The organism is Pseudarthrobacter sp. BRE9 (assembly GCF_031844305.1).
In the GTDB taxonomy this organism is placed as follows: domain Bacteria; phylum Actinomycetota; class Actinomycetes; order Actinomycetales; family Micrococcaceae; genus Arthrobacter.
Genome location: NZ_JAUZUY010000009.1, coordinates 1 through 56,757, shown reverse-complemented (window position 1 = coordinate 56,757; position 56,757 = coordinate 1). Strand labels below are relative to the sequence as shown.

Here is a 56,757-nt window from a genome sequence, read left to right as displayed (position 1 = left end):
ATCCCAAGTCTGCCGCAGCTCCTTCGATGGCTGCCGGCAGCTTTGCGGGGGACCGGCGCCATCCCACGACCCTGTGCCCCAATTCAGCGAGCCTGAGCCCCGCCTCCGTGCCCAGGTCGCCGCACCCGGCCATAAGGATCGTCATGGCCTACGGGGCCTCCACCGGGAAGAACACTCGGGGGTCCTGCAACAGGGCAGGGTAGGCGAACGCGGAGCGGTCGATGATCTCAATGACCTCGAAGTTCCTGCCGAAGCGGCCGTCATCAAGCGTGATGGGGCGCCCCACCACCTGGCCCACCGCGAACGTGGCCCCGTTCTCGAACGGAACGGCAACCGGCGTCTTCCCCGGGAGGGTCCGGAACGCCTCCTCCTGCGCCATGCGCTTGCGGGTGGGCTTCTTAGCCTGCGGCTTCGGCGGCGCCTTCTTAGGGGCACGGGACGGCCGGCGAGAACCGTCGTCCACGTAAACGGGGGAATAGCCGTCGTCTCCGCCGGCGGACATCGCCGCCGCGGCAGCAGCGCTCCGGTTTACCGGCGGGAGCGCCACTGTGGTCAGCCGCTGGGGGTCGACGTCGTCATGCGGCTCCCGCAGGATCCACAGAATGTCCCCTTCCGGCTCCTGCGGCAGGAATTCGTGCCGGGGCTCCGGCCAGACGTAATCCATGTCCGGAACGGCGTCCGGGAAGACAGAGGTGTAGAACTTCGGTTCTTTGTGCACCAGCTTCGAACGGTGGCTCAGGTGGAAGTCGGGGTCACCGAGCCAAGGCGGCAGGACAATTTTGGCGGCGTAGTCCGGATGGGCGGCCTGCGGTGCGAACTCGGCGATGTTCGCGCGGGTGTTGTCCGGGTGGCCACGCTCGGTCCACTCGTCAACCATTGCCAGTCCGTACATGGTGAGGGCTGGCACATGGCCCATCCACATACGGATCGCCGGGTGGGTCTGCCAGCCGTATCCCGGGATCACCAGCGCCCGGAGGGTTTGCAGCGCTTCGACCCGCTGCTTGCCCAGCCGTGCGGTGTCCAGGGCTTTGGCGCTTTGCCGGAAGTCAGGGTAAGGGAGGAAGGTTTGCATCCATTCAGTCTGACGGTCCCCGGCGGAAGTGCCAATTGCTGTGCCAGCTGCCACATCAATGAGCCGCATCTGTCCAAATAGTGGACGCATGCATACGGCGTCCAGGTTAAACCACTAAGATCGCCGCAACCCCAACCGCGTTTCGGAAGCTCTCTCATGACATCTACATCTGACAAAGCCGTCACCCACGCCCGCACCGCCCTGCCCCGCTACGGGCAGATGCTGGGCCCGGAAGCCCAGGGAATCCTGGTCCTCGACGAGTTCACCATCGACCCCGCCGCCGCGCGCAAGGACCAGCACAGGTTCCGCGACGGAATGGCCGCCGTTGCCAGGACGGTCCGGAGGATTGCCGCCCTTCGGGTGGTAATTGCGCTCGTGGCCATTGGCAACCTGCCGCTGTTCCTGCTGTCCAGCGGCTGGTGGATTTACGGAGTTTCGCTCACCCTTGTTGTTGCAGTCCATGCAGCCGTGACGCTGCTCAACCGGCATGAGCCGCGGCTCAAGCAGCGCTCCGCCCTGGAGCTGCACATGCACCGCGAACGCAGCGCCAACTACCGCAAGATACGCGACGCCGTGAAGTACATGATCGACACCCCCACCCGCATGAACGAGCACCTCTACCTGGAGTTGCTCGCCGTCAAGCGGGTCGCCCTGAACCTTGCGCACGGCACGGTTGCCCTGCTGGACACCAGCGACGACGCCGCCTGGAAGGTGCGGATCGTCCGCGAACTGCCGGGCAGCTGACTGTCTCCTCACTGCCCGCTCCGGCAGCGGCTCAGTAAATTCAAGAGCGACGCCGGCACATCCCTTGTGGGGGTGTGCCGGCGTCGCTCTTTTGGTCAACGGAATTTGTCTATCGCCGACCTGTATGTGGCGCCCTCAGGAAGGCGGGGCGGCCATAGCCGGTAACGCTGCCGCGGGTGCTAAGCGGGAAGCTGGATGACCTGTCCCTCGAACACGAGGTTCGGATCCGAAATGGTGTCCAGGTTGGCGTCGGCAAGATGCTGCCAGCCGCCCTGGATACCCAGCTTCTGGGCAACAGTGCTCAAGGTATCCCCGGCCTGCAGGGTGTAAGTCTCGCCGCTAAGGGCTACCGACGTGGCGTGCCGAGGTGCCTGCTGGACCGGAGCACTTCGGACCTGGGTGCTTTGGACCTGGGTGCTTTGCACCGGAGCAGCCTGGACCGGGGCGGCCTGGACCGGCGCGCTCTGGACCGGTGCTCCGCCGCCGCCGCTCAGGCCGAGCTGGGATGAGCAGGACGGCCAGGCGCCCCAGCCCTGGGAGGCCTGCACCCTCTCGGCTACCGCGATCTGCTGCTCACGGCTGGCATTCTCGGGGGACCCGGTTCCGCCGTAGGCTGACCACGTGCTGGAGGTGAACTGCAGGCCGCCGGAGAAGCCGTTGCCGGTGTTAATGGACCAGTTGCCGCCGCTCTCGCACTGCGCGAGTGCATCCCAGGTGGACGTGGGGGTGGCTGCGTTGGCCGCCGTGGCTGAAAGTGCCAAACCTGCCGCGGAGACGGCGGCCAGGGTGACTCCGCGGCGTGCGGCAGTACGGAATTTGGTGTTTTTCATGATGGTGATGCTCCTGAAGGCCACCAGCGCTGGTTCCGTCCCCGGAGATCGTCGCGCCACTGCCCGCCCCTGACGAATAGAGGTCACTGTCGGTGGCTGCCGCTGGGCAGTTCTGGTGGAGGCAGCACCGGGCAATCAAAGAGCCCGCCGAACGGGCCTGCATTTCACGCTAGGACATCACTTCGCCGTTATCAAATCGAGATTCCAGCCGGTGTGTCGGGAGGGCGCCCATGGCCCTGTCACGCCGGCCGGTCGCAGGGCCTCGAAGTCCCGGGAAGGCGCGAAACCGGGAGGGGCACTATCCTGACCGGATGGACAACTTTGCCGCCGGCAGCACCATGCCCGAAACCGATACGGACCTCGCGGAGCCCGCAGTCCCTGCCAAGCCTCTGCCGGTGGCAGAACTGCACCTGCACATCGAAGGCACGCTGCAGCCCGAGCTCATCTTTGCCTTGGCCGAACGCAACGGCATTGCGCTGCCGTATTCCGGACTGGACGAACTCCGCGGGAAGTATCAGTTCACGGACCTGCAGTCCTTCCTGGACCTCTACTACGCGAACATGGCTGTGCTGCGTACCGAGCAGGACTTCGCGGACATGACCCGGGCCTACCTGGAGCGGGCTGCTGCCGCCGGAGTCCGGCACGCGGAAATCATGATGGACCCGCAGGCGCACCTCTCCCGCGGCATTCCCCTGGAGGCGTGCATCAACGGTGTGGCATCGGTGCTGGCGACGTCGGAGGAGGAGTACGGCATTTCCACTCTCCTGATCGCGGCCTTCCTGCGCGACCTGCCGGAGGACTCGGCCCTGGAAGTACTGGACCGGCTGCTGGCCATGGACGCACCCATCGGCGCCATCGGCCTGGACTCAGCCGAAGTGGGAAACCCGCCGTCCAAGTTCGAACGGCTGTACGCGAAGGCGCGTGAAGCCGGCCTGCGGTTGACGGCGCACGCGGGGGAGGAGGGCCCGGCGTCGTACATCATCGAAGCCCTGGACCTCCTGGGCGTGGAACGGATTGACCATGGAATCCGCTGCATGGACGATCCCGACCTCGTGGAGCGCCTTGTGGACGCCCGCATTCCCCTGACAGTCTGCCCCCTGTCCAACGTCCGGCTCCGTGCCGTGGACACCCTGGCCGCCCATCCGCTGCCGGCGATGCTGGCCGCGGGACTGAACGTTTCGGTCAACTCGGACGATCCTGCCTACTTCGGCGGCTACGTGGATGACAACTTCGCGCAGCTGACTTCTGTTTTTGACCTCTCTGATTTCGACAAGGCGCGCCTCGCAGCGAACTCCATCCATTCCTCCTTCGCACCGGAGGAGCGGAAGGCCGAACTGCTGGCGGAATTGAACGGCAGGGAAGTGTCCGAGTGACCGCTGCTGTGTCGGGGGCAACAGCCGGTCTTTCGGCCCGGTAAACTAAGTGCCGCAGGCGTGTCTGGGGAGTGCAACGCAGCACCCATGTCAGCGCTTGAGGGTTATGCAGACGGCCCTTACCCGAGACCTCCGCCTCACTTGCGGCACCATCCGCTTCATAGTCGGTCACGACACGCAGAGTTAACCAGTTAAAGTCGCGCGATTTAATGGGCTGTTGGCAAGATGCCTAAGACCGATCGCTTTTATATAAGGGGAATCATGGCCAAGTCCACCGCAGAAAACACCTACCTTCGACTCAAGACCGTGCTGGATGTCCTGACCGAAGGCGTGTGGTCCGGCGATGCACTGAATGCAGGCCAGGTCCTGGCGGAAGCAACTGCCCGCGTGCCGTTCACCGAGCACGAGGCAGAACTGCTCAGCGGCGGCATCCCGCGCGGCCACAAGACCCTCACCTCGGCCACCGCGAAACTGGTCAAGGCCGGCTGGCTGGTCAAGGGCCGCTCAGGCTGGACCATCACCGAGGACGGCATGCGCGCCACGGTCGCCTTCCCCGACGTTGACTCCTTCGCAGCAGCGCTCGACGCCGGCACGCCCGTCCCTGCCGGCACTCCCGTTCCCACGGCTCCCGAAGGCTTTGTCCGGCCGGTTTCCGCCGCCGCGGCAACGCTGCAGGTTCCGGCCAAGGAGGAAGCTCCGAAGAAGACCGCCAAGAAGGCTCCCGCGAAGAAAGCCGCGTCGGCTGTGGGCAAGGCAGCCAAGGCGATCGAAGACGCCGTGGAGCCTGTGGTGAAGGCAGTCCGCAAGGGCAAGGCGTCCGCCAAGGACAAGACCGAAACCGCCTCCGCTGCGGCCCCTGCCGGAACCTCCGCCGCCGACGAGCCGTTCGAGGGCCCGGACGTCGAGACCCTTCCGCAGCCCGAAGCTGTGGCCGTGGCTGGTGACTTCAACACCATCCTGGGCGCACCGGAGAACTGGGCACCGCAGTACGACGAAGCACAGATGGAGTTCGACTTCCTGGACCAGCTGTGGAAGAAGAGCGCCGAGCTTCCCGCCGGCTACTACACCTTCAAGATCGCCCTGAACCGATCCTGGACGGAGAACTACGGTGCCTTCGGCACGTTCGACGGTCCCAACCACGAACTGCACCACACCGGCGGCACGGTGACCATCCGCTACAACCACGCCACCCGCGACATCACCATCAACTAACGGCTGCCCACCCGGCCGGGCCGGCGCGAACTGTCTTTTGGAACCACATGCCGACAGATCGCGCTGCCCGGTTGGGAAGCGAAGTTGCGAATGAGGAGGCCCACCATGGGCAGGCACGATAGTCCGACGCACGGGAATCAAGCGCAGGACAATGTTCGGCTGGACGCCCGCGTGTCCGGGACGGTGCAGGCTGTGGGCTTCCGCTTCTGGACAATGGGCCAGGCTGAGGAACTTGGGTTGTCGGGTGAGGTGAGGAACCTCGACGACGGTTCGGTTTCGGTCGTGGCTGAGGGGCCGGAGTCGAAGGTGCGCCAACTCCTGGAGGGGCTCAACTCCGGCCGCACACCTGGCCGCGTGGACGACGTGGAGGCCTCCATGTCCGAGGCTTCAGGAAAATTCCGCGGCTTCCGGGCGCACTGAAACCCGTTTCGCCGCCCCGGAACGTACCCGCACTATTCCCGCGGGCTCAGGCCGATAAAGGCCCCCAGCTCCTCCAGCCCGGCCGGTTTGTGTGGCATGTAGCTGGTGAGTTCGGGGGAGCGGATGATGACGGCGCGCCACTGGCCGCGCGAAACGGCCACGTTGATGCGATTCCGGTTGAGCAGGAACTCCGCGCCGCGGGGAGCCTCTGACACCGCCGAACATGCCATGGAAACCAGCACCACCGGAGCTTCCTGGCCCTGGAACTTGTCCACCGTGCCCACCCGAACCTCAGGCAGCCCTGCCTCTGCCAGGTGCTTGCGGATCAGATGGACCTGGGCGTTGTAGGCGGCCACCACCAGCAGATCCTGCTGGTCCAGCGGACGGGCTTCGCTGTCCGGGCCGCAGGTCCATTTCAGGCCCAGGTGGCGGCGGGCCTGGCGAACCACTTCCACGGCTTCTTCCTTCGATGAGGTGGTGTTGCCGCTGTGGTTGACGAACACCGTCTCCACTCCGGATGCCAGGACCTCCAGGTCGCGGAGGGACGTGGCAGGAGCGGACGTCAGTTTTCCCTCATAGCTGAGATTCGACACTGCCCGGCACAGCTCCGGATGCATCCGCCAGGTATCGGCGAGAAAGTAACCCAGGCTCGCCGGAAGAGTGGCATGCCCGGCCGCGAGCCAGCCCAGGGCGGACTCGTCGACGGGTTCAGGGTGCGCGCCCTGGGTCACCTGCGGCAGCTGCTGTGGGTCGCCGAGCAGGAGCAGCCTGGACGCGGCGCGGCTGACCGCCAGGGTATTGGCCAGCGAGAACTGGCCGGCCTCGTCAATGACCAGGAGATCAAGGGACGCGGCGGGGACCTCCCTGCCGGTCATAGTCCAGGCGGTGCCGCCCACCAGGCATCCACCCGGAGATGTCAGCAGCCGGGACACGTCGCCTTCGGAGGTGTGGCGCCAGGGAACGTCATGCGGCGCGGCCAGTTTCTTGGCCACCGCCCGCGGATCCACTCCGCCGGTCTCGATGGCCCGGCAGAGCAGGTTTTCCACCACATTGTGGGACTGGGCCACTACGCCGACCTTCCAGCCCTCAGCCACCAGCCTGCCGATGACATGGGCCCCAACGTAGGTCTTGCCCGTCCCCGGCGGCCCTTGGACGGCTAAATATGAGTGGTCCAAATCGCGCAAGGATGCGGTAATGGCCCCTGCGTAATCGGCGGTGCCATCGTCAGCATGGTGGACTTCTGACGGCCCGGTCAGCGCGCGGAACCGCGGCGGCAGCTTACGCAGGATGTCCAGGCCCGGCTGCGCGGGGAGGGTCGGCACCGAGCCACCGACTGCCCCTGCTATTTCCGCAATGGCTGCTTCAATGCTGGCGGTGGCCAGGGGCTGGTCCTCGGTTAGTGCCACCGGCAGGTGCGGATAGGCGCGAACCTTCCCGGTTTCGCGTTCCGCAATAGTAATGAAGTGTTCCGGGCCCTCGGGCGTGGCCTCCAGTTCGCTGATCCTGGTCCCGAACGAGTATGCCCTGGTCCCCGGGGCAGCCTCCGGAGCGGTCATGCCATCAGGCCCCGGGGCGTCGTACAGCCGGCACCAGTTGGAGTCGGCACGGAAATCGGAACCCTCCGTCATGGTGCCCCGCAGCTTCAGGACGCGGGTCCGCATCCGTTCCCGGGGCTTGGCCAACGCCCAATCAGAAACGACTTCCGCTGACGACACAACGAACACGTTCCGCTGGTCGGACCAGTTTTCCAGCGGTGCCTCGACCCGGTCGAAGTGCTGCCACCAGAACTGCTTGCGCTCACGCCGGTGATAGCCCGTGGCGGCGGCCACCATGGCGATGGCGCGCTCATCGTCAGTCCAGGGGCGGTTGTCCGGCAGCCCGGCAAGATATTCGCGGAGCCTGCCTTCTTCAGGCGTCTCGGCGGCAGGGGCTGCATCATCAGCGGCAGCAGTTGTTGGCGGGGCCGGCACCTGGGCTGGCCCTGGAACGGTATCAATTGGGTTCGCAGTCTCCAGCAGGCGAAGTGGATTACCACCATCTTCAGCAGGGACGCCGGCTCCAGCTCCCAACTCAAGCAACCAGTCCCGCAGCCGAAGGGTGGAGAGGCAGTCGTACTGGTTGTAGTCGGAAATCGAAGCCAGGATGGCGTCGGCTTCGTCCTGGCGCCCCTCATCACGGGCGGCACAGTAGGCGGCATAGGCCACCACGGAAGCGCCGGCGTCCTTGACGTCACCGGAGCGAAGGTTGTCGCCCATGTACAGCGGTTCCAGCTTCTTGATGGAGTACGACGCCTCCGAGATCCGGATGGAATGGCGCACCGTTGCATACAGATCCACCAGCAGCCCCTGCCGGAGCCAGTCATCCACCGTGTCCTCACCGGCCTGGTGCGCGAGGGAAAGATTCCGCAGCGCCGTCTTTTCGTAGGGAGCGTAGTGGTAGACGTGCATGTCCGGGTACCGGGCACGCCGCTCCTCCACGTACTCCAGGAAGTCCAGGAAGGCGCGGCGTTCCCCGGAGCGGGAGTGTGCCCAGAATGGGCGGAATACCGGCTCACTTTCCGCACCCGCCACCGGCGCCTCGATGACGCCAAAGAGGTACTCGATGCCCCAGGCACCGGTGGCCGGGTCCTGCCACAGCGGATCGCCCTCGAAGTCGAAAAAGATGTCCCCGGCGCTCGGCACAGGCAGCGATGCGATGGTGTTGTCCGGCAGGACCGTGTAGGAGACCGTATGCGGCTGGCCATCCTTGGCTAACGTCCGCGAGCCCGCCGGTTGGTCCAGGCCCAGCTGCATCCGTGCCTGAGCGCGGAGCCGGACCACGGAGTTCCTGGCCTGGTCGGCTGGCATGGCCGCCAGTTCATCAATGGTGGTGATGTTTGCAGCGTGAAGTTTCCGCCGCTGGACAACAGACATGCCCGCAACCATTAGAAGGTCCCTGTGCAACTGCACCTGTTCAGCGCAGAAGTCGCAGCGCCCGCAATGCACGACGCCGTCCTGCCGCCACTGCACCGGGGCATCAGCAGCCCGGTGGCTGGCTGTGAGCTGGCGGAAGCGCCGCCGTCGTTCGCGGAAGACGGGCAGCAGGTCCGGCAGGGAATGGCTGCTCCGCAGCCAATCGTCACCAAGCCGGGTGCCGAGCACCAGCGTGACAACGGGCGAGGGATCCAACCCCATCCCGAGGAGCTGATCACCGTAGGCCGCCAGCTGCAGCAGGGCCCCTACCTTGGCGTGCCGGGCCAGCTTGGTGTCCCAGACCTCGTACCGGCCCGGGTTCCCGGTGCCGGCGGCCTCGTTCACCAGGAAATCCGCATAGCCAAGGAATTCGCCGTCGAAGAAGGTGGCCTGGAACACGACGTCCGCTCCGGACCGGAGGGCGAGTTCGGTCTCCGCGTGTTTTGCCTGAAGCTCGCCACGCAGGTTCTGGCCGCGCTCCAGCGAGTAGACTCCCGAACCGCGGCTGGGGTCCCAGGCACCGTACTTGGCCACCAGGCTGGCGAGCACGGTCTGCTCATGCCGGTCGCCCAACTCACCGGCGCGCTTCTGCATTTCGTCAGCGGGGAATTCTGCCTTGGGAACGCGTCCCAGCTTTTCGTCCAGGATTCGGAGCGTGCGGTATTCACACTCGGCAGCAGCTACAAGGTCGCTGGCTGAGAAAACCAGGTCTGGTGGCGTGGCGGATCCGGCATGACTACCGGCAGCGTCCAGCAGAAACACGGGGCCTCCCCAACTGTTTGCGGGCCCGGAGACTGTTCTCCTGGCTTGGAATCAAACCTAGCAAGAGGGACTGACAAACAGGTCCCGGGTCGTGACGTACGCCAGTCGACCAGGCAGGGAACGGACAGGATTCCAGCTAGGCGAGGCGAGCAACACTCCGCCGTGAGGGACGCTGGGCTGCGCCGTCGGAAAACAGTTCGGGGGTGGACTCCTGGATCCGCTGGACATCCTCGAAGACGGCGCGGAGGTGAAGCCGCAGGCTGCTGTCCGCATCGGTAGGGTCGTTGGCTTCCAACGCGTCCACCACGGCCGTGTGCTGTTCGATCAACGTGGAAACAGGCCGGGTGTCCAGCAGGCTCATCCGGCGCGCCCGGTCCAGGTGCGCCTTGGCCGAGTTGACCGCGCTCCAAGCGGATTCGTGTCCCGCCAGGCGCAGGAGTTCCCGGTGGAAGTCTTCGTCCAACCGGAAGAATTCTTCCACGTTACCGGCAGCGTCAGCATCGGTCTGTGCCTGCAGGATTCCCCGCAGGCTTGCGATGCCCGCAGTGTCCACGTCAAGATCGCGGAGCGAAGCGCACTCGATGGCCTCGCGGATGAACTGCGCTTCGGAGACGCGTGCCAGGTCCACCAGTGAGACGAAGGAGCCGATCTGAGGAAAGACCTGAACGAGCCCTTCCTCCCGGAGCAGGATGAGGCTTTCGCGCACGGGCGTGCGGCTGACGCCCAGTTCCTGCGCCAACTCGTTCTCAGACAACGGCTCGCCCGGGGGCAGTTGCAGCGAAATGATCCGGGTGCGGAGCGTCTCGAGGGTTTGGTCGCGTACCGAAAGCCGGGGCGAAGCGCCTCTTTTGTCCGTTGCCATGGAATTAGTCTAGCCCGTTGACACACTAGAATGGTAGTGCTTGTATGGTAGTTGAATCGACGTGCTGCCGGTGACTGGCGCCCTGCCAATCCAAGGGTCCTGCCGTCCGGTCCACAGCTTTCCGCCGTTTACATTCCTCCGCACTCTTCACTCCCGTTCGACAGCATCACCTGCAAAGGAGCAACCGATGACCGAAAGCATTGCCCCGCCCACCAGCAGCCGGGCCGAGGCCCGGAACACCCGCGACCTTGCCAAGGTGGCCGTCTCCGGCTGGCTCGGCACCGCCATGGAATTCATGGACTTCCAGCTCTACTCCCTGGCAGCAGCCATCGTCTTCAACAAGATCTTTTTCCCTGACGTCAGCCCCGTCATCGGCCTGATTGCAGCCATGGCCACCTATGGCGTGGGCTACGTGGCCCGCCTCTTCGGCGCTGTCTACTTCGGCCGCATGGGTGACAGGATCGGCCGCAAGAAGGTCCTGTACATCACCATCGCCTTGATGGGTGCCTCCACCACCCTGATCGGTGTTCTTCCCACCTACGCCATGGTGGGCATCTGGGCGCCCATCCTCCTGGTGGCCCTGCGCCTCATCCAGGGCTTCGGAGCCGGCGCGGAAATCGCGGGTGCCACGGTTATGCTGGCGGAGTTCGCGTCGGCACGCCGTCGCGGCATCATCTCCTCCCTGGTTTGCCTTGGCACCAACTCCGGCACCCTTGGCGCCTCGGCGTTGTGGGCCATCCTGGTCAGCTCGCTTTCGCAGGAGGACCTGTTGAGCTGGGGCTGGCGTATTCCATTCCTGGCCAGCTTCGTGATCATGCTGTTCGCCGTCTGGATCCGCCGCTCCATCAAGGAAAGCCCGGTCTTCGAACAGCGCGCCGACGTGGTGGACGGCGTGGCTCTCACCAAGGACAAGATCAAGAATGCAGCCAAAGCTCCCGAGCTCGCAGGAACCAGCACCATCGAAGCTGCCCTGCACCAGAAGAAGGGCAAGTCTTTCCTGATCGCACTCGGCCTGCGCTTCGGCCAGGCCGGCAACTCCGGACTGGTGCAGACCTTCCTGGTGGGTTACCTGGCCACGGTGTTGATGACGGATAAGAGCGTTGGCACCAACGCGATCATGTATGGCTCGCTCCTCGGCTTCCTCACCATCCCGCTGGTGGGCCTCCTGGGTGACCGCTTCGGCCGCCGCCCGCTGTACCTGGTGCTCAGCGCCCTCACTGCCCTCTACGCCATCCCGATGATGCTCATGATCACCAGCGGCAACGCCGCTCTCATCACCATCGCCATGGTCATCGGACTGAACCTCGGCGTGCTGAGTCTGTTCGCCATGGAAAGCGTCACCATGGCAGAGTTCTTCGGCGCCCGCACCCGCTTCACCCAACTGGCCCTCGCCAAGGAAATCGGCGGCATCCTGGCCACTGCCATCGGTCCGCTGCTGGCAGCCACCCTCACCGCCGTCACCGGACACTGGTGGCCGCTGGCCGCAATGGTCATCGGCTACTCCCTGATCACCCTGGTTTCCGCTGCCGTTGGCCCCGAGGTCCGCGGCCGCGACATGGTCCGCCTCGAGGACGCCGTATGAAAGCCGTTGTCGTCCACGGCGCCAACGATCTTCGCATCGATGACAGGCCGGAGCCGGTTCCCGGCCCGGGAGAGGTAGTGCTCGACGTCGAATGGGGCGGCATCTGCGGAAGTGACCTTTCGTACTGGCGCCACGGAGCGTCCGGGACCGCAGCACTGAAGTCACCGCTCGTCCTGGGGCACGAAGTGGCGGGCCGGATCGCCAGGCTGGGTCCCGGCGTCGAGAACCTCGAAATAGGCCAGCCCGTGACCGTGCACCCCGCGGAACTGGTGGGGGATGGAGCCATGCCCGCACGCCTGGCCGGGCGGACCAACCTCTACCCGCAGATCCGCTACTTCGGCTCGGCGGCGTTCGACCCCCACACCGACGGCGGCTTCAGCGAACGCAAGCTCGCCAAGGCATTCCAGGTCCGTCCGCTGCCCGACGGGGTGGACACGCTGCGCGGGGCCCTGGCGGAACCGCTCGCCGTCGCCATGCATGCAGTCAGCCGTGCCGGCAGCCTTCAAGGCCGCGACGTGCTGGTCAACGGTGCCGGACCCATCGGGTCGCTGGTCACAGCGGCCGCCAAGTACGCCGGAGCGCGGACCGTGATTGCCACCGACATCAGCGACGCGTCTCTGCGCATTGCCCAGGCGATGGGCGCGGATGAGGTGCTGAACGTTTCGGACAAGCCTCTTCCGGCAGACTTGGAGCTTGTCTTCGAGGCCACCGGGATACCGGCGGTCCTGGGCGGAGTCCTGCGCGCCACGGCCCGCGGCGGCACCGTCGTCCAGGTGGGCAACCTGCCCGGGACGCCGGCAGCTTCCGCCCTGGGGGACCTGGTCACCCGGGAGATCACCTGGATCGGGTCCTACCGGTTCGTGGACGAGATCACCGATGCGTTGGAGGCCATGAAGGACGGCCTGGACGTCTCACCCGTGATTACCCATAGGTTCGGCATCGACGACGCGCAGCGAGCCATGCAGACCGCCGCGGACCCGACAGCCGGCAGCAGCAAGGTCATGCTCCGCCTCAGCACGGACTGACACCCCGAACATCCCCCACCCACCCAACTGAGTAGCAGTAAGTGTCGTGATGGCGGCTCATAACGACACTTACTGCGACCTACTTGTACCAGCTCCCAATATCTGAAGGACTCCCCAGTGAAGATCACCGACGCACGGGTTGTGGTTTCGTCGCCCGGACGGAACTACGTCACGCTCGTAATAGAAACCGAGGACGGCATCACCGGCATCGGCGACGCCACCCTTAACGGCCGCGAGCTGGCTGTAGCATCCTATCTCTCGGAGCACCTCTGCCCGCTGCTCATCGGCCGAGACGCCCGCCGCATCGAGGACGCCTGGCAGTACTTCTACAAGGGCGCCTACTGGCGCCGCGGCCCGGTGACCATGACCGCCATCGCCGCGATCGACGTCGCGCTCTGGGACATCAAGGGCAAGGCCGCAGGCATGCCCGTCTATGAACTCCTGGGCGGCGCGGCCCGCGAGGGCGTCATGGTCTACGGCCACGCCAGCGGCACTACTCTTGAAGACCTGAGCGCAGACTTCCAGTACCACCTGGACCTTGGCTACAAGGCCATCCGCGCCCAGGCGGCCGTGCCGGGCCTGGACAAGACCTACGGCATCGCCCCCGTGGACGGAAAGCTGTACGAGCCGGCCAGCAGCAACGTGCCCCAGGAAGACACCTGGGAGACCACCGCCTACCTGGACTTCGCCCCGAAGATGATGGCCCACGTCCGCGAACAGTTCGGCTACGGCGTCCACGTCCTGCACGACGTGCACCACCGGCTGACGCCCATTGAGGCGGGCCGCTTGGGCGCTTCCCTGGAGCAGTACCGGCCGTTCTGGATCGAGGATCCAACCCCGGCCGAGGACCAGTCCGCATTCCGGCTGATCCGCCAGCACACCACCACGCCCGTTGCCGTGGGGGAAGTATTCAACTCGATCTGGGACTGCCAGCAACTCATCACGGAACGGTTGATCGACTACATCCGCACCTCCGTTTCCCACGCCGGCGGCATCACGCACCTGCGCCGGATCTTTTCGCTGGCAGACCTCTACGGCGTGCGCTCAGGATCCCACGGTGCCGGCGACTTGTCCCCGGTCTCGTTCGCGGCTGCGCTGCACGTGGACATGAGCATCCCCAATTTCGGCATCCAGGAATACATGGGCCACCGCGACCCCGCGGGTGAAGTCTTCAAGACTTCCTACACCTTCGCCGACGGCTACATGCATCCAGGCGACGTCCCCGGCCTGGGCGTTCAGTTTGACGAGGAAGCTGCCGCGCGCTTCCCCTTCGACCCCAAATACCTGCCCGTGAACCGGCGCCTGGACGGATCGGTGCACGACTGGTGAAACCTGCAGCCCAAGAATTCTTTGACGTGGTGGTCATGGGCGAGATCCTCGTCGAAGTCGCCACCGACCTTCCCTTTGCCGACGGCGTCCCGGCCCAGCTCGGCATCTCCGGTGACGCCCTCAATGTCGCCGCGGCAGCCGCTGCCGCCGGTGCCCGCGTGGGCCTTCTGTCCGTCCTGACCGACGACGACCTCGGCAAGGCGATCGCCGCCCGCATCGCGGAACTGGGCATTTCCACTGGTCTTTTGAAGTTCCGGCGCGGCCAGCAGGGCGTCTACCTGGTGCACAGCGATCCCGCCGGCGAGCGCGAGTTCTCTTACGCCCGCAGCGGCAGCGTGGGTTCCACCCTGGGGCCTGACGACGTCGACCCGGACGTTTTCGCGGCAGCCGGGGCCGTAGTGGCGGGCGGTATCGCCTGCGCCATTTCGCGGACGTCGCGCGCCGCCGTCGTCAAAGCTGCCGGCCTGGCCGGGCGCTTTGTGTACGATCCAAACTTCCGTCCCCGGCTCACCAGCGCAGAGGACGCGACGGCGGCGCTCACCGCCCTGGCGCCGCACGCCTTCCTGGTGACGCCGTCATTCCCTGGCGAGACGAGTGCGCTGCTGGCTGTTCCCTCCCCGGAGGAGGCTGCGGCCACGCTGCGCTCGCTGGGTGCGGCCAACGTTGCCGTCACCTGCGGGGCACAGGGGGTCCAGCTGGAATGGGACGGGGCCGGCGTGGGTGCCGGCTCTGCCTGGGTGCCCGCAATCCCTGCCCCCGCCGTGGTGGACCAAACTGGTGCCGGCGACGCCTTCGTTGGCACGTTGACAGCACGACTGGTGCTGGGCGACGACTTTCCGACGGCGGCGCATTACGGGGTTGCGGCATCATCGCTGGTGGTTGGCGGCAAGGGCGGGACCGGTTTCATCCCAACGTTCGAACAGACCAAGGCCCATGCCGCAACGGTTGCCGCGGGTACTGCCCCGGTCCCCGGCACTCAGGAAGGAGCGCTGCCATCGCACGCCTGAGTTCATCGTCCCTGGCAACGAGTGCCCTGGCGACCAGTGGGCACCAGGCCGGCATCGGGCGGGACCAAGTGCAGCCCGGCATCGTCCACTTGGGCCTGGGTGCCTTCGCCCGCGCCCACACGGCCGTCTATACGGAGGACGCGATGCTGGCCGCCGGCGACTTCGAGTGGGGGATCGTTGGGGTCACCCAGCGTTCGGACACCGTGGCCCGGCAACTCGCGCCGCAGGACGGCCTGTTCACCGTGGTCGAACGGGGAGAGGCTGCCGGCCCGCTGCGTGTGGTCTCCAGCATCGTGGACGTCATATCGGGGCGGGACAACCCGGACCTGGTGGTGGAGCGGATCGCCGCCCCGGCCACAAGGATCGTCACCCTCACGATCACGGAAAAGGGATACCGCTTCGATCCGCAGACCCGCACCCTTGACCTAAAGGACCCGGAAATCCAGGCGGACCTCGCCGGACGGGCGCCGCACACCGCCATCGGGCAAATCGTCCGCGGCCTGCAACAGCGCTCTCTCACTGGTGCCGGACCGGTCACGGTGGTGTCCTGCGACAACCTGCCCGGCAACGGGGAACTTACCGGAACCCTCGTCAGGAACTTCGCCGGGGCCCTGCCCGCACCCGAAAGTGAGCCCCTGCTGGCCTGGCTGCCAGGAAACGCCACCTTCCCCAGCACCATGGTTGACCGGATGGTGCCCGCCACCACGCCAGGTGACTTGGACGGCGTCGAACATGAACTTGGCCTGCGCGACGAAGCGGCCGTGGTGGCCGAAACCTTCAAACAGTGGGTCATCGAGGACAATTTCGCCGCCGGCAGGCCGCGTTGGGAGGATGCCGGGGCGGTGTTCAGTTCCGACGTCGCGAACTGGGAGGCCGCGAAGCTGCGGCTGCTCAATGCCAGCCACTCGATGCTGGCCTACCTTGGCCTCGCCGCCGGCAAGGAAACCATCAGCGACGCCGTGGCCGCGGACTCATTCCGCAGCGCCTGCCGGCGCATGTTGCTCCAGGAAGCGCTGCCCAGCATCACCCTCCCGGCCGGGCTGGACGGGGAGCAGTACTGCGACGAGGTGCTACGCCGTTTCGCCAACCCTGCCCTGGGCCACACCACCGCGAAAGTGGGCAGCGACGGTTCCCAGAAAATCGGGCTGCGCCTGCTTCCCACCATCAGGGGAATATTCGACGCCGGCCGCGCGCCAGCGTGGGCGGCGCTCGCCGTCGCCGCGTGGATGCACCACGTTGCCACCACCCCAGAAGCGGACCTGGACGACCCCCTCACTGCGGAACTGAACGCAACACTGCCGGCTCGCCGGGACGCGGACACCGTGGTGCCCGCCCTGCTGGGGTTCCGGCCCATTTTCGAGCAGGACCTGGCCGAACACGGCGGGTTCCGGAAACTGCTCCTGGACTGGTACCGCATCATCGAAACCAACGGGACTATCGACAACGGGCCGGACGGCCTGGGAAATGAGATCAACCATGGCTGACGCATCAGGCGTCCTCCGCGTTTCACCTGTCATCCCGGTGGTCACCATCGACGACCCCCAGGATGCCGTGCCCCTGGCGCGTGCCCTGGTGGACGGCGGCGTGAAGATCATCGAGCTGACGCTCCGGACCGAGTCTGCGCTGACCTCCCTGAAACTGATCGCGGAGGAGGTACCGGACATCCTGGTGGGCGCCGGCACCATTCTTACGCCGGGCCAGGCCGACGCCGCCGTTCAGGCAGGTGCCGAATTCCTGGTCAGCCCCGGGGTCACCCCCGCCCTGCTCACCTCGATGCTGTCGCTGGACGTTCCGGTGCTTCCCGGCGTCGCCACGGTCGGGGAGGTGATGGCGGTCCTGGAGCAGGGCCTGGACGCCATGAAGTTCTTCCCGGCCGGCCCGGCGGGAGGCCCGTCCTACCTGGCGGCCATCGGGGCGCCCATCCCGCACGTGCAGTTCTGCCCCACCGGAGGGATCAGCCTGGCCAGCGCCCCGGAGTACTTGAAGCTGTCCAACGTTGCCTGCGTTGGCGGGAGCTGGCTTACGCCGGCCGACGCCGTCGCGGCCAAAGACTGGGCCCGGATCACCAGTCTGGCCGGCGGTGCGGCAGCGCTCGCACGGTAATCCCGTCAGCCCTCGGCGGCGGCCTCTTCGGCTGCGGCGGCCCGGACCTGGGCCTTGTCGTGCTCCGCGTGGGCCTTGTGCAGCAGCTCCATGAACTCGGTTTCGTTGCGGACCAGCCGCTTGTACTTCTCGGGAAGCTTGCGGATCTGGGCCTCTTCGCCGCACATCCTGGCGAAGATCTTGTCGCGTTCCGCCATGTCCGTCTCGTAGTTGAGGTCCAGGTATTCCGTGGCGTGGCGCCGCGCCCCGGACACAGCGTTCTTGGCCTTGCCCTTCGGGCTGAAGATGGACGCCAGGATGGTCACCACCAGGACACCCAGGATGACGCCCAGCGAGACGCCTGTGCTGACCTCCACTACGTTGACGTGCTTGCCGTCATTGACGAATGGAAGCGTGTTCTCGTGCAGGGCGTGCAGGATGAGTTTCACGCCGATGAAACCCAGGATGACCGCCAGGCCGTACGAGAGGAAGATCAGCCGGTCCAGCAGGCCGTCGATCAGGAAGAACAGCTGCCGCAGGCCCATCAGCGAGAACGCGGTGGCGGTGAACACGACGAACACGTTTTGGGTGAGGCCGAAGATCGCCGGAATGGAGTCCAGGGCGAACAGGATGTCCGTGCCGCCGATGGCCACCATCACCAGCAGCATCGGCGTCAGGACCCGCTTGCCGTTCTCCACCGTGAAGAGCTTGTCGCCGTCGTAGTGTTCCGACGCCGGCAGGAACTTCTTGGCGAGCCGGACCACCAGGCCTTCGGAGTCGTCGTCGTGGTTGTCGGGTTTGAGCAGGTTGCCGGCGGTGATCAGCAGGATAAGCCCGAAGATGTAGAACACCCAGGCGAAACTGTTGATCAATGCCGCGCCCAGGAAGATGAACGCCGTACGGGCGATCAGCGAGAACACGATGCCGAAGAGCAGCACCTTCTGCTGGTCGGCGCGGGGCACCTTGAAGCTGGCCATGATGATCAGGAACACGAAAAGGTTGTCCACGGACAGGGCCTTCTCCGTGACATAGCCGGCGAAGTATTCGGTGCCCATGGCCGGGCCCCCGAACAGGAGCACCCCGAGGCCGAACACCAGCGCGACGCCCACGTAGATCGCGGACCAGGTGGCGGACTCCTTGAGGGCCGGGGTGTGGGCTTTCCGGACGTGGAAGAAGAAATCGAAGGCCAGCAGCCCCACGATTCCCGCGATGGTCAGGGTCCAGACATAAGCAGGTACTTCCACGCGGCGGGCCTTTCGTCGGAGGTTCCGTCCAGCCTACCTAAGCGGGCTTCAGGAGTTTGTTCTCCACCACGGCGGACCGGGACAGCGTCTTGTACCCCTCCTGTTCAAAGAGCACCGTGATGACGTCGTCCTCGTGCCGCATCACCAGGCCGGGGCCCCACTCCTTGTGGACCACCGCGGACTGTAGCGGGAAAGGCTCCTCGGCGGCGGAAGCCGGCCCGCCGTCGTCGGACGCCTTGCCCTGCTGCGCCAAGTCCGATGAAGCGGCAGCAGCGCACCCGTCACAGTTTCCGCACGGCTCCGGCAGATCCTCGCCGAAGTAGCCCAGCAGGAACTGCCGCCGGCAGCCGTCCGTCTCCGCGTAGGCGCGCATCATGGTCAGCCGGGACTGGTCCACGCGCTGCCGGGCCTCGGCGAGTTCCACGGCGTCGGCCACCAGGGTGGGGAGCTTGGCTTTGGATGCCAGCCGGATTCCCCGTTTGCCCGTGCTGACGGCGCCAACCTCCTCCAGCTGGTTGATGAGTCCGGTGACGCGGCGGGAGGGTAACCCGGTGAGTTCTGCCAGCGACGCCTTGGGTGCGGGAGCCTTGGCAGCCTTGAGGATCTTCAAGACCTCCAGGAGGGAATCGGGATCGGGGGAGTGGGTGCCAAAGAATTTCCGCAGCCCCAGATCCTCCGAGCGGTAATGCAGCACGGCGGAGGCGGGTTCGCCGTCCCTGCCCGCCCGCCCGATCTCCTGGTAGTACGCGTCCAGCGACTCCGGAATGTCGGCATGCACCACAAACCTGACGTTGGGCTTGTCGATGCCCATGCCGAACGCTGTGGTGGCAACCACGACGTCCAGCTTGTCGTCCAGGAACAGCTCGTGGATGTGTTCGCGGTCCTTGGCGGAACGGCCTGCGTGGTAGGCCTCCGCGCGCAGCCCTTCCTCAACCAGCTTGGCCGCGTATTTCTCCGTGTCCTTCCGGGTGGCCGCGTAAAGCAGGCCCTGCCCCTTCCCGGCCAGGTCCGCCACCTGCTCCAGCACGGCTTTGCGCTTGCCCTTGTCCTCCTGGTGCCGGACCACGTCCAGGCTGATGTTGGGCCGGTCGAAGCCGTGGACCAGGACCAGGGGGGCCTCCATGCCCAGCCGCTCCACGATCTCGTCCCTGACGGGCGGGGAGGCAGTAGCGGTCAAAGCAGCCACGGGCGGGTTCCCCAGCTGTTCCCGGACAGCGCCGAGGGCCAGGTAGTCCGGGCGGAAGTCGTGGCCCCAGGAGGAAACGCAATGGGCCTCATCCACCACGAACAGTGATATCTCCAGGGCTTTGATCCGGTCCACGGTCGACTGCTTGGCCAGCTGCTCCGGTGCGAGGAACAGGAACACCGCCCTGCCCTCCTCAGCGGCCTGCCATGACGCCTCGACCTCTGTGTCGCTGTGCGAGGAGTTGATGGCCACCGCGGAATCCTGCCCCAGGACCTGGGCCAGCCCGTCCAGCTGGTCCTCCTGCAGGGCAATCAGCGGTGAAACCACGACGGCGGGACGTCCGGTAGTCCTGTGCAGGTGCAGGGCTGCGACCTGGTAGATGGCGGATTTGCCGTAGCCGGTGGGCATGACGGCCAGGACGTCGCGGCCGTCGGCCAGGGCTGCCATGCCGGCCAATTGGCCGTCCCGCAGGTGGGGCAGGGAGAAGGGAGAATCAGCAAGGGCCCGAAGGGCTGGTTCGTCGGACATGAAAAGTCGCTCCGCACAGACGAAAACAGCGGCCGCTTGCTTCAGCCGTACGAACCACCCTACGCCAGCCCTGCCCCGCCGTCGCAACGTCCGGCGATGGCAACTCCCCGCATTGAGGACCTTTCCCCACGGCGGGCGAGGGGTTTTTGTCCGTTAGGCGGGGATATGGCCGGTCACTGCCCGCCGTCCGCCCAGCCGCGGCGGCGCTGGCGGGCCGGCCCATTCAGGTGTCGATGGTGGACATGTTGGGGTAGCGGGCGCCGGCAGTTGCCCCCGCCGGGGCCAGCTGGTCCAGCAGTTGCAGCTCGTCCTGGCTCAGCTCGACGTCCACTGCGCCCAGGTTCTCGCGAAGCCGTTCACGCTTCTTGGTGCCCGGGATCGGGACGATATGCTCACCCTGCGCCAGCAGCCAGGCGAGGGCCAGCTGGCCGGGAGTGCACTGTTTCCGGCCGGCCAGCTCCTTTACCCGGTCCACGAGTTCCAGGTTGCGGGTGAAGTTCTCGCCCTGGAAGCGCGGGGAGTGCCGCCTGAAGTCGTCCGCGGCGAAGTCGTCCACGCTGCGGATCTGCCCGGTGAGGAAGCCACGGCCCAACGGGCTGTAGGGCACAAAGCCGATGCCCAGTTCGGCGAGTACGGGGAACACCTTGGTTTCCGGCTCCCGTTCCCACAGCGAATACTCGGTCTGCAGGGCGGTGATGGGGTGCACGGCGTGGGCCCGCCGGATGGTGTCGGCGGACGCCTCGGACAAGCCCAGGTGCCGGACCTTCCCGGCCTGGACCAGTTCCGCCATGGCGCCAACCGTGTCCTCAATGGGCACGGTCTTGTCCACCCGGTGCTGGTAATACAAGTCGATGTGGTCCACGCCCAGCCGCTGGAGGCTGGCGTCGCAGGCGGACCTGACATATTCGGGGCGGCCGTTGATGCCAACCCAGGAACCGTCCTCGCGGCGTTCGTTCCCGAACTTGGTGGCCAGCGATGGCGCCTGCGCGGCGTCCGGCGATGGCGCGGCCCACCAGCTTTTCGTTGGTGAAGGGGCCGTACATGTCTGCCGTGTCGAGCAGGGATCCGCCGGTGTCCAGGAACTCGTGGATGGTGGCAATCGACTCCTGCTCGTCGCCGTCGCCGTAAAACTCGCTCATGCCCATGCAGCCAAGGCCCAGGGCGGAGACTGTCAGTTGTCCAAGGGTGCGCGTTTTCATGGGTTCTCCTCAGGGGTGGAACTTGCCCGGGAATCGGCCGGCCTGCGTGCGTTTCCAGAACAGCGGGAGCCGGGTGGTGCGGCGTACGCCACTATAGGCGTTTCCCCTATGGAATGCTCCCCCAAACAAGGGGCTTCGTACCCCTAGACCACCTTCCGGGCCCTGCCTAGACTGGGCGGATCCCCACCCGGGAACCGGTACCTGACCGCGTTGAATCTCCGAAAACCCATGGGCCAGCGCTGTTCCCATGCGGGATGTCCCACCCACCCAGATCATGGCCGTCCCACCGGACGCCTGACTACAGGAGCAAAAGATGACAGGGAACAAAGCCGTTGCCTACAAAGAAGCAGGCAAGGTCGAAGTTATTGACATTGATTATCCGACGTTCGAGCTCAAGGACGGGCCAGGGGTCAACCCCGCCAACGTGGGACGTCCGGTCAACCACGGGGTGATCCTCAAAACCGTGGCCACCAACATTTGCGGATCGGACCAGCACATGGTCCGCGGCCGCACCACCGCTCCGCCCAACCTGGTGCTGGGCCATGAAATCACCGGTGAAGTGGTGGAGGTGGGACGCGACGTCGAATTCATTAAAGTCGGCGACCTCTGTTCGGTGCCGTTCAACATCGCCTGCGGCCGCTGCCGCAACTGCAAGGAGCGCAAGACCGGCATCTGCCTCAACGTGAACCCGGACCGCCCGGGCAGCGCTTATGGCTACGTGGACATGGGCGGCTGGGTGGGCGGCCAGGCCAACTACGTCCTGGTGCCCTACGCGGACTGGAACCTGCTGAAGTTCCCGGACAAGGACCGGGCCATGGAGAAGATCCTGGACCTGGCCATGCTCTCGGACATTTTTCCCACCGGCTTCCACGGCGCCGTCAGTGCAGGGGTTGGCGTCGGCTCCACCGTGTACGTCGCCGGTGCCGGTCCCGTTGGCCTGGCAGCGGCCACCAGCGCGCATCTGCTGGGTGCCGCCGTCGTGATTGTGGGCGACCTCAACGCTGACAGGTTGGCGCAGGCACGCAGCTTCGGCTGCGAAACGGTGGACTTGAGCCAGGGCGGCCCGCAAGAGCAGATCGAACAGATCCTGGGTGTACCGGAAGTGGACTGCGGCGTGGACGCGGTGGGGTTCGAGGCCCGCGGACACGGCCATGGGAAGAATGCGGAGGAAGCGCCCGCGACGGTGCTGAACTCACTGATGGAGATCACGGCGGCCGGCGGGGCGCTGGGTATCCCCGGCCTTTACGTCACCGGCGACCCGGGCGGCATTGACGAGGCCGCCAAGCAGGGCTCGCTGAGCCTCAGCCTTGGCACCGGCTGGGCAAAGTCGCTGAGCTTCACCACGGGCCAATGCCCGGTGATGAAGTACAACCGGCAGCTGATGATGGCCATCCTCAATGACCGGGTCAGCATCGCCAAGAACGTCAATGCCAAGGCCATTCCGCTGGAGGAGGCGCCGAAGGGCTACGCGGAGTTCGACGCCGGCGCAGCCACCAAGTACGTCCTGAACCCCAACGGCTACTTGAGCTGACGCGGAGGCGGACGGGGACGCCACCAAGGATCCCTTGCTTGCGGAAATAACTGTTGCCCGTGCCGGGTTAGGCTTTGCACGGGCAGCAGAAACCCGCAAATGAAGGAGTTTCCCTTGAGTGACATCACCGTCCGCCATAACCCGGGGCGTGAACGCTTCGAGATCCTCGACGCCGGCAACGTGATCGGCAAGGCCGCGTACAAGGAGTACGACGGCGGGGAGTCGCCGCAGCGGATTTTCTACCACACGGTGATCAACGAGGAATACGGCGGGCAGGGCCTGGCAGGCCGGCTGGCCACGGCTGCCCTGGACAGCACGGTGGAAGCCGGGAGCGGCATCATCCCGGTGTGCCCTTTCATCAAGAAGTTCCTGGCCAAGCACCCGGAATACTCGGCGAACGTCGTGCCCGTGGCGGCGGCCCACCTGGAATTCCTGGACACCGCCATGACGGCCCGCACCCGCGGTTAGCGCATCCTTAATACTGGGCGCGGAACACTCCGCAAGCCTTCAGGAAGCTCCCAACCTCCGGTGATTTAATCGGCATTTGTCAGCGCGGTCCATCCGCGCTGGTGGTGTTTTTGATTGCCGAGGCGGGACAGGAGCCCTTTGTATGTCCGTGCACCCCGTGGTGCCCAAACCAGGCCGCGGTGCTCCGCTGCCACCGCCGGGCAAGCCGTCCTCCGGGAAGCCGTCCTCGAGCAGGAAGCGGGGCCACAGAAGGTTGCTGATACTGGCCTTTGCGGTAGTGCTGGTCATCGTCGGTACTGTCACGCTCGCCGTGGTCCGGTCCGAGCCGCGAACGGGCGCCGTGGTCCCCACCCAACCGGCCGTACCCGCGGCGCCGGTGGCGGCAGCTCCGCCGTCGTTGCAGGACAGCGTGGACAACATCCTCAGTGAGGCGGATGAATACCGGATCGGGCTGGCGCTCGCCGACGTGTCCGGCGGCGCGGAACGGACGTTCGGCGACCAGGACACGTTCACTGCTGCCAGTACGGCCAAGATCCTCACTGCCGCCGCCTACTACCACATGGTGGAAAACGGGCAGGCGAGCCTGGACGATTCCATGGGCGACTACGACGCCGAGTTCCAACTCAAAGCCATGGTCAACGACAGCAACAACGATTCCTGGCTGCTGCTGATGGACGCCGTGGGCTACCCGCAACTGATTGCCTACGCGGACTCCATTGGCGTCACCTACGACCCCGAACAAAACCTCCTCACGGCAGCGGACATGGCACTGATCCTCAAGAAGCTGTACGCGGGGGAGCTCCTGGACAAGGACAACACCGCGCAGCTACTGAGCTACATGCAGGACACCAATAACGAAGACCTCATTCCGGCGGGCTCAAGGTCCGGCGTGGACGTGCACCACAAGTACGGGGAAGTGTCCGGCGAACTGCACGACGCCGCGCTTCTGAGCTACCGCGGTTCCACATTCGCGCTGGTCATCTATACGGAGAACCGTGATGGCGCGACGGATGATGGCCAGGCCGAGGTGATCCGGGACCTGACCCAGGCAGTTGAGGACGCGCTGTTCCCGGTGGGTGTGGCCGGCAAGTAGTGCATGCCACACCGCGCCGGACGGGGGTAAGTCGCCCGCGGTGGAGGCTTTAGGCCAGACTGTTACCGTGAGCAACAACCCCCGGACTGCCCTGGCCGTCGCCGGCCTCAGCCTGGGCACGGCACTGAACCCGTTGAACTCCTCCATGATCGCCGTGGCCCTGGTGGTGCTGCGCGCCGACTTTGGGCTCGACGTCGCTGCCGTCACCTGGGTGGTTACGTCCTTCTACCTCGCCTCCGCGGCCGGGCAGCCGGTGATGGGCCGGCTGGCAGACCGGTTCGGGCCGCGGCGGATGTTCCTGCTCGGCATGGGGCTTGTGGCCGTCACCTGCGCCCTGGCTCCGCTGGCCCCGAACTTCGCGTTGCTCTGCGTGGCGCGGGCGGTCATGGCGCTGGGAACAGCCACCGCATATCCCAGTGCCGTGGTGATGGTCGGGGCCCTGGCGCACCAGGCCAAAGTGGATTCGGCCCGGCCACTGGGCCGGCTGCAGATGGCCAACACGTCCGCAGCCGCGGTGGGCCCGGTGATCGGCGGCCTGCTGGTGGGTTTCGTGGGCTGGAAGTCGCTGTTCCTGATCAACGTCCCACTGTCGCTGGCGGCGTTGCTCATCGTGCGGAGGGCCGCGCCGCCGGACCAGGTCCGGGAGCGCGGCAGCGTGGCGGAATTGGTGCGGGATTCCGACGTCCCGGGCATTGCCGGCTTCATCGGCGCGCTCCTGCTGGTCATGATGGCGGCCCTGAACGTGGCGCCGGACTACCGCTGGTGGATGCTGGCCGGCGGGACCGTCATCGCGGCATTGTTTGCCTGGCGGGAGCTGCGCTTCGCCAAGCCCTTCCTGGACCTGCGGCTGCTGGGGCGGAACAGGCCGCTGATGCTGGTGTACCTCGCCTTCGCCGTGTTCAGCAGCGTCTACTACTTCGTCTTTTTCGGCCTTCCGCAGCTGCTGCAGGAAGCCGGCGGCTACGATCCCGGCGTGGTGGGCCTGCTGATGCTGCCGCTGGCGGGCATGTCCGTGGTGGCCACCCCGTGGGCAGTTTCGGCCATGGGAAGGTTTGGTGTCCGCCGCGTGCTGCTTGCCGGCGTCGTCCTTTTGACCATGGTGGCGGCACTCATGTGGCTGCTGACCGGCACACTGGCCATCCCTGTCGTGGTGGTGCTGACCGCGCTGATGGGCATCCCGTACGGCACGGTCAGCATCGCCTCCAACCAGGGCATGTTCGTGTCCACGCGGCCTCAGGACCGCGGCGTTGCTGCCGGGATCTACCAGACCTGCCGCTACGTGGGCGCGATTACCGCCACCGTGATGATCGGGGTGTTCGCGTCCGGCGGAGTGCACCAGGACAGCTGGATGCGGATGGTGCTGGCCATGCTGGTGCTCTGTGCCGTGACGTTCGGAATCTCCGTGTTCTGGCGGCAGCAGAAGGTTTAGGCCGGCTGCGCGGAGTACCTCCTAGGGCCCTTCGCGCCGGAGCCATACCGCGTTGTCCGGCTGCAGCCGGCCGTCCTGCTCCAGAGGGAAGGCGCTGAAAAGGACGACGCCGGCGGGCAGCTTCACGGGTTCGCTTCCCATGGCAACCGCCACCAGGAAGCCGGCGTTGCGTTCGCAGATCAGCAGGTTCCCGTCCTCCACCCGCCAGGTGCCGCCGTCGTCCGCCGTGAAGGTGCCGTCGGCCCAGAGCCGGCGCCGCAGGGCCATGGCCCGGGTGGCCAGCGCCAGCGCAGAGTCCGGATCCTGTTGCTGGCGTTCGATGGCGTGCTTGCCCCAGCCGGAGGGAAGCGGCAGCCAGGGCTTGGCCGTGGGCACCGGTGCCGGGCTGGCCAGTGAGAAGCCGTGGTTGAGGGCCGGGTCTTCGGTCCACGGCAGGGGAACCCGGGCGCCGTCGCGGCAGACTCCGCCCCGGGCCCACATGGGATCTACCCGGGCCTCGACCGGGACGTCCACTTCCGGCAGGCCGAGCTCCTGGCCCTGGTAGATATACGCCGGACCGGGCAGCCCGAGCAACGCAACGAGTGCGGCGCGTGCCCGCAAGGAACCCAGTTCGCCGCCGCCAAAACGGGTGGCGGAGCGGACGATGTCGTGGTTTTCCAGCGCCCAGGTCGGGGGGCCGCCGTGCAGCCGACGCGCGGTTTCGAGGTCGTTGCCCACGGCGGCCCAGGCCGCCGGGTCCCAGCCGAGCTTCACGAACGCGAAGGCGAAGGCCTGCTGCATCTCGTCGGCGCGGGTGTAGCGGGCGGCACGGGCCGGTTCCAGGTTGACCTCACCCACCAGCAGGCGTTGCGGCTGGTACTTCCCGGCGAGGGTACGCCACCGGCGGTAGACCTCGTGGACTTCCTCCTGGTCCGAGACCTGCGGGTTGGACCGCAGCCCGTCCACCACCCCGCCTGTGGAGGGGGAGTCCGGCAGGCCCTCGGCCTTGAACAGGGCATGCGCGACGTCGATGCGGAGGCCGTCCACGCCCTTGTCGAACCAAAAGCGCAGCACGCCGTCGAAGTAGTCGCCGACAGCAGGGTTGCGCCAGTTCCAGTCCGGCTGCGCGGGTGAGAAGAGGTGCAGGTACCAGTCGGTGTCCGTCCCGGACTCCGGATTGGCGCGGCTCCAGGCGCGGCCGCCGAAAACACTCTGCCAGTTGTTCGGAGGAACGTCAGTGGCAGGATCGGCAGCGGGCACAAAGTGGAACATGTCCCGCTCCGGTGACCGCGGACCGGCCGCAAGTGCGGCCTGGAACAGCGGATGCTCCGAAGAGCAGTGGTTGGGGACGACGTCGAGCAGGATCCGAAGGCCCAGCCCATGCGCCTGCTCCAGGAGGGCATCAAACTGTTCCATGGTGCCGAACAAGGGGTCCACTCCGCAGTAGTCGCTCACGTCGTAGCCCTGGTCCACCTGCGGGGAAGGTTGGAACGGGGTCATCCAAATGCCGTCGACGCCGAGGGCGGCGATGTATGGCAGCCGGGCGATGAGACCGGCGAGGTCGCCCACGCCGTCGCCGTCGCCGTCGGCGAAGGAGCGCGGATAGACCTCGTAGATGACAGCCGACTGCCACCACTGGCCGGCGGGGGTGAGGGCGGTTTCCTCGGCCAGCGCGACGGGCGCGGGCGCGTCGACAGGCTGCCCGCTCATTTGCCGGTGCCTGCGGTGAGGCCTTCGACGATCCGGCGCTGGAAGATCAGCACCATGATCACCAGCGGGACGGTGACGATCACCCCGGCGGCCATCTGCTCGCCGAAGGGCGCCTGGAATTCCGTGGCGCCTGTGAACTTGGAGATTGCGACGGTGGCAGTCTGGATCTTGGGGTCGTTGATCATGGACAGCGCGATGATGAACTCGTTCCAGCTGTGGATGAAGGTCAGGATCGCGGTGGTGAAGACACCGGGCGCGGCGAGCGGCAGCAGGACCTTCCGGAACGCCTGCCACTTCGTGCAGCCGTCAATCATGGCGGCCTCTTCAAGGTCAAACGGCAGGGCCTTCATGAAGGTGGTGAGGTTCCAGACCGCCAACGGGATCGCGAAGGACAGGCTGGGAACGATCATGGCCTGGTAGGTGTTGATCCAGCCGATGTCGGTGAAGAGCCGCAGCAGCGGGACCACCACGGAGATGCCGGGGAACATGGAGGTCGCAATGATGACGCCCAGGATGAGCGACTTGAAGCGGAAGTTCAACCGGGAGATGGCGTAGGCGGCGAAAACGCCCAGGAGCAGGGCGAAGACGGTGGTGGTGCCGGCGACGATCAGCGAGTTCAGCAGCGCCTGGCCGAACATGGTGGAGCCGTCGAAGACCTTGGCGTAATTCTCCAGCGAGAACGGGGCCGGCAGCAGGGTGTTGTCGAAGATGTCGGCAGTCCGGCGGAGGCTGGAGACCAGCATCCAGTAAAACGGGGCCAAACAGTAGACGAAGATCAGGGCCAGGCCGGCATACACGCTGTAGGAGCGCCAGGTTCGCTTGGGCTTTCCGGGGCCGGCGGCCGTGCCGGCGTCGGGGGCTGCGCCGGAAGATGCGGTGGCGTTGCGGAGGTCGGAGATGGTCATCGTGTGGCCTCGGCCTTCGTGGTGCGGGACTTCTTGGTGATCAGCTTCAGTTCCTTGGCGCCGGTGATGTCGGCGCCAAGCACCTTGACGAAGACGATCGCGACGACGGCGACGTACAGGAAGAGCATGACGGCGAACGCGGAGGCGGACCCGTAGCGGAGCTGGTTGGATTCGTCCCACGCCAGCATGGAGAGGGTTTCCACCGATTCTTTGCCCGGGCCCACCAGGACGAAGGGGAGATCGAACATGCGCAGCGCGTCGAGCATGCGGAACAGCACGGCCACCAGCAGGGTGGGCTTGACCAGCGGGAGGGTGATGGAGCCCAGCTGCCGCCACCAGCCGGCACCGTCGATCTTGGCCGCTTCGTAGACTTCGCCGGGGATGACCTGCATGCCGGCCAGGACCAGCAGCCCGATGAACGGGGCAGTCTTCCAGACCTCGGCGATGATCACGGCGAGCTTGGAGGCGTTACCTTCGGCGGTCCAGAGGATTTCGCTGCCCAGCAGGGTGTTGGCGATGCCGTCGGACTGGAAGATCCAGCGCCACAGCAGGCCCGAAACGGCGGTGGGGACGGCCCACGGGACCAGGATGCTGGCACGCAGGAAGGACCGGCCGCGGAATGCGCGGTTCATGGCCAGGGCAAGGCAAAGACCAAGGACAGTTTCGAGGAACACCGTGCTGACCGTGAAGAAGGTGGTGTTGGCGAAAGCGTTGACGAAGCGCCGGCCGGATTCGCCGGCGAAGAGGTCTGCGTAGTTGGCCAGGCCCACGAAGGAGTCGACGTCGGAGACGAAGCCGTCTACGTCCAGGCCGGATTCGGCGCGGTACAGTGACTGGTGCACCGCCGAGAGCAGCGGGTACACGATCACCAGGACCAGTACCAGGATCGTGGGGGAGAGCAGCATCGCGGCCATGCGGCCCTCGCCGGGGGTCCGTTTGCCGCGTCTGTGCGGGCTGGCCGGTCCGGCTGCGCCGGTCTGCTCGCCGGCGGGCGAGGCGGTCGTCGTCGTCATGCTTTGGTACCTAACTGGAAGTTGCAGCATGCCTGGCCGGCCGGGGGTAGGCCGACCGGCCAGGCATCGGGAACGAACTGCGGGGGATTACTTGGCGGCCAGTTCGGTGAGCTTGGCCTGCATGTCGTTCAGGGCGGTGTCCGTGTCCTTCTTCCCGGTTATCGCGGCGTAGGCCTCTTCCTGGATGGCCTTGGTGGTGGCGCCGTACTGGACCACCTTCGGGCGCGGCTGGGCGTTATTCAAGGACTTCAGGAGGGTGGGGAAGAATGGCCGTTTGGCGACGACGGCGGGATCCTCGAAGAGGGCGCCGTAGACAGGGGCGCGGGAGGACAGCTCAAGGCGCTTCTGGGCCTGCTCCTGGCTGGTGAAGAACTTGACGAATTCCAGCGCGGTGGCCTTGTTCGGGGTGAACGGGGAGATCGCCAGGCTGCGGCCGCCCAGGGTGGAGACGCCTGGGCCGTCGGTGCCCGGGATGGAGGTGATGTCGAATTTGCCGTTGACCTTGCTGGAACCGTCGGTGGCGCTGAGGGAAGCATAGACGAACGGCCAGTTGCGCAGGAAGACCACCTTGCCATCCTGGAATGCGCGGCGGCCCTGCTCCTCGAGGTAGGTGATGGCGTCGGACGGGAAAAGTCCTTCCTTGAAGCCGTCCACCAGCAGGTTCAGGCCTTTCTTGGCTTCCGCGGTGTTGACCGTGGGCTTGCCCTCGGCGTTCACCACGGAGCCGCCGGCGGAGGCCACGGCCTCGGAGAAGTTGACCGTCAGGGCCTCGTTCTTGTCGAACTGGCCTGCGTAGCAGGACATGCCCGCGGCTTCGGGAAGGGCCAGGATGGCCTTGCAGGCGGTCTTCATCTCGTCCCAGGTCTTGGGCGGGGCGGCGACGCCGGCGGCCTTGAGCAGGTCCGAACGGAAGTAGAACAGCGCTCCGTCGGTGTAGTACGGGGCGCCCACCAGGGTGTCCCGGTACTTTGCGGCGTTGACCGTCGGCGGGATCATCTTGTCCGTGGGAATGGCGTCCGCGGGCAGCGGCAGGATCCACTTGTTCGCGGCGAACTCGGAGGTCCAGACGACGTCGAGGTTCAGCACGCTGAAGGTGTCGGACTTGATCTGGGCGTTCTGGATGAGCTGCTGGCGTTGCTGGTCCGCGGAGTCCGGCAATTCGATGAAGGTGACCTTCTCGTCGGGGTGGGCGGTGTTCCATTCCTCGATGCTCTTGTTGGCGGCGCCGGAAGCGTCGCGGTTGGAGACATAGTTGATTGGCCCCTTGCCTTCAAAGGCGGCCGCGGGGTTGGCACTGGCCTTGGGTTCCGGGGACGTTCCGCCGCAGGCTGTCAGCCCGGTAGCGGCCGCGGTGACCAGTGCGGTGGTGGTGAGAAGTGTCTGCCAGGTGTGGCGGCGCTGCCTCATGTGATGCTCCTTCTGGGGATTTTTTCTGTGGCACATTGGTGCGGGCATGGGAAAGCACGACGACGGCGGCGCGGGAAAGCGCCGGCCGCCGCGTGTGCGGGGGCATGGCTTGGTGGCGGTACGGTCAGGTGGCGGGCGGCGGTGCCGTGGAACCCCGCTCGATGAGCCGGTGGGGCATGATTTTGGGGCCGAGGTCCCGTGCCCGGAGGAGTTTGGTGACGGCCATGCGCCCCATCTCTTCCAGCGGCTGGGCCATGGTGCTGAGCGGCGGGTGGACGTGCAGCGAGGTTGACGTGTTGTCGAAGCCCAGCACGGAGACGTCTTCGGGGACTTTCCTGCCGCGCTTCTGGAGTTCATTGACCACCGCGGCGCCCATTTCGTCACTGACGGCGAAGATCGCGGTGAGACCGGGGTCCTGGGCCAGGAGCTCATCCAGGCCCGGGGCTCCGCTGTCGTAGAAGAAGCTTCCGGTGGCCGTCACGGGGGTGCACTTCGCCTCGCTCATGGCGCGGAGGTAGCCGCGCCTGCGTGGCTGGGCCACAAAGACCGACTGCGGGTCACCGGCCAGGAGCCCGATACGCCGGTGGCCAATCCGCAGCAAATGACGGGTTGCGTCATATGCGGCCTGTTCATCGTCGATGGCGACACTGGGGGAGCCGGACTTGTCACTGATCGCCACGGAGATGATGGGGATGTTCGGCCCCAGCAGCTGGCGTGTTTCCTGGGTGATGACGGCGGAGATAAGGATGACACCTGCCGCCCGGTAGGTGCGCAGGGTGCGAAGGTAGCCGGCGATGAAGGCGGACTTGGCCCCGGTGCGCCCGAGCATGACGGCGTAGCCGCGTTCCTGGGCTTCCTCCTCGACGCCCTGCATCACCTTGGATGCCAGGGCGTCCGACACCATGGGCGCCAGGAGTCCTATCACGGATGTCTGCCTCGTCTTGAGCCCACGGGCCAGGTAGTCCGTCTCGTAGCTGAGCTTCCGGACGGCGGCCTCGACGCGTTCCCGCGTCTCGTCCGAGTACCCCACCAGGCCATTCACCACGCGGGAAACGGTGGCAGGGGACACTCCGGCGTGCTGCGCCACATCCCTGATGGTTACCACAGTGTCCTCCTTCCTTTCAGCCTGGTGCCGGAAAGGTTACGCAAACGGTTTACGTAAACGGTTGCGTAACCTGCCTCAACAAGATTAGGGGAAGGGTGCTGGAAGCCGTTGCGTTTCGTAAACGGCGACCGCCGGAGGCAGCGCGGCGGCGAACAAACGGGAACGGCCGCCCCCTAATGAGGGCAGCCGTTCCTGTTTTGTATTTCTCCCGTGGCAGGCCTTACTGCCTGCTTTCTGCTGGTGCCGCTGCAGGTCGGGGCCGGAGCCGGAGTGCCTGCATGCCGCCGTCGACAGCCAGGTCCACGCCCGTGGTGGACCCGGCGAGCGGGCTGGCCAAATACGCGACGGCTGCAGCGACCTCCTCCGGGCATACCAGCCGGCCGTGCGGCTGGCGGGCCTCGAGTGCGGCCCGCTCGGCTTGGGGGTCTGCCGCTGCTGACAGGAGCCGGGCGATCCACGGAGTGTCAGCGGTACCCGGGTTTACGCAGTTGACCCTGATCCCTTCGTGGAGGTGGTCGGCAGCCATGGCCAGGGTGAGCGACAGAACAGCACCCTTGGTGGCGCTGTAGAGGGCGCGTTGCGGAAGCCCGGCGGTGGCCGCAATGGAGCACGTGTTGACGATCGCCGCGTGGGCGGACCGGCGCAAGTACGGCAGGGCGGCCCTTGAAGCGCGGACCATCCCCAGCACGTTGATATCGAACACACGGTGCCACTCGTCGTCGTCGTTGGACTCAATGGTGCCCTGCGCACCCACGCCGGCGTTGTTGGCCAGGATGTCGATCCCGCCCAGGCGCTCTGCTGCCTCCTGTACTGCCCGCCGGACAGAGCCGTCGTCCGAGACGTCGCATTGGATTGCCGTGACCCCTTCCGGCGCCTGCCCGGGGCGGAGATCCAAAACAGCGACGGCGGCACCGCGCTCCTGCAGCAGCCGGGCCGTTGCGGCCCCTATCCCCGAGGCTCCTCCGGTGACGATTGCCTTGAGTCCCGCAAACTCCATTGTCTGGTCCTTTCGTGGTCGGGCTGTTTAACCCTGGAAGAATTCCTGGCGCTGGCGGCCGAGTCCTGCTACTTCAATTTCGACGACGTCCCCGGCCTTGAGGTAGGGGAAGCGCCCCGACAGGGCTACTCCCTCCGGGGTCCCGGTGCAGATCAGGTCTCCCGGCTCAAGGACCAGGAACTGGCTGAGGTCATAGATCACGCGCTCCACCCCAAAAATCAGGTCCCGGGTGGAGGAGTCCTGGCGGATGTCGCCGTTGACCCAGCTCCGCAACTGCAGGTCGCCGGCATCCACCTCATCCGGGGTGACCAGGTACGGGCCGGTGGGGCAGAAGCCGGCACAGCTCTTTCCCTTGGACCACTGGCCGCCGGATACCTCCAGCTGGAACGTGCGCTCGGAGAGGTCATTGACGGTGACATAGCCGGCGATGTGGTCGCGGGCCTGTTCCGGGGATTCCAGGTAGGAAGCCCGCCGTCCAATGACCACGCCCAGCTCGACCTCCCAGTCCGTCTTGGTGGACCCGCGCGGAATCGCTACTGCATCGAACGGGCCGGCCACGGTGTTTGGGGCCTTGTGGAAGATGATGGGCACCGACGGGGGAGCGGAACCTGACTCGGCCGCATGCGCCGCATAGTTCATGCCCACGCAGATGACCGATGATGGCCGGGCGATCGGGGCGCCGATCCGGGCACCATCAAGGTCAATCTCTGCCAATTCCCCCGCGGCAAGCGCCGCCGCTGCGCGCCCCGGTCCGTCGGACTCCCAGAAACCGGCGTCGATGTCCGCCGCCACCTGGTCCAGGGAGTAGTACTTTTGGTGGTGCAGGATGGCTGGTACTTCCTTGCCTGGTTCGCCGATGCGTGCAAACTGCATGGTCCTTCTTTCGTCAATGAGGGTGTTGTTGGTATCGGTTACGTGATCAGCCCGCGGTGGCGCAGGTCAGCCCACAGCGCGTCCGGCACTTCCTGCGATGCCAGATCGAGGTTTTGCTTCACCTGTTCCGGCGTGCGCATGCCCAGGACCACGCTGGTGACCGAGGGGTGCTGGTACGGGAAGTTCAAGGCAGCGGCGGGGAGGGTGGTTCCGTGTGATTCACAGATGTCCGCGAGCAGGTTGGCCCGGTCCAGAAGCTCCTGGGGAGCGGGCTGGTAGTTGTAGGTGGCATCGCGGGCGGGACGGTCCTTCGAGAGCAGTCCGGAGTTGAAGACCCCGACGTTCACCACTCCCACTTCCCGCTCCAGGCACGCCGGCAGCAGTTCCTGTGCTGCTCCCTGCTCGAGCAGGGTGTACCGGCCGGCCAGCATGACGACGTCGATGTCCGTTTCGGTGACGAAACGGGCGAGCATTTCGGATTGGTTCATGCCGGCGCCCCAGGCACCGATGACGCCCTCATCCTTTAAAGCGGACAGGGTGGGGGCGGCGCCGTTGAGGGCTTCGGTCCAATAGTCGTCCGGGTCATGGATGTAGACGACGTCGATCCGGTCCGTCCCGAGCCGCTGGAGGCTTTCCTCTATGGAGCGCAGCACTCCGTCGCGGGAGTAGTCACGGACGCGGGTCAGATCGTCGGGAACGTCGAACCCCTCGCTGTCCTTTCCGTTTGGGGACGGATTGGGCCGCAGCAGACGCCCCACTTTGGTGCTGAGCACGTAGCTGTCGCGGTCCTGGCCGGCGAGGGCTTGTCCAAGGCGGCGTTCCGAAAGTCCCAGCCCGTAATGCGGGGCTGTGTCGAAGTACCGGACGCCACCCTCCCACGCTGCTTCGACGGCATCGATCGCCTCCTGTTCCGGCACTTGCCGGTACAGGTTGCCGATGGGGGCGCCCCCGAACCCGAGGACGGGCAGGCGTACGTCAGTGCCGGGGATGGTGCGGGTCTCTGATTGCATGGTTAGTCCTTCTCCTCTTCTGGGTTTGCCGGACCTGGGTCTGCCTCAAGCCGGTAAACGCGAACTGCGGTTCCATGTGCGACACTTTCGCGCTCGCCGGCCGATGCCCCGGCCATCGCCTGCTCCACCGTGAGGATCCAGTCCTGGTACTGGTCCGGTTCCGTGAGCGAGACGGGCCAGTCGCTGCCGGTCATGCACCGCTCCGCCCCAAACAGGTTCAGGGTTTCCCGGATGAAGGGCAGGGCCTGCGGCGCAAGTGGACGCGTCGGGTCAGCTTCCGCGCCCGCCCCCGAGATTTTCACGACGACGTTGGGCTGCCTGGCCAGTTCACGCATCGCCGTGCTCCATTCGCTGAAGCCGCCGGCTGCAAGGGGCGGCTTGCCCATATGGTCCAGCACGATGTCCAGCTCCGGTACCCGGGCAGCAAACGCTGCAAGTTCCGAAAGTTGGGACGAGCGGACACAGGCGTCAAAGGTAAATCCGGCCCTTCCTGCCTGGCGGGCTCCGGCGAGTGTTTCCGGTGCCACCATAAAGCCGGACTCCCTGTCCTGGAACAGCTGGCGCACCCCGCGGACCAAGGGCCGCTTGCGGAGCTCGGCAAGGTCGCGGCACACGCTGTCCCCGCGGCTGATGGGGGCAAAAGCCACAATCGCCGCCAGCTCAGGCCAAGTGGCCCCAAGGCTGGCCACCCAGTCCACTTCCTTCAGCGCCTGGTCATCACGGCAATCGGCCTCCACAAAGACCGCCCGCGTCCCGGGCGGGTGCGGAAGTTCGTGTGGAAGGAACGGCCGGTTCAGTGCGGGAACACTGTTCAGCCAGCCGTAGCTGAGCACGGCCGGGTCCCAGACGTGGACGTGTGAGTCAATTACCTGAAGCACCTGGCGGTCCTCATGCCGTTCCGTCGGGCCGGACCCCGATGGTCAGCAGCAGGTTGGCGTAGTGCCGGGTGTCCCCGCTGGCGATGACGACGGCGACGTTCGGCGACCGCGCGGCGTCATAGAAGTCAAAGCGCTGGTGGGAAGTGATGGAAACCTCCGTGCCCAGTGCGCTTTCGTAGCCTTTGACTGCCTCTGTCCAGTTACCGTCCGGAGGTGTCATGACTGCTGCGGCTTCGAGCGGAACGGCGTCGATCAGTACTTCCAGGATCTGGTCGATGGTCAGCAGGCCAGGCCTCAGGTTCAGCGCTATCCGCCGGGCCCCTGTAGGAGCACCGGTATTGTGCGGGTAGTTGGCGTCCGCCAGGAGGATCTGCGAGCCGTGGCCAGATTCGGCCAGGGCCGCGAGCAGGCCCGGGTGGGTCAGCGTGTAGTTGATCATGCCTGTTTCCCTACCCCTGTTCCGGTCTGTGCCCTCGCGAAGGCAACACCGCGGTCAGAGTGCGCGGACTCCCAGGCCTGTTCCACCCGGCCAGCGTCGGTGCCGGCCCAGTAGCTCCCCCGGGGAAAGGAGTATTTCTGCAGTGTCTGCTCCTTCAGCTCCGACGAGTACCCCGGGTTCGCGGGCATGACGTAGGCGCCGTCCCTGATGATGCACGGGTCCACGAAGTGCTCGTGCAGGTGATCCACGAATTCCGTTACCCTTCCGGTCAGGTCTCCGGAGATGGCGATGAAATCGAAGATGGACAGGTGCTGGACAAGTTCACACAGCCCCACCCCGCCGGCGTGCGGGCATACCGGGACGCCGAACTTGGCTGCCATCAACTGGACGGCCAGCACTTCGTTGACGCTGGCGAGCCGGCAGGCGTCCAGTTGGCAATAGTCGATCGCCCCGGCCTGGAAGAGCTGCTTGAAGAGGACACGGTTCATACCGTGCTCTCCTGTGGCCACCCCGATTGGTTGGACCGCCCTGCGGATTTCGGCGTGGCCCAGGATGTCATCCGGGCTGGTCGGCTCCTCGATCCACAGCGGGCTGAATTCAGCCAGCTGCTTGACCCAGTCGATGGCCTCCGGAACATCCCATACCTGGTTCGCGTCGATCATGAGGTTGCCCTCCGGCCCGATGACCTCGCGGGCGATCCCAAGCCGGCGGATGTCGTCCTCCAGGGAGCCGCCAACCTTGAGCTTGATATGGCGGTAGCCCTGGTCCACAGCCTCCTGGCAAAGCCGCCGCAGCTTCTCGTCCGAGTAGCCCAGCCAGCCGGCTGAAGTGGTGTAGCACGGATAGCCGTCCCGGGCCAGTTGGCGGATTCGCTCCTTTCGGGTCGGGGCGAGGCGTTCCAAAATACCCAGCGCTTCCTCCCGGGTGAGGGCGTCCGAAAGGTAGCTGAGGTCGGCCGCGTCAACGATCTGTTCCGGCGTCATGTCCACCAGGGAACGCCACAGGGGCTTTTCTGCACGGCGTGCGGCCAGATCCCAGACAGCATTCATCACGGCGCCGAGGGCAAGGTGCTCCACGCCTTTATCGGGCCCCAGCCACCGCAGCTGGGAATCGCGTTTCAGGGCCCGGTAGGCCTCCCCAAGGTTGCCGCAGAGGACATCCGCGTCCTGGCCTATGAGGGGGCGGGCGCGTAGCTCCATCGCTGCGGCGCACACCTCATTTCCCCGGCCAATGGTGAAGGTGAAGCCGCAGCCGTAAACGGCTGGATCGTCTGTTCTCAGCACAATGTACGCCGCGGAGTAGTCTGCATCGTGATTCATGGCGTCTGAGCCGTCCGCGGAAAGCGACGTGGGAAACCGCACGTCGAAAACGTCGAAACCGGTGATTTGTGGCAATTTAAGCCCTCCAGGTTCAGGCTGTGAAGATGGCGCTCCGAGCAACATCGCGAGCGTCATCTGATGTATCAGGAAGTATTTGATGAGAATATAGGACTATGAATCCCTTTCCAAGGGATACATCTGATGAAAGTTAATTTGTGCGTGCAGTGTCACTGTCATTCGACGGAGCACTAGGAAAGGTGGCTGCGATGACCAACGGCAATCCCAGTGGGTCGATGTCCCAGACGGACGTCGTGATTTCAGGCGTGAAGCAGATGCTGTCTTCCCGCCGGCTTCGGCCTGGCGACCGGCTGCCCATTGAGAAGGACCTGGCAGCGGAGCTGCAGGTATCGCGGGGCTCCCTTCGGGAAGGGGTGCGGGCGCTGTCCACCATGGGCATCCTGGAAACCAGACAGGGCGCCGGCACCTTCGTGACCCGGCTGGAGCCTTCGGCACTGCTTTCGGCCATGGAATTCTGGGTGGGCCTGCAGGATGGAGAACGGGCGAACCAGGTGCATACCGTCCGTCGGGCCCTGGAGACAGAAGCTGCAGCGGCGGCAGCCGTGTGTATCGATAGTTCCCAGCTTGACGAGGCCGAAAGCATATTGGAGCGGGCGAACGCTGCCATTCATGCCTCACCCATCGACCATGCCGGCGCCATGCAGTGTGACATCGAATTCCACCGGCTCATTGCGGATGCCTCGAGGAACCACGTGCTGTCAGCACTGATCGAGACCGTATCAACGAACACGATCCGTGGCCGGATGTGGCGGTCCCTCCACGACAACGAAGGCCTGCTGGCCACGCATCGGGAGCATCTGGGAATCCTGGAGGCGCTGCGGCGGCATGACGCCGACAGGGCCAGGACCCGCATGGCAAATCACCTGTATGCGGTGGAAGACTACGTCACCACGATTCCCGACCCGGAGCTTGAGGAGCAGGCATAGACCGAGGATTCGTCAGACCTTGTCTTGACTATCCTCAGTAAATTCCTGATTTTTGCGCAATCTCAAGCAGCCGGAGCAAAAAAGATCAGATGATTCCTTGACTTTCCAAACATAGGCGGGTCATCCTGTTGGGGACAAGGGTTGCGGGAATCACATCGCACAGGCCACGGAGACGTCGCCGGGCAACCTTTGACCCCAGCTATTGAAAGGACATTCGTCGTGTCGACTAACCGTGTTACCGGCAAGCTGCTGACAGCTGCAGCGGTTGCAGCCCTGGCAGCAGGAAGCCTTACCGCATGTGGTTCCCCAAGCGGGAGTTCTTCATCGGGGGAGAGCAAGGAAGCCTCCTCGATGTACACCTGGATCACTAATGAAAACGACCGGGCCCAGTGGCAGGCATTTGTGGACGCGGCCAAGAAGAAGGACCCCGCATTCAGCCTGACCCTCGAAGGCCCGAGCTTCAACGATTACTGGACCAAGGTCAAGACGCGCCTCTCCAGCTCCGGAGCACCTTGCATCATCACCACGCAGGCGGCACGTGCACAGGAGCTGAAAGACCTTACGGTGCCGCTGGACGACATGGTCAAGAGCAACAACATAGACGCGTCCATGTACAACAAGGCAATGATCGACGGCCTGACCGTTGACGGCTCCCTCCGGGGAATCCCCTACGACGCCGAACCCGTGGTCCTTTACTACAACAAGGACCTCCTGGCCGCGGCAGGCGTGAAGGAGCCCACCACCAAATACACCACCAGCCAGTTCGCGGCCGACCTGAAGGCGCTGACAAAGGACGGCGTAATGGGCCTCGCCCTGCCGCCAGGTTTCGGTTCGGGCCCGGGCCTTCCCATGGCCTTCGCCAACGGCAACGAACCAGTCAAGGATGGAAAGCTCGACCTCACCGACCAAGGCCTCGTCAACGACCAGCAGTTTGCCTTCGACCTGGTGGCGAAGGAGAAAGTCGCGAATGCACCTCAGGCATCGGACGGAACTGACGTGCCGGAGCAGCAGTTCATGAGTGGCAAGGCAGCCATGATCATTGACGGCCCCTGGATGTACGACACCCTGACCACCAAGACCAAGGGCAAGGTGGGCATCGCCGTCATCCCTTCCACCTCGGGAGAGAGCATCGGCATGATCCAGGGGTCCGCGTTTGCCATTGCAGCGTCCTGCAAGGACAAGGAGGCAGCCTTCAAGAACATCATGAAAATCACCACCCCCGAGGTGATCGGCGCGGTCGGTGCCGCCCGCGGAACCGTTCCTTCTGTTGAGTCCGCGCTGAAGGACTGGGCTGGAACCAAACCGGCAGCCGACGTCGCGGTGGTGCAGGCCCTGCTCAAGAGCGGGCGGCCGCTGGTCACCACGCCGAGCTGGAACCAGGTGGAGACCAACTTCACCCAGTACTCCGGAGAAGGCTTCCGCGGCAGCAAGACCGCGCAGGACCTCCTCTCCACCATCATGAATTCAGCCAAGTAATCTCCCGGGGACGGGCGCCCGCGCCGGAGCCCGTCCCCTTCATGGAACAGGTCAACGATGACTGCTTTACCCACACTTGCTGTCAAAGACGTGAAAAGGACCCCGGCTCGAGGCGGCCATGGCCGGCTCGCCGCGGTTTACCTCGCCCCCGGGATGCTCGGGTTCCTGATTTTTATTGTGCTTCCACTGCTGGCTTCGCTGGTGATCAGCCTGTTCGATTGGCCCTTGTTCGGGGCACCAAAATTCGTGGGACTGGACAACTACGTGCGGCTGCTCACTGGTGACCCGGTGTTTTGGACGGTTCTAGGCAACACCCTCTTCTTTGCCGTCTGCTACACCGTGTTCAATCTCGTCGCGGCCCTGGCTGTTGCCACCTGGCTTCATAACCTGGGCAGTTGGGGCCCGTTCTTCCGTGTGCTGTTCTTCGTTCCGGTTGTGACGCCCATGGTCGCCAACGCGTTGGTGTGGCGGCTGATGCTGACTGATGACGGCGTCATCAACAGCTTCCTGGCCACCCTTGGTATCCACGGCCCCTCGTGGCTCAGCGACAGCCAGCTGGCCATGGGGTCGCTGATCGCCATGTCCGTCTGGCAGGGGATCGGCTACAACATCATCGTTCTTGGTGCCGGGCTCAACGGCATCTCGCCGAATCTGCTCGAGGCGGCCCGCATCGACGGGGCAGGAGCATGGCAGCGGTTCTTCCGGGTGGTGCTGCCGATGCTGTCGCCGTCGCTCTTCTTCTGCACGGTCATGACCATCATCGGCTCATTCAAGGTGTTCACCCAGCCGTACCTGCTGACGCTCGGCGGTCCCGGCGATTCCACCAACACGATTGTCCTTTACCTCTACCGCAACGGTTTTTCCTTTGACAAGCTCGGCTACGCTTCCGCCCTGGCCTGGGCGTTGTTCGTGATCGTCATGCTCATCACAGCACTGCAGTTCTCGCAGCAAAAGAGGCTGGTCAACTATGACAACTGAAACGCTCGCCCAACCGGCCGCCGACAAGCGCCTCGCCCACCGCCGGCACGCCACAGCGTCCCGGACGAAGCGGAGGCTGGGCCGCTACATCAGCCGTATCGGCGTCATCCTGGTCGGCCTTGCCTTCTCCTTCCCGTTCCTCTGGATGTTCGCCACTTCGCTGAAGCCAACCTCCGAAATCTTCTCCACCGGTGCCAGCTTGCTCGCGTCCCGGGTGGAGTGGTCCAACTACTTGACAGCCTGGACCGCCATTCCGTTTGGGCGCGTCATTATCAACAGCTTTCTGGTGGCCGTGTCCGGAGCGGTGCTGACAACTGTCGTGTCATTGCTGTCTGCATACGCTTTTGCCCGGCTGCAGTTCAAGCACCGGGACAAGTTGTTCCTCGTCTTCCTGGGAACACTGGTGCTGCCACAGGAGGTCCTGGTAATTCCCCTCTACATCATGATGAACAAGCTGGACATGGTGAACTCCCTGCCGGCACTCATCGTCCCGTTTGCCTTCGGGGCCTTCGGTGCCTTCCTGATCCGCCAGTTCCTGCTGTCCTTGCCGGTTGAGTTCGAAGAGGCGGCCCGTATCGACGGTGCCGGTTCAATCAGGATCCTGTGGAGCGTGATCCTTCCGCTGGTCCGCGCACCGCTGGCCGTCGTGGCTGTCTTCAGTTTCATCGACTATTGGAGCAGTTTCCTGTGGCCCCTGATCGTCATCAACGACGTGTCGCAGGCGACCATTCCGCTGGGGCTGTCCATGTTTTCCGGTGAACGCGGAACGGACTGGGGACCGCTGATGGCCGCGGCTACGCTGGCAGTCATTCCCAGCCTGCTCGTCGTCATCCTCCTGCAGCGCCAGCTTGTGAAAGGCGTGAGCATGGGCGGCTTTGGAGGGCGCTGAGCCTCCTGCATTACCGGGGAAACCTGAACCGGCGGACATTTCCCCCTTTTCCACGAAACGTCCTCGATCCAATGAATTGGAGTGCACTATGACCGAGCCTTTGACCAACCCGGAGGAATGGAACAATCTGTCCAGGCCGGTGCCTGAATGGTTCCGGAACGCCCCGTTCGGAATCTTCATCCACTGGGGCGCGTACTCGGTCCCAGCCTGGGCGGAGCCCATCGGCGCCCTTGGCACCATCGACGATGACCGTGAATGGTTTACGCACAACCCGTATGCGGAGTGGTACTACAACACCATCCGCATTGATGGCAGCCCCGCCCAGCAGCACCACAAGGAAACATTCGACGGCGAGGATTACGATGCCTTCCTGGACCAGTGGAAGGCGGAGCAGTTCGATCCCGCGGAGTGGATGGAGCTGTTCCGCTACGCCGGCGCAGACTACGTGGTTCCCACCACCAAGCACCATGACGGCATTGCGCTCTGGGACGCCCCCGGCACAGGGGAGCGGAATACTGTCCGCCGTGGGCCCGGAAAGGACCTCATCGGGGAGATCGCACAGGCCGTCAAGGAAAAAGGCATGAAGCTGGGCCTGTACTACTCGGGCGGACTGGACTGGCATGTGCGGCCATTCCCGCCCCACATCACCAGTGAGAGCGTTCACGGGTCCGGCCGGCCGAAGGACGCGGGCTATGCGGAGTACGCCTATAACCAGGTGCTGGACTTGGTGGACAAATACCAGCCCCACGTCTTGTGGAACGACATCGAATGGCCGGATGCCGGCAAGCATTTTGGCGAGCACGGGCTGGGACGCCTTTTCGAACACTTCTACGCCGTCAACCCTGAAGGCGTGGTGAATGACCGCTGGGGAGAAACACACAAGGATTACGCCACGAGCGAGTACGAACACGCCACGGAATCGGAGTCCGAGGCGGAGTGGGAGAACTGCCGCGGCATCGGCTTCTCCTTTGGGTACAACCAGGTTGAAGGGCCGGAGCAGTCCCTTAGCGGCCCCGAGTTGGCACGGCACTTGACGGATGTGGTGTCCCGCGGCGGCCGCTTCCTGCTGAACGTGGGACCGCGCGCGGACGGAACCATCCCCGAAATCCAGCGCCAGGCCTTGACGGACCTGGGCCGATGGATGGAAACGGCCAAACAGTACCTTGTAGGGGCGCGCCCGCTGGCAGCGGGCGTGGCGGCAGGCCAAGGGGATGCCTGGGTCCGCTGGGTTGACCGGGGCTCTGAGGTGGTGGCGTTTGTTGATGCTCCCAGCGATGGGAATGGGGATGAAGCCGTGCTGGAACTCAGCGGCGACGGCTTCTCTGCGGCCGGAGCTTCGGTCGTGGGCCCGGGTGGCAGCCTGCACCTGGACGGCCACGTACTAAAGGTGACCCTCGACCCGGACCGCCCGGGACCCGTCGTCGTGCGCATTCCACGTACCTAGCCCTGGCCAAAGGCCGCGACGGCGGCGGGCAGCACACGCCGCCGTCGTTCCTATGGCGTGCACGCCCTAGGTGTACATCAACGAGCCGGGCGTGGTGAGCTTTTCGCCGGTTTCCAGCCAGGTCTTCAAACCGGAGAGGATCATCGGCCAGCCGCCGTAGAGCTGTTCGTTGGCGCCCTCGCGCAGGTCGCTGTGGGTGACGGTGAGGTGGCAGGAATCGCCCACCGGCTCGATCTCCCAGGTGACCTTGGACGTGCCCTCTGCCTTGACGTCCTCGCCCCACAGGGCCCGCATTGTCTGGACGAGCCGCCGCGGCGGTTCCACTTCAAGGTTTTCGCCCTCGCCCAGGGGTGCGCCCGCCTTCGGGTTGCCCATCACGAACCGGCCGCCGGGGGACCAGTCGGCCTCGAGGGTATTCCCGAACTGGTACTTACTGCGGATCTCGCTGTCGGTGATGGCTTCCCAAAGCCGCTCCGGCGTGGTCTTGATGTAAATCTCGAAGATCTTTTCCATGGGACTTTCCAATCTGGATTTGAGGTCGCTGAGGGCAGCGGCCCATGGTTCTGCGTATTTGCTGACCCAGCGGTCGTGGACCAGCCGGATGGGCACCGGATTCAAAAAATGCAGCTTTTCCCGTCCCCGACGGCGGGTCACCACCAGGCCTGCGTCCTCCAGGATACGGAGGTGCTTGGCTATCCCGAACCGGGTCATGTCGAACCGTGCTTCAAGGGCGCTCAGGGTTTGGCCGTCCTCGCGGTAGAGCTCGTCAAGCAGGTCCCGGCGGGTGGGGTCGGAGAGTGCCTTGAACACGTCGTCCATGGCAATAATGATATGTGACTAAATGGTCACCTATCAAGGGTTTGGCGTGCAGAAGTTATGCCAGCGGGATCAGTTGCGGGAGGCGAGGTTCCTGTCGCGCTCCTCGAACGCCTCATCGCCCGGCCCGGTGAATGCGCGTGACCGCTCCACCGCCTCGATGGAGCCGGTAAACAGCTGCGATTCATGCGGATCTGCCGGCGCGCTGTAGCCGCCGGCAGCGGGCGAACCCAGCCCGCGCAATGGTGCCCTGCGCCGCGTGGCCGTCCCGCCGTCGTCCGTTGCGTGCTCCCAGCGCTGGTGCGGCAGGGCTTTCGGATGGTTCTGCTGCAGGAACGTGACCATGGTTTCGCGGACCAGGCAGCGCAGGTCGAAAAGCGCGGCACTGTCCGCCGCGCTGACCAGGATCCGGACGCGGACAAAGCCGCCGGTGGCGTCCGTGATCTGCAGGACCCCCACGCGTTCGTCCCACAGTTCGGTACCGGCAAGGACGCGGCGCAGCTCGGTCCGCATGTCCTCCACGGGGGCGCGCCAGTCGAGGTCAAACTCCACCGTGCCCATCACCTCGGACTGGCGGCGGGTCCAGTTCTCGAAGGGCGTAGTGGTGAAGTACGTGGACGGCAGGATGAGACGGCGGTCGTCCCAGAGATGCACCACCACATAGGTGAGGGTGATCTCCTCGATCCGGCCCCACTCTTTCTGCACCACCACCACGTCATCCACGCGGATGGCATCGGTGAAGGCCAGTTGCATGCCGGCGAAGACGTTCACCAGGGACGTCTGCGCGGCGAGGCCGGCAACGATGGAGATCACGCCCGCGGACGCCAGCAGTCCGGCCCCCAGCGCCTGGATGGCCGGGAAGGTCAGCATTGCGGAGCCGACGGCGAGCACCACCACCAGAGCCACGGCGATCCGGCGGGCCAGGATCATCTGCGTGCGCAGCCGCCGTGCCCGCCGGTTGTCCGCCACGTCCACGCTGTGCCGGTTCAGCACCACCGTTTCGACGATGAGCAGCACTGCGATGGCCAGCCAGGCAACCGCGCCAATGAGGGCAATCACCAGGAAGTGGTCGACGCCGGCGTGCCAGCTTTCGGTGGCCGCAGTAAGCCCCAGCGCGGCACGGACGCCCACCAGGCACAGTGCCAGGCGCAGCGGCCGGCGGGCTACCCGGGAGGTGGCCTGCAGCTCCGGCCGCTTACGGTTCAGGCGGAGGACCAGCTTGCGGAGCAGCCAGGACAGCGCGAGACCGGCCACCACGGCAAGGGCCATGGCGATGAAGGGCAGGGCGGGATTCAGGACGTCTAGCATCCTTTAAGGTTTACCAAGCCTGCTCCAGGCCTTCGAAATCGTGGGGGCTGCGGCGTGTCAGCACGTTGCGGCCGGCTGCAGTCCTGTCGCCAAGGTGGCCGCCGGTGGGTAGCCTTGGGCCCATGCAGAAGATATCGATCGATGCACTGGCCCGGCAGCAGCTTGAGGCGGCCATCGGCTCCACCAACGGCAGGGCTGCCGACACCGTGTACGGCGGCCATGAGAAGATCCTCCGGCAGACGGTTATGGCCATGACGGCGGGAACCCAGCTGAGTGAGCACCAGAATCCGGGCGACGCCACGGTTTTCGTAATCCAGGGCTGCGTCAGCCTTCGCGCCGGCGGGGAATCCTGGCAGGGCAAGTCCGGCGACCTGCTGATCGTCCCGCCCGGCCTGCACAGCCTTCACGCCGAAGAGGACACCACCTTCCTGTTCACGGTGGCAAAGTACCGCGACTAAGTCCCATCGATTGCTCCGCATTGGTCGTTTTGGGCGCTGAAAACGGCGTTTACGGAGCAATCGATGCAGGGTGTTAGGACAGGTCCTTGACGCTGTCCTTCACCGGCCGCGGCTCCAGCCAGATGCGCTCACGGGGGCCGGGCGGATAGGCGTACCGCTTGCCGGCGAGTGTAATCACCAACGCGGCAACCACGGGTATCGCGGCCGCGGCCGGGACCAGCAGCGGACCGCCAACCACCAGCGCCGCGGAACCATACAGCGCGCCGATGGTAATTCCCAGTTGGATGGTCAGGACGGTGAGCCCGTTCGCGGCCTCGCTGTACTCGCCGCCGGCCCGGAGGATCGCCGACTGGTTGTAGATGCCGATGGCACCCAGTCCGGCTCCCCAGATGGTCATCAGTACCAGGGCCGCGGGCAGGTTCCCCACGGCCAAAGGCAGGAGGAACATCGATGCGGCGATGGCCACCGTCGTAATCAACAGCGAACGGCGGGGACGCGAATCCACGGTGAGCCCCGCAATCCAAATGCCCAGCAACCCGGACCCGCCCAGAACGGTGAGGGAGAGGCTGATGGCGTAGTCCGGCAGGGCCGCCTCGCGGATAAACGGCGCGATGTAGGTGAACAGCGCAAAGTGGGCCAGCACCAACAGCGGCCAGGCAGTGGCCACGGATTTAACGCCGGGCTGCCCAATGGCCTTGCGCAGTGACGGCCGGGCCGCGTCGGTGATGCGGCGGACGCGGGGGAGCAGCCAAAACGCCAGTACGGTCAGGACCACGCCGAACCCGGCGAGCACCAGGAAAGCGGCCCGCCAGCCAAGGAATCCGCCCAGGGCCGTACCCACGGGGGCGCCGATGGCAAGGCCCAGGCTGTTGCCGCTGAACACGATCGCCAGGGCCTTGCCCACCTTGTCCGCCGGGACCACCCGCGATACGAACGGCGCCATGGTGGTCCACAGCAGCCCATGTGCCAGGCCTCCCACCAAACGGGCGATCATTGCCGCGGTGAAGTCCGGTGCCAGTCCCACCATCGCGTTGCTGAGTGCGAAGGTCAGGACGAGCCCCACCAGCAGGGCATGGCGGGGAATCCTCCCCAACAGGCGGGCGGCCGGAACCACCGTGATAACGATGACGGCGGCGTAGGCGGCGGCAAGATAACCCGCCACCGGCTCGGACACGCCCAGCCCGGTGCTGATCTGGGGCAGCAGGCCGGACGGCAGGAGCTCGGTGGTGATGGCAGTGAAAGCGATGGTGGCGAGGACCACCATCGCGGCATACGGAAAACGGGCAGGTTCCGGCGCGGGGATCGCGGAAGACATGGGGGAAGCGTCCATTCAAGGGGGAGGGGTGGAATGCGGCGCTGCTCGCCTGACAATTCCTTCCTTAAATTTACCGGATCGAAGGGCGTGTCACGGACATGACAGGCACCCCGCGTCGTCGTATTAAGCGTCGGATACCCGGCCCCGAAGGCACCGCCGGGTAGGTTTATTTGTGGAACTTCAACGCCCGAGCCCCCGTGCCGGGCCCGGAAGCCTGGAGGCCCCATGAACACCTGCCGTCCTGCCCAGCAACCCACGCCGATGGTCGCCGCATGACGGCCCGGCTGCGCGTGTGCCTGCCCGCCCAAAACCTGCTGGACGCGCTGGGGCCGATTGACGGCGTCGACTTTGTCCTCTGGGACCTGACCGGGCCGGCGCCGGAAGGCCGGCTGGACCTGCTGGTCCCCGGCTACATGGGCAAGCCGACGGCGCTCGCCGCGCTGGAGGGCGTGGATGTTGGCCTGGTGCAGAGCCAGTCCATCGGGTACGACGGCGTCGCCTCGGTTTTGCCGGCAGGCGTCACCTTCGCCAACGCGGCGGGAGTCCATGAGACCTCGACGGCGGAGCTCGCCGTGGGCATGATGATCGCCTCCCAGCGCGGCATCCCGGACTTTGTCCGGAACCAGGAAACCGGGGCATGGGACAACAGCCAGCGGCCCAGCCTGGCGGACCGGCGTGTGCTGCTGGTCGGTTACGGGGGAGTGGGCAAGGCCATCGAGGCCCGGCTCCTGCCGTTCGAAACGGAAGTCACCCGGATGGCCAGCCGCGCCAGGGAGGATGAGCGCGGGACCATCCTCGGGATCGATTCGCTCTACGAGCAGCTGCCGCTGCACGAGATCGTGGTGGTCAGCGTCCCCCTGAGCGAAGAGACGGAGCAGTTGGTGGACGCGAAGTTCCTGGCTGCCATGCCGGACGGCGCCCTGCTGGTCAACGTGGCCCGCGGCCCCGTAGCGGATACCGGCGCGTTGCTGGCCGAGACCTCAAGCGGACGCCTCCGGGCGGCACTGGACGTCACCGATCCGGAGCCGCTCCCTGCCGGCCATCCCTTGTGGACCACCCCGGGCGTGCTCATCACCCCGCACGTGGGCGGGGCCAGCTCGGCCATGTTCCCCCGGATGGTCCGGCTGCTGAGGAAGCAGATCGGGCTGCTGCTGGAGGGCAAGGACCCGGTGAACGTGGTCATCCCTTAACCGCGGCGGGTCCGGCCCCTATGCTTGGCCCATGTCCACTTTTGAAGTCAGCCGCAGTGCCGTCATTCCTGCCCCCGCCGAAGACATCTTTCCGCTGGTCAACAATTTCCACGAATGGACCGCCTGGTCCCCCTGGGAGACCATCGATCCCGGAATGAGCCGCCGCTACTTCGGCAGCGGGTCCGGCGCGGGCGCCGGGTATGAATGGAGCGGCAACCGCAAGGCGGGCAGCGGCACCATGGAGATCGAGGAGTCCGTGCCCTCGAGCCTGGTCCGGATCCGGCTGCAGTTCACCAAGCCCTTCAAGGCACTGAACCCCACGACGTTCAGCTTCACCCCCGTACCGGGCGGCACGGACGTGACCTGGCGGATGACCGGGGAGAACAAGGGCATCGGGAAGGTGTTCGCACTGTTCATGAACATGGACAAGATGGTGGGCGGCGACTTCGAGCGGGGACTCGCCGCGCTGGCTTCCACTGTGGCGGCACGGAAGAGCTGAGGCCGCCGGGTGGGCGCCGTGGACGATGCGCTGGCGACGGTTGATGAACCGGACCGCAGTTGCCTGCAGCACGTAGTGGAGCTTGCGCGGTCCCTGGCTCCCGACGCCACGGAAGGCATGAGCTACGGCATGCCCGCCCTCAAACTGGACGGCAAACCGCTGGTGGCCGCCGTGGCCACGGCAAAACACCTATCGATCTTTCCGTTCTCCGCCGCGGTGGTGGAGGCGGTGGCTGACCGGCTGGAGGGGTACTCCCTGTCCAAGGGAACCATTCGTTTCACCTCGGACCACCCTGTGCCGGAGGACGTGCTCGCGGACATCGTCCAGCTGCGGATCGCGGAAATCCGGAAGTAGGAAGAACGACGGCGGCGCGCGTAAAACCCCTATATCTTCGCAGCGGAATCGGCTCCATAATGGCCTCGTAGACTTCGGGAACCTCCCGCCGCTGTCCTGTGCCACGGCGGAACCAGGGGTTCCAGGCGGCCGCCCCGGCAATCGGCGGGAAGGACGGCCGCGAGGCCCGGCAGGGCACGGCCGGACTGTTTCAGGGGGAGAGCGACGCCACTAATGCACAAGGAGATTTGTCATGCTCAAGGATATGGAACTCATGGCTGTGCTGCCGGCCAAGGACATTGACCGCGCGCGGGAATTTTACCGGGACAAGTTGGGACTGGAACCTGTCCAGACCATCGAAGGTGACAACCTGGTTTACCGGTGCGGCAAGGGAACCGGCTTCCTGCTCTACCGGACGGACAACGCCGGCTCCGCCAAGAACACCCAGATGGCATGGGGCGTCGATGATGTCGAAAAGGAAGTGGAGGAGCTGCGGGGCCGCGGCGTCGTCTTTGAGGACTACGACATGCCCGGCCTGAAGACCGAGAACGGCATCGCCACCATGGAAGGCATGGGTAAGGGCGCCTGGTTCACTGACAGCGAGGGCAATATCCTGAATATTTCCTCGATTCCCGTCACGTAGCCACCGCACACAGGCGCGGATCCAGTCGCCTGACAGTACGGCCAGAAGAACGACGCCGGCACTTGCCGCCCAAAGCACCCGCACCCGGGTGCGTGGCAGCGGCAGGCCGGCGCCGCCGTCGTACGGGGCTATCCTCCCCCACGGTCCAAACGCGGCGGCCGCCCCTTCCCCGCCCGTGTCAGACGGCGGGTTCGCGGCGTCCCAGTGCCATCCGCAGCGCGCCGCGAAGGGTGAGCCGGTTCCGCCTGGTGACCGCGATAACGGCCGCCACACCGGCCAGGAGTACCACAATTCCCCCGCAGGCCACGGACCAGCGGGCGCCGAACTGGCTCCCGATCCAACCGACCAGCGGCGAACCCAAGGCGGTTCCGCCCTGCAGGATAGCCAGGTACAGGGCCAACACCCGCCCGCGGAAATGCGGTTCCACGGACAGCTGGATGCTGGTGTTGCAGCTGTTCAGGAACGTGATCGATGCCAGCCCTACTGGAACCAGGATGGCGGCGTAAGCCCAGAACGATGGTGCGACACTGCCCAGGATCGTGAAGATCCCCAGTCCCAGGGCCCCGCCCAGCAGGAACCTCAGCCGCGGACCGGACCTGCGCGCCGCCAGGAGGGCGCCGGCCAGCGTGCCCACCGCCATGATTGAACCGAGAAGCCCGAATTCGCCAGGGCCCATGCGGAACTCGGTGGTGGCCATCAGTGAGTTGATGACGGGAAAGTTCATGCCGAAGGCGCCCAGGATGCCCACCAGGACCATGATCAGCATCAGGTCCGGCCTGCGGCGCACACAACGGACCCCCTCAGCCACCTGGTGCTTGTTCCGCTTGTCCTTGGCCACGGGGGCGGGCTGGGTGATGCGGATCCTGAACAGCGAGACCAGGACGGCCGCGAAGCTCGCCGCGTTCAGCAGGAACACCGGGCCGGTACCCACCCAGGCGATGAGCACCCCGGCGATGGCGGGGCCGGTGAGCCGGGCGGTATTGAACGAAGCGGAGTTCAATGCCACCGCGTTGGAGATGTTCTCCTGCCCCACCAGTTCCGAGACAAAGGCCTGTCGTGCGGGAGCGTCCACGGCACTGGCAACGCCCAGGCAGAAGGCCGCCACGTACGCGTGCCACAGTTGGGCAGTGCCGGTCAGCACCAGAAGGCCGATGGCGAGGCCGGTGAACGCCATGGCCAGTTGCGTCCACATGAGGATGATGCGCTTCCGGTACCGGTCCGCCAGCACTCCGCCGTAGGGGCCGAACAGCAGCATGGGCAGGAACTGCAGGCCCGTGGTGAGGCCGACCGCGGCGCCTGAGTGGTCGGTGAGGACGGTCAGGACCAGCCAGTCCTGGGCCACTCGCTGCATCCACGTGCCGATGTTGGAAACGATCGCACCGCTGGCCCAGATGCGGTAGTTGGGGTTTTCGAGGGCCCGGAACATCGCACTCATTTGCCGCTCATTTCCTGCATGATGCTGGCCGCCCGGCTGAGGGTGAGCCGGTCTTCCTCGCTGAGCCCGGCCACGCGCTGGGCCAGCCAGGCCGTGCGCTGGTTGCGTGCTTCCGCGAGGACTGCCCTGCCCGCATCGGTGATATCCACGCGGACCTGCCGGCCGTCGTCGGGGTCTGCGCTCCTGGTGACGAAGCCCTGGTCAGCAAGCGCATTCACGATCCTGGTCATGGACGGCGCCTGGACGTGCTCACTTTCGGCCAGCGCGCGGAGCGTGCTGGGGCCGCTGCCGTTCAGCAAGGCGAGGACGGTGTACTGGCCGGGAGTGATGATGTCGCCGGTTGCCTCGACGCGGAGCCTGCGGGAAGTACGCATCACGGCGGTGCGGAGGTCGATGGCGAGGGTGTCCGGGGCGGTGGGGTCCGCGGTTGCCTTGTTCTTCGTTTGGGTAGGGGACATGTATGCGGGTGCGCCTCCTGCTGACGTTCTTTAGCAGTGCTAATTAGTTCTGCTAACTATTATGGTCCGCATGCTTATCAATGGGCAAGAGCCGGCGGCGTGGTTTTGGCTACATCTTCCGGCAGAATGGGGCCGTGACTGGGCGCAGAATTGACGGAAACCGTAAACCCTGGCTGTCGTGGAAGAAGAAACTGAACCTTGCGGTGACCCTTGTGGTCCTTTGCCTGGGACCGATCCTGATTGGCGCGGGCAGTTTCATGATCAATGCCGATGAAGAGCTTGCCCGGACGGGTGCCCAGGTCACGGGAACGATCGTCCACTTCGACGATGTCACCAAGGCTTCCGAGCGCAGGATGCAGGTCGAATTTACGACGGCGGACGGCTCGCCGCATAAGACCTTCGCGGCCGTGGACCATGACCAGCATCCGGAACTGGGCGGCGGGGTGACGGTGGCCTATGTCGAAAATGACCCCGGCCGGGCCGTTGTTCTTGGCTATGAGAGCGACGGCGTGTGGTTCCGCGGCGTGGGCGTTGTGCTGACCGTCATCTTCGGTGGGCTCGTCCTCCTCATCGCCCTTGTGGTTGGCGGTGCCGTCCTCCGTGCCAAATTCCGCAAACCCGCCGCGGAGCGAGTGGTCTGAGTCTGACCTGGCCTGTGGGTCTGGCCGCCCCGGCTGCACGGGCGTAGGCTCGGTCCACCATGACCGAGCAGCAGCCCTATGAGTTGGTCCGGCGCTATCCGCATTTCGAGCTGCGCCGGTATCCGGAGTACGCCGTCGCCGAAGTGACCGTCACAGCGGATTTTGACCGCGCCGGGAACGCCGCCTTCCGGCATCTCTTCAAGTACATCAGCGGCAGCAATACCGCCCGGCAGAAACTTGCCATGACCGCCCCGGTGCTTCAGGAACCGGGGCCCCGGAAGCTGGCCATGACCGCCCCTGTACTCCAGTCCGGCCCGGTTGGCGGGTCCGGCGCGCCTGCAGAATATTCTGTGGCCTTTGTCCTTCCGGCGGGAGTGACCGCTGAAACAGCTCCGGTGCCTGCGGATGCCAGGGTCAGGGTGCGCGCGGTGCCGGGTTCCCTTGCCGCAGTGCTGGGTTTCTCCGGCAGCGGATCCGCCTCGGCTTTCCAGAAGCGCAACAACGGCCTGCAGGCGGCACTCATCCTGGCCGGCCTGACCCCTGTGGGTCCGCCCAGGTTCGCTCGCTTCGACCCGCCGTTCAAACCGTGGTTCCTGCGCTGCAACGAAGTGGTCCAGGATGTGCTTGAGCCCCAAGCGGGAGAAGCGGAGCCGCGCGCCTAAGCGGAAGCCGCGCCGCACTTCCGACGCCCGCTCATTTTTCGGCGGGTTTCTTCCGACGCCCGCTCACTTTTCGGCGGGTTTCTTTCGACGCCCGCTCATTTTTGGCAGCCGCCTTTATGGTTTGTGCGCGTCCCGGATTTCCGGCGGGGTCTGGCCCTGCATCACCCAGCGGTTGCCGTCGGGGTCGGCGAAGTAGGCGAAGAGGACGCCGCCGAGGTCCTGGATCTCGCTGATGTCCGCGCCGCGCCTGACCAGCTCGGTTCGCACCTCGGTGATGTCCGGAACTACCAGTTGCAGTCCTTCCAGGCTGCCCGGTGTCATGGTCGTCATCCCGGTGCCGATAACCACCGAGGTGGCCGAACCCGGGGGAGTCAGCTGCACCACCCTCATACCCGGGATATGTTCCACGTCGTGGTCCAGGACGAAACCCAGCTTGTCAGTGTAGAAGGATTTTGATTTCTCGACGTCGGAAACCGGAACTTGGACAACCTCTAGGCGCATCTGCATGCGGGCCACTCTATCTTTGCGCTCTCATGAAGGGAATGGATGCTTGCTATACGGCCTGGGGCCTGAATTTGCCAGAAATTATTAAGGGCAAAAGCGGCATTGCGACAGCATTTCTCAAGGTCCCATCAAGAATGGCTGAAGGTTGACCGAGGATTCGACAAGCGACCCTGGCCGGGCGGAAACGCGACATAAGCTCAGCGGCGACGACTTTGTCGGGCTAAGCAGCAGGCCCGGCACTTGCAGGGCCGGATATGCGGGCCCTCATAAATGGGGAAAATTTGTCCGACTACGAAACCCTTCTCGGGTCTGTTCCGTCTGTTCCGTTTGCGCCGCCACCGAAGCCGCCGCGGAAACCGCGTACTTCAACGTTCATTGTTGCCGGCATCACCGCACTGTTCATGCTTTTGGGTGCACTCAACGGCGGAATTGGCGGAGCCCTGATTTTCCTGGGCATTTCAACTGCACTCACCGGCCTGTACGTCCTGCTCACAGGACGCCGTTCCTGGGCCTGGCTCCCGGCACAGCGGAAGGCCGGCGCCGTCGCGCTCGCCGCGTCCGTGGCCCTCTTCACTGGCGGGGCTGTCGCATTGCCCCACGTTGCCACCGCGGACCTGAAGGCGGCATCCTCGGAGAGCACTGCCAAGGCAGCTACCGCCAAAGCCAGCCCGACCGCAACAGCCGCGGCCGCGCCGTCGTCCGCGCCAACTCCCACCGTTGAAACCACTGGCGAGCCGCTGGACCCGGAGAACCCCTACGTTCTTGCGGCTGGCGTCACCGCGGCCGCCCCCAACGCCCAGCCCGCCTACGCCACAAAGGCTATCGATCTGCTGGCCACCCTTCCGATCAAGGGCCGCGCGCCGAAGACGGGATATGACCGGGCCCAGTTCGGGCAGGCATGGGCTGACGTGGACCGGAACGGCTGCGATACGCGCAACGACATCCTCAAGCGCGACCTCACCGGCATTACCTACACGAACAGCGTTCCCTGCAAGGTCCAGACAGGGACCCTGGCGGATCCCTACACGGGCAATACCATCAGTTTTGTTCGGGGCTCGGGCACCAGCACTGCCGTGCAGATCGACCACGTGGTGGCACTGAGCGATGCCTGGCAGAAGGGCGCCCAGCAGCTGAGCATTGAGCAGCGGACGGCGTTTGCGAATGATCCGCTGAACCTTCAGGCCACGGACGGTCCCACCAACCAGCAAAAGGGCGACGGCGACGCAGCCACCTGGCTGCCACCGAACAAGGCCTTCCGGTGCGAGTACGTGGCCCGGCAGATCTCGGTGAAGGCGACGTACGGGCTGTGGGTCGCGCAGGCGGAACACGACGCGATGGCCCGCATCCTTGGCGACTGCGCCGGGCAGCTGGCTCCAACAAACCAGCAGGCCCCGGCTCCCGCGCCCGCCGTGGTTGAACCGGCACCTGCCGCCGTTGCTCCTGCTCCTGCCCCCGTTGCACCCGCCCCTGCACCGGTCGCACCTGCGCCGGCGCCCGTTGCACCCGCACCGGCCGCACCCGCTCCGGTGGCCCCGGCTCCCGCCGCGCCGGCACCTGGCGCCGCCTATTACGCCAACTGCACCGCGGCGAGAGCCGCCGGAGCTGCACCGCTTTACGCAGGCCAGGCCGGCTACCGGCCCGCCCTGGACCGTGACTCAGACGGCATCGCCTGCGAATAGGCCCATTCCTTGTCCGGATTCTTCGGACGCATCTCTATCACCACCACACGCATTCCTAGGGGGAATCATGAAAGAAAATTCCAGTCCTGCAGTCGGCAGGTTGAAGAAGACGCTGGCTCTGGCCGTGCTGGCCGGCCTCTTGCTGACAGGTTGCGGCGGCAAGCAGGCGGCGACACAGCCTACGGCTACGGCAACCGCTGTGGCAGCCGTCGCCGAGAACGTCACCGTTCCCGGCGTTACCGGCCTCACTCTGGACAAGGCCACGGAACAGCTGGAAAAGCTCGGATTCAAGGTTGAGTCTGTCGATTCCGCCCACGGCAAATCGATCGTCCTCAAGAAGAACTGGCAGGTGACGACGCAGGACCCCGCCTCGGGCGCGCAGGCGGCAAAGGGTTCCACCGTGCATCTCGGGGTTAAAAACCTCGATGATGTGGCGGCGGAGAAGGCTGCTGCTGAAAAGGCGGCAGCTGACAAGGCTGCGGCTGAGAAGGCGGCTGCGGACCAGGCAGCCGCGGCGAAGGCTGCCGCTGAGAAAGTCGCGGCGGACAAGGCCGCTGCCGACCAGGCGGCTGCTGCAAAGGCTGCAGCTGACCAGGCCGCGCGGGATGCTGCTGCCAAGCAAGCCGCCCCTCAGCAGGCGGCACCGCCTGCACCGGCGCCCGCAGCGCCAAATATGGGGGGTGCCATTATCTGCAGCGACGGTTATGTCTGGCCCAGCACAACACGTCAGGGAGCCTGCAGCAAGCACGGCGGCATCGCCAAATAGGTGAAACACCGACACGTCGTAGCAGGCCCTTGAGTCTGGACGGCTGCCTCAACACTCTCAATAAGACGAGCCGCGGTGCCTCCTTTCCATCGGAGGTACCCGCGGCTCGTCTGCTTTTGGAGCCTGTGGAGGCCCGGATCGGGGAGTAGCGGGAGCGCCATCATGGACGGCGTGGATGACCGGCTGCAGGCCGGGTGGCTTGTGCTGCAGCACACACAAAGGAATTACGACGGCGGGAGGCGGCTTCGGTGCCCTAATGGCCGTTCCTGCCCCGGAATTCCGCGGATATCGAGCCCAGTGGGGGTCGATTTGCGGTTGGGTGTGGGTGCGGGTATTGTTTTCTGAGTCGCCGCCGCTGAAGCGGAAAGATAGCGGCCAACCCCCCTTTTGAACGGCCTGGAAAATGGCTCGCATTTTGTGCGTGCCGGTGATGGGTGGGGCTGATCCTGCAGGTTTTGTTTCGCGGAAACGCGGTTTGCAAAGCGGGGCGGGGTCGGGTAAGTTTGAAAAGTTGCTCCGGAGCGATCCTGAACGTTGGTTTGGGTGGTGCCGGGTGTGTCTGTTGTTTGAGAACTCAATAGTGTGCCAAGTTTGTTGATACCGATTTTTTATAAAAATTGGTTGAATTTGCTGTGCCGCCACCCCGTGGTTGGCGCAGTGTTTTTAGCTGGTTTCAAATTTTGTGCAACCGTGGT

Annotated in this window: 52 protein-coding genes and 1 pseudogene (1 of these 53 only partly in view); 28 read left to right on the top strand and 25 right to left on the bottom strand. The window is 65.4% G+C overall.

Features of this window, described 5'->3' with window-relative positions; translation table 11 throughout:
* Window positions 1-145, bottom strand: partial view of an SDR family oxidoreductase gene (locus Q9R31_RS15775; RefSeq protein ID WP_311263657.1) — the beginning only. It extends 716 nt beyond the left edge of the window; the window shows 145 of its 861 coding nt (coding positions 1-145); the start codon lies at window positions 143-145; its stop codon lies beyond the left edge, outside the window.
* A gap of 3 nt (window positions 146-148) precedes the next feature.
* Window positions 149-1,072, bottom strand: a complete 924-nt coding sequence (locus Q9R31_RS15770; protein WP_311263656.1) for an MSMEG_6728 family protein — start codon at window positions 1,070-1,072, stop codon at window positions 149-151.
* A 156-nt stretch (window positions 1,073-1,228) separates the two neighbouring features.
* Between Q9R31_RS15770 and Q9R31_RS15765 the strand changes: the two genes are divergently transcribed.
* Complete coding sequence (locus Q9R31_RS15765) at window positions 1,229-1,816, top strand: hypothetical protein (RefSeq protein ID WP_311263655.1); 588 nt, start codon at window positions 1,229-1,231, stop codon at window positions 1,814-1,816.
* A 179-nt stretch (window positions 1,817-1,995) separates the two neighbouring features.
* On the opposite strand, the gene Q9R31_RS15760 is transcribed toward Q9R31_RS15765, so the two are convergent.
* Complete coding sequence (locus Q9R31_RS15760; RefSeq protein ID WP_311263654.1) at window positions 1,996-2,646, bottom strand: transglycosylase family protein; 651 nt, start codon at window positions 2,644-2,646, stop codon at window positions 1,996-1,998.
* Window positions 2,647-2,984: 338 nt separating this feature from the next.
* Here Q9R31_RS15760 and Q9R31_RS15755 point away from each other — a divergent pair, with 338 nt between their 5' ends.
* The 3 genes from Q9R31_RS15755 to Q9R31_RS15745 all read left to right on the top strand — a co-directional run bounded on the left by Q9R31_RS15755 (window position 2,985) and on the right by Q9R31_RS15745 (window position 5,651).
* Window positions 2,985-4,019 carry an adenosine deaminase gene (locus Q9R31_RS15755; protein WP_311263781.1) on the top strand — a complete coding sequence of 345 codons (1,035 nt, stop codon included), beginning with the start codon at window positions 2,985-2,987 and terminating at the stop codon, window positions 4,017-4,019.
* A gap of 261 nt (window positions 4,020-4,280) precedes the next feature.
* On the top strand, window positions 4,281-5,231 hold the full coding sequence (locus Q9R31_RS15750; protein ID WP_311263653.1) for a glycosidase: 951 nt from the start codon (window positions 4,281-4,283) through the stop codon (window positions 5,229-5,231).
* 105 nt (window positions 5,232-5,336) lie between these two features.
* Window positions 5,337-5,651 (top strand): acylphosphatase, encoded by a 315-nt coding sequence (locus Q9R31_RS15745; protein ID WP_311263652.1) that lies wholly within the window; start codon window positions 5,337-5,339, stop codon window positions 5,649-5,651.
* 32 nt (window positions 5,652-5,683) lie between these two features.
* Here the strand turns inward: Q9R31_RS15745 and Q9R31_RS15740 are convergent, their stop codons facing one another.
* Window positions 5,684-9,364: a TM0106 family RecB-like putative nuclease gene (locus tag Q9R31_RS15740; RefSeq protein ID WP_311263651.1), complete on the bottom strand. Its 3,681-nt coding sequence runs from the start codon at window positions 9,362-9,364 to the stop codon at window positions 5,684-5,686.
* A gap of 136 nt (window positions 9,365-9,500) precedes the next feature.
* Window positions 9,501-10,226, bottom strand: a complete 726-nt coding sequence (locus Q9R31_RS15735) for a GntR family transcriptional regulator (protein ID WP_311263650.1) — start codon at window positions 10,224-10,226, stop codon at window positions 9,501-9,503.
* 187 nt (window positions 10,227-10,413) lie between these two features.
* Between Q9R31_RS15735 and Q9R31_RS15730 the strand changes: the two genes are divergently transcribed.
* The 6 genes from Q9R31_RS15730 to eda all read left to right on the top strand — a co-directional run bounded on the left by Q9R31_RS15730 (window position 10,414) and on the right by eda (window position 17,272).
* A complete protein-coding gene (locus Q9R31_RS15730; RefSeq protein ID WP_311263649.1) occupies window positions 10,414-11,808 on the top strand; it encodes an MFS transporter in 1,395 nt (464 codons plus the stop codon).
* Window positions 11,805-12,833 carry an L-idonate 5-dehydrogenase gene (locus Q9R31_RS15725; RefSeq protein WP_311263648.1) on the top strand — a complete coding sequence of 343 codons (1,029 nt, stop codon included), beginning with the start codon at window positions 11,805-11,807 and terminating at the stop codon, window positions 12,831-12,833. Before Q9R31_RS15730 ends, Q9R31_RS15725 begins: the two co-directional genes overlap by 4 nt.
* Window positions 12,834-12,950: 117 nt before the next feature.
* On the top strand, window positions 12,951-14,162 hold the full coding sequence (gene manD, locus Q9R31_RS15720; protein WP_311263647.1) for a D-mannonate dehydratase ManD: 1,212 nt from the start codon (window positions 12,951-12,953) through the stop codon (window positions 14,160-14,162).
* A 35-nt stretch (window positions 14,163-14,197) separates the two neighbouring features.
* Complete coding sequence (locus Q9R31_RS15715) at window positions 14,198-15,169, top strand: PfkB family carbohydrate kinase (protein ID WP_397428263.1); 972 nt, start codon at window positions 14,198-14,200, stop codon at window positions 15,167-15,169.
* A 68-nt stretch (window positions 15,170-15,237) separates the two neighbouring features.
* The gene (locus Q9R31_RS15710; protein WP_311263645.1) at window positions 15,238-16,653 is read left to right on the top strand and encodes a mannitol dehydrogenase family protein; all 1,416 of its coding nucleotides are present in this window, start codon (window positions 15,238-15,240) and stop codon (window positions 16,651-16,653) included.
* Window positions 16,646-17,272, top strand: coding sequence for a bifunctional 4-hydroxy-2-oxoglutarate aldolase/2-dehydro-3-deoxy-phosphogluconate aldolase (gene eda / locus Q9R31_RS15705; RefSeq protein WP_311263644.1), 627 nt, complete (start codon window positions 16,646-16,648; stop codon window positions 17,270-17,272). Before Q9R31_RS15710 ends, eda begins: the two co-directional genes overlap by 8 nt.
* A gap of 5 nt (window positions 17,273-17,277) precedes the next feature.
* Here the strand turns inward: eda and Q9R31_RS15700 are convergent, their stop codons facing one another.
* From Q9R31_RS15700 to Q9R31_RS15690, 3 genes and pseudogenes are all read right to left on the bottom strand, one after another.
* Window positions 17,278-18,495 (bottom strand): TerC family protein, encoded by a 1,218-nt coding sequence (locus tag Q9R31_RS15700; RefSeq protein ID WP_311263643.1) that lies wholly within the window; start codon window positions 18,493-18,495, stop codon window positions 17,278-17,280.
* A 37-nt stretch (window positions 18,496-18,532) separates the two neighbouring features.
* Entirely contained in the window at window positions 18,533-20,209 is a 1,677-nt protein-coding gene (locus tag Q9R31_RS15695) for an ATP-dependent DNA helicase RecQ (protein WP_311263642.1), read from the bottom strand.
* Between the two features lie 223 nt (window positions 20,210-20,432).
* Window positions 20,433-21,408, bottom strand: a pseudogene (locus tag Q9R31_RS15690) (aldo/keto reductase).
* A 313-nt stretch (window positions 21,409-21,721) separates the two neighbouring features.
* Between Q9R31_RS15690 and fdhA the strand changes: the two are divergent.
* The 4 genes from fdhA to Q9R31_RS15670 all read left to right on the top strand — a co-directional run bounded on the left by fdhA (window position 21,722) and on the right by Q9R31_RS15670 (window position 25,929).
* Window positions 21,722-22,939, top strand: a complete 1,218-nt coding sequence (fdhA, locus tag Q9R31_RS15685) for a formaldehyde dehydrogenase, glutathione-independent (RefSeq protein ID WP_311263641.1) — start codon at window positions 21,722-21,724, stop codon at window positions 22,937-22,939.
* A 114-nt stretch (window positions 22,940-23,053) separates the two neighbouring features.
* Window positions 23,054-23,407, top strand: a complete 354-nt coding sequence (locus Q9R31_RS15680; protein WP_311263640.1) for a GNAT family N-acetyltransferase — start codon at window positions 23,054-23,056, stop codon at window positions 23,405-23,407.
* Window positions 23,408-23,549: 142 nt separating this feature from the next.
* Window positions 23,550-24,500, top strand: a complete 951-nt coding sequence (locus Q9R31_RS15675; protein ID WP_311263639.1) for a serine hydrolase — start codon at window positions 23,550-23,552, stop codon at window positions 24,498-24,500.
* 67 nt (window positions 24,501-24,567) lie between these two features.
* A complete protein-coding gene (locus Q9R31_RS15670; RefSeq protein WP_311263638.1) occupies window positions 24,568-25,929 on the top strand; it encodes an MFS transporter in 1,362 nt (453 codons plus the stop codon).
* A 21-nt stretch (window positions 25,930-25,950) separates the two neighbouring features.
* Here the strand turns inward: Q9R31_RS15670 and Q9R31_RS15665 are convergent, their stop codons facing one another.
* From Q9R31_RS15665 to Q9R31_RS15615, 11 genes are all read right to left on the bottom strand, one after another.
* Window positions 25,951-27,618: an alpha-amylase family glycosyl hydrolase gene (locus tag Q9R31_RS15665; protein WP_311263637.1), complete on the bottom strand. Its 1,668-nt coding sequence runs from the start codon at window positions 27,616-27,618 to the stop codon at window positions 25,951-25,953.
* Complete coding sequence (locus Q9R31_RS15660) at window positions 27,615-28,523, bottom strand: carbohydrate ABC transporter permease (protein ID WP_311263636.1); 909 nt, start codon at window positions 28,521-28,523, stop codon at window positions 27,615-27,617. Before Q9R31_RS15660 ends, Q9R31_RS15665 begins: the two co-directional genes overlap by 4 nt.
* Window positions 28,520-29,536, bottom strand: a complete 1,017-nt coding sequence (locus Q9R31_RS15655) for a sugar ABC transporter permease (RefSeq protein WP_311263635.1) — start codon at window positions 29,534-29,536, stop codon at window positions 28,520-28,522. The genes Q9R31_RS15660 and Q9R31_RS15655 overlap by 4 nt, the downstream gene beginning before the upstream one ends.
* Window positions 29,537-29,623: 87 nt before the next feature.
* Complete coding sequence (locus Q9R31_RS15650) at window positions 29,624-30,943, bottom strand: ABC transporter substrate-binding protein (protein ID WP_311263634.1); 1,320 nt, start codon at window positions 30,941-30,943, stop codon at window positions 29,624-29,626.
* 124 nt (window positions 30,944-31,067) lie between these two features.
* On the bottom strand, window positions 31,068-32,048 hold the full coding sequence (locus Q9R31_RS15645) for a LacI family DNA-binding transcriptional regulator (RefSeq protein ID WP_311263633.1): 981 nt from the start codon (window positions 32,046-32,048) through the stop codon (window positions 31,068-31,070).
* A gap of 220 nt (window positions 32,049-32,268) precedes the next feature.
* Window positions 32,269-33,045 (bottom strand): SDR family oxidoreductase, encoded by a 777-nt coding sequence (locus Q9R31_RS15640; RefSeq protein WP_311263632.1) that lies wholly within the window; start codon window positions 33,043-33,045, stop codon window positions 32,269-32,271.
* A 27-nt stretch (window positions 33,046-33,072) separates the two neighbouring features.
* Entirely contained in the window at window positions 33,073-33,918 is an 846-nt protein-coding gene (locus Q9R31_RS15635; RefSeq protein ID WP_311263631.1) for a fumarylacetoacetate hydrolase family protein, read from the bottom strand.
* Window positions 33,919-33,956: 38 nt separating this feature from the next.
* Window positions 33,957-34,928, bottom strand: a complete 972-nt coding sequence (locus Q9R31_RS15630) for an aldo/keto reductase (RefSeq protein ID WP_311263630.1) — start codon at window positions 34,926-34,928, stop codon at window positions 33,957-33,959.
* Window positions 34,929-34,930: 2 nt separating this feature from the next.
* Entirely contained in the window at window positions 34,931-35,806 is an 876-nt protein-coding gene (locus Q9R31_RS15625) for an amidohydrolase family protein (RefSeq protein WP_311263629.1), read from the bottom strand.
* A gap of 10 nt (window positions 35,807-35,816) precedes the next feature.
* Window positions 35,817-36,245, bottom strand: a complete 429-nt coding sequence (locus Q9R31_RS15620) for an RbsD/FucU family protein (protein ID WP_311263628.1) — start codon at window positions 36,243-36,245, stop codon at window positions 35,817-35,819.
* Window positions 36,242-37,639 carry an L-fuconate dehydratase gene (locus Q9R31_RS15615; RefSeq protein WP_311263627.1) on the bottom strand — a complete coding sequence of 466 codons (1,398 nt, stop codon included), beginning with the start codon at window positions 37,637-37,639 and terminating at the stop codon, window positions 36,242-36,244. The genes Q9R31_RS15620 and Q9R31_RS15615 overlap by 4 nt, the downstream gene beginning before the upstream one ends.
* 191 nt (window positions 37,640-37,830) lie before the next feature.
* Between Q9R31_RS15615 and Q9R31_RS15610 the strand changes: the two genes are divergently transcribed.
* From Q9R31_RS15610 to Q9R31_RS15590, 5 genes are all read left to right on the top strand, one after another.
* Window positions 37,831-38,568 carry an FCD domain-containing protein gene (locus tag Q9R31_RS15610; protein ID WP_311263626.1) on the top strand — a complete coding sequence of 246 codons (738 nt, stop codon included), beginning with the start codon at window positions 37,831-37,833 and terminating at the stop codon, window positions 38,566-38,568.
* A 219-nt stretch (window positions 38,569-38,787) separates the two neighbouring features.
* Window positions 38,788-40,044 (top strand): sugar ABC transporter substrate-binding protein, encoded by a 1,257-nt coding sequence (locus tag Q9R31_RS15605; RefSeq protein WP_311263625.1) that lies wholly within the window; start codon window positions 38,788-38,790, stop codon window positions 40,042-40,044.
* Between the two features lie 90 nt (window positions 40,045-40,134).
* Window positions 40,135-41,022, top strand: a complete 888-nt coding sequence (locus Q9R31_RS15600) for a sugar ABC transporter permease (protein WP_311263624.1) — start codon at window positions 40,135-40,137, stop codon at window positions 41,020-41,022.
* Window positions 41,012-41,911, top strand: a complete 900-nt coding sequence (locus tag Q9R31_RS15595; RefSeq protein WP_311263623.1) for a carbohydrate ABC transporter permease — start codon at window positions 41,012-41,014, stop codon at window positions 41,909-41,911. The genes Q9R31_RS15600 and Q9R31_RS15595 overlap by 11 nt, the downstream gene beginning before the upstream one ends.
* An 88-nt stretch (window positions 41,912-41,999) precedes the next feature.
* On the top strand, window positions 42,000-43,355 hold the full coding sequence (locus Q9R31_RS15590) for an alpha-L-fucosidase (protein ID WP_311263622.1): 1,356 nt from the start codon (window positions 42,000-42,002) through the stop codon (window positions 43,353-43,355).
* A 66-nt stretch (window positions 43,356-43,421) separates the two neighbouring features.
* Here Q9R31_RS15590 and Q9R31_RS15585 read toward each other — a convergent pair whose 3' ends face one another.
* Together Q9R31_RS15585 and Q9R31_RS15580 are read right to left on the bottom strand one after the other, a co-directional pair.
* Entirely contained in the window at window positions 43,422-44,174 is a 753-nt protein-coding gene (locus Q9R31_RS15585; protein ID WP_311263621.1) for a metalloregulator ArsR/SmtB family transcription factor, read from the bottom strand.
* A gap of 69 nt (window positions 44,175-44,243) precedes the next feature.
* Window positions 44,244-45,479: a mechanosensitive ion channel domain-containing protein gene (locus tag Q9R31_RS15580; protein WP_311263620.1), complete on the bottom strand. Its 1,236-nt coding sequence runs from the start codon at window positions 45,477-45,479 to the stop codon at window positions 44,244-44,246.
* 122 nt (window positions 45,480-45,601) lie between these two features.
* On the opposite strand from Q9R31_RS15580, the gene Q9R31_RS15575 reads away from it, so the two are divergent.
* Complete coding sequence (locus tag Q9R31_RS15575; protein WP_311263619.1) at window positions 45,602-45,937, top strand: cupin domain-containing protein; 336 nt, start codon at window positions 45,602-45,604, stop codon at window positions 45,935-45,937.
* 73 nt (window positions 45,938-46,010) lie between these two features.
* Here the strand turns inward: Q9R31_RS15575 and Q9R31_RS15570 are convergent, their stop codons facing one another.
* Window positions 46,011-47,252, bottom strand: coding sequence for an MFS transporter (locus Q9R31_RS15570; protein WP_311263618.1), 1,242 nt, complete (start codon window positions 47,250-47,252; stop codon window positions 46,011-46,013).
* A 272-nt stretch (window positions 47,253-47,524) separates the two neighbouring features.
* Between Q9R31_RS15570 and Q9R31_RS15565 the strand changes: the two genes are divergently transcribed.
* The 4 genes from Q9R31_RS15565 (at window position 47,525) to Q9R31_RS15550 (ending at window position 49,917) form a co-directional block, all read left to right on the top strand.
* Window positions 47,525-48,442 (top strand): 2-hydroxyacid dehydrogenase, encoded by a 918-nt coding sequence (locus Q9R31_RS15565; RefSeq protein ID WP_311263617.1) that lies wholly within the window; start codon window positions 47,525-47,527, stop codon window positions 48,440-48,442.
* A gap of 31 nt (window positions 48,443-48,473) precedes the next feature.
* Entirely contained in the window at window positions 48,474-48,941 is a 468-nt protein-coding gene (locus Q9R31_RS15560) for an SRPBCC family protein (RefSeq protein WP_311263616.1), read from the top strand.
* A 9-nt stretch (window positions 48,942-48,950) separates the two neighbouring features.
* Window positions 48,951-49,295, top strand: coding sequence for a DUF1801 domain-containing protein (locus Q9R31_RS15555; RefSeq protein ID WP_311263615.1), 345 nt, complete (start codon window positions 48,951-48,953; stop codon window positions 49,293-49,295).
* 232 nt (window positions 49,296-49,527) lie between these two features.
* Window positions 49,528-49,917 carry a VOC family protein gene (locus Q9R31_RS15550; protein WP_311263614.1) on the top strand — a complete coding sequence of 130 codons (390 nt, stop codon included), beginning with the start codon at window positions 49,528-49,530 and terminating at the stop codon, window positions 49,915-49,917.
* 178 nt (window positions 49,918-50,095) lie between these two features.
* Here Q9R31_RS15550 and Q9R31_RS15545 read toward each other — a convergent pair whose 3' ends face one another.
* Both Q9R31_RS15545 and Q9R31_RS15540 read right to left on the bottom strand, forming a co-directional pair.
* Complete coding sequence (locus Q9R31_RS15545) at window positions 50,096-51,352, bottom strand: MFS transporter (RefSeq protein WP_311263613.1); 1,257 nt, start codon at window positions 51,350-51,352, stop codon at window positions 50,096-50,098.
* Window positions 51,349-51,810, bottom strand: a complete 462-nt coding sequence (locus tag Q9R31_RS15540) for a MarR family transcriptional regulator (protein ID WP_311263612.1) — start codon at window positions 51,808-51,810, stop codon at window positions 51,349-51,351. Before Q9R31_RS15540 ends, Q9R31_RS15545 begins: the two co-directional genes overlap by 4 nt.
* A gap of 134 nt (window positions 51,811-51,944) precedes the next feature.
* Here Q9R31_RS15540 and Q9R31_RS15535 point away from each other — a divergent pair, with 134 nt between their 5' ends.
* On the top strand, window positions 51,945-52,451 hold the full coding sequence (locus Q9R31_RS15535) for a DUF3592 domain-containing protein (RefSeq protein WP_311263611.1): 507 nt from the start codon (window positions 51,945-51,947) through the stop codon (window positions 52,449-52,451).
* Between the two features lie 59 nt (window positions 52,452-52,510).
* Window positions 52,511-53,113: a heme-binding protein gene (locus Q9R31_RS15530; RefSeq protein WP_311263610.1), complete on the top strand. Its 603-nt coding sequence runs from the start codon at window positions 52,511-52,513 to the stop codon at window positions 53,111-53,113.
* Window positions 53,114-53,227: 114 nt separating this feature from the next.
* Here the strand turns inward: Q9R31_RS15530 and Q9R31_RS15525 are convergent, their stop codons facing one another.
* On the bottom strand, window positions 53,228-53,620 hold the full coding sequence (locus Q9R31_RS15525; RefSeq protein WP_311263609.1) for a VOC family protein: 393 nt from the start codon (window positions 53,618-53,620) through the stop codon (window positions 53,228-53,230).
* A 278-nt stretch (window positions 53,621-53,898) separates the two neighbouring features.
* Between Q9R31_RS15525 and Q9R31_RS15520 the strand changes: the two genes are divergently transcribed.
* Both Q9R31_RS15520 and Q9R31_RS15515 read left to right on the top strand, forming a co-directional pair.
* Complete coding sequence (locus Q9R31_RS15520) at window positions 53,899-55,296, top strand: DUF1524 domain-containing protein (protein ID WP_311263608.1); 1,398 nt, start codon at window positions 53,899-53,901, stop codon at window positions 55,294-55,296.
* Window positions 55,297-55,363: 67 nt separating this feature from the next.
* Window positions 55,364-56,062: a PASTA domain-containing protein gene (locus tag Q9R31_RS15515; protein ID WP_311263607.1), complete on the top strand. Its 699-nt coding sequence runs from the start codon at window positions 55,364-55,366 to the stop codon at window positions 56,060-56,062.
* The last annotated feature ends 695 nt before the right edge of the window (window positions 56,063-56,757 follow it).

Bases quoted from the DNA above. Each gene is read 5' to 3' on its own strand.
- Q9R31_RS15770 (WP_311263656.1), bottom strand. From the start codon at position 1,072: ATGCAAACCTTCCTCCCTTACCCTGACTTCCGGCAAAGCGCCAAAGCC.
- Q9R31_RS15765 (WP_311263655.1), top strand. From the start codon at position 1,229: ATGACATCTACATCTGACAAAGCCGTCACCCACGCCCGCACCGCCCTG.
- Q9R31_RS15760 (WP_311263654.1), bottom strand. From the start codon at position 2,646: ATGAAAAACACCAAATTCCGTACTGCCGCACGCCGCGGAGTCACCCTG.
- Q9R31_RS15755 (WP_311263781.1), top strand. From the start codon at position 2,985: ATGCCCGAAACCGATACGGACCTCGCGGAGCCCGCAGTCCCTGCCAAG.
- Q9R31_RS15750 (WP_311263653.1), top strand. From the start codon at position 4,281: ATGGCCAAGTCCACCGCAGAAAACACCTACCTTCGACTCAAGACCGTG.
- Q9R31_RS15745 (WP_311263652.1), top strand. From the start codon at position 5,337: ATGGGCAGGCACGATAGTCCGACGCACGGGAATCAAGCGCAGGACAAT.
- Q9R31_RS15735 (WP_311263650.1), bottom strand. From the start codon at position 10,226: ATGGCAACGGACAAAAGAGGCGCTTCGCCCCGGCTTTCGGTACGCGAC.
- Q9R31_RS15730 (WP_311263649.1), top strand. From the start codon at position 10,414: ATGACCGAAAGCATTGCCCCGCCCACCAGCAGCCGGGCCGAGGCCCGG.
- Q9R31_RS15725 (WP_311263648.1), top strand. From the start codon at position 11,805: ATGAAAGCCGTTGTCGTCCACGGCGCCAACGATCTTCGCATCGATGAC.
- Q9R31_RS15715 (WP_397428263.1), top strand. From the start codon at position 14,198: ATGGGCGAGATCCTCGTCGAAGTCGCCACCGACCTTCCCTTTGCCGAC.
- eda (WP_311263644.1), top strand. From the start codon at position 16,646: ATGGCTGACGCATCAGGCGTCCTCCGCGTTTCACCTGTCATCCCGGTG.
- Q9R31_RS15695 (WP_311263642.1), bottom strand. From the start codon at position 20,209: ATGTCCGACGAACCAGCCCTTCGGGCCCTTGCTGATTCTCCCTTCTCC.
- fdhA (WP_311263641.1), top strand. From the start codon at position 21,722: ATGACAGGGAACAAAGCCGTTGCCTACAAAGAAGCAGGCAAGGTCGAA.
- Q9R31_RS15675 (WP_311263639.1), top strand. From the start codon at position 23,550: ATGTCCGTGCACCCCGTGGTGCCCAAACCAGGCCGCGGTGCTCCGCTG.
- Q9R31_RS15665 (WP_311263637.1), bottom strand. From the start codon at position 27,618: ATGAGCGGGCAGCCTGTCGACGCGCCCGCGCCCGTCGCGCTGGCCGAG.
- Q9R31_RS15660 (WP_311263636.1), bottom strand. From the start codon at position 28,523: ATGACCATCTCCGACCTCCGCAACGCCACCGCATCTTCCGGCGCAGCC.
- Q9R31_RS15655 (WP_311263635.1), bottom strand. From the start codon at position 29,536: ATGACGACGACGACCGCCTCGCCCGCCGGCGAGCAGACCGGCGCAGCC.
- Q9R31_RS15650 (WP_311263634.1), bottom strand. From the start codon at position 30,943: ATGAGGCAGCGCCGCCACACCTGGCAGACACTTCTCACCACCACCGCA.
- Q9R31_RS15640 (WP_311263632.1), bottom strand. From the start codon at position 33,045: ATGGAGTTTGCGGGACTCAAGGCAATCGTCACCGGAGGAGCCTCGGGG.
- Q9R31_RS15635 (WP_311263631.1), bottom strand. From the start codon at position 33,918: ATGCAGTTTGCACGCATCGGCGAACCAGGCAAGGAAGTACCAGCCATC.
- Q9R31_RS15630 (WP_311263630.1), bottom strand. From the start codon at position 34,928: ATGCAATCAGAGACCCGCACCATCCCCGGCACTGACGTACGCCTGCCC.
- Q9R31_RS15620 (WP_311263628.1), bottom strand. From the start codon at position 36,245: ATGATCAACTACACGCTGACCCACCCGGGCCTGCTCGCGGCCCTGGCC.
- Q9R31_RS15610 (WP_311263626.1), top strand. From the start codon at position 37,831: ATGACCAACGGCAATCCCAGTGGGTCGATGTCCCAGACGGACGTCGTG.
- Q9R31_RS15595 (WP_311263623.1), top strand. From the start codon at position 41,012: ATGACAACTGAAACGCTCGCCCAACCGGCCGCCGACAAGCGCCTCGCC.
- Q9R31_RS15590 (WP_311263622.1), top strand. From the start codon at position 42,000: ATGACCGAGCCTTTGACCAACCCGGAGGAATGGAACAATCTGTCCAGG.
- Q9R31_RS15585 (WP_311263621.1), bottom strand. From the start codon at position 44,174: ATGGACGACGTGTTCAAGGCACTCTCCGACCCCACCCGCCGGGACCTG.
- Q9R31_RS15580 (WP_311263620.1), bottom strand. From the start codon at position 45,479: ATGCTAGACGTCCTGAATCCCGCCCTGCCCTTCATCGCCATGGCCCTT.
- Q9R31_RS15575 (WP_311263619.1), top strand. From the start codon at position 45,602: ATGCAGAAGATATCGATCGATGCACTGGCCCGGCAGCAGCTTGAGGCG.
- Q9R31_RS15570 (WP_311263618.1), bottom strand. From the start codon at position 47,252: ATGTCTTCCGCGATCCCCGCGCCGGAACCTGCCCGTTTTCCGTATGCC.
- Q9R31_RS15565 (WP_311263617.1), top strand. From the start codon at position 47,525: ATGACGGCCCGGCTGCGCGTGTGCCTGCCCGCCCAAAACCTGCTGGAC.
- Q9R31_RS15560 (WP_311263616.1), top strand. From the start codon at position 48,474: ATGTCCACTTTTGAAGTCAGCCGCAGTGCCGTCATTCCTGCCCCCGCC.
- Q9R31_RS15550 (WP_311263614.1), top strand. From the start codon at position 49,528: ATGCTCAAGGATATGGAACTCATGGCTGTGCTGCCGGCCAAGGACATT.
- Q9R31_RS15545 (WP_311263613.1), bottom strand. From the start codon at position 51,352: ATGAGTGCGATGTTCCGGGCCCTCGAAAACCCCAACTACCGCATCTGG.
- Q9R31_RS15540 (WP_311263612.1), bottom strand. From the start codon at position 51,810: ATGTCCCCTACCCAAACGAAGAACAAGGCAACCGCGGACCCCACCGCC.
- Q9R31_RS15530 (WP_311263610.1), top strand. From the start codon at position 52,511: ATGACCGAGCAGCAGCCCTATGAGTTGGTCCGGCGCTATCCGCATTTC.
- Q9R31_RS15525 (WP_311263609.1), bottom strand. From the start codon at position 53,620: ATGCAGATGCGCCTAGAGGTTGTCCAAGTTCCGGTTTCCGACGTCGAG.
- Q9R31_RS15515 (WP_311263607.1), top strand. From the start codon at position 55,364: ATGAAAGAAAATTCCAGTCCTGCAGTCGGCAGGTTGAAGAAGACGCTG.